47 protein-coding genes, 1 tRNA gene, 2 pseudogenes and 1 riboswitch are annotated in these 46,055 nt (G+C 63.9%); of the genes and pseudogenes, 20 read left to right on the forward strand and 30 right to left on the reverse strand.

The window, feature by feature from the left end; genetic code table 11:
* Positions 1-135, forward strand: a pseudogene (locus tag AC630_RS06575) (acyl-CoA dehydrogenase); the annotation flags it as partial.
* Between the two features lie 148 nt (positions 136-283).
* A complete protein-coding gene (locus AC630_RS06580; protein WP_074117704.1) occupies positions 284-1,207 on the forward strand; it encodes an MBL fold metallo-hydrolase in 924 nt (307 codons plus the stop codon).
* Between the two features lie 138 nt (positions 1,208-1,345).
* On the opposite strand, the gene AC630_RS06585 is transcribed toward AC630_RS06580, so the two are convergent.
* Together AC630_RS06585 and AC630_RS06590 are read right to left on the reverse strand one after the other, a co-directional pair.
* Positions 1,346-2,200: a DUF1499 domain-containing protein gene (locus AC630_RS06585; protein ID WP_074117705.1), complete on the reverse strand. Its 855-nt coding sequence runs from the start codon at positions 2,198-2,200 to the stop codon at positions 1,346-1,348.
* A 219-nt stretch (positions 2,201-2,419) separates the two neighbouring features.
* Complete coding sequence (locus tag AC630_RS06590) at positions 2,420-4,048, reverse strand: fatty-acid--CoA ligase (RefSeq protein WP_074117706.1); 1,629 nt, start codon at positions 4,046-4,048, stop codon at positions 2,420-2,422.
* Positions 4,049-4,111: 63 nt separating this feature from the next.
* Between AC630_RS06590 and AC630_RS06595 the strand changes: the two genes are divergently transcribed.
* Entirely contained in the window at positions 4,112-5,227 is a 1,116-nt protein-coding gene (locus AC630_RS06595) for an extensin family protein (protein WP_074117707.1), read from the forward strand.
* 35 nt (positions 5,228-5,262) lie between these two features.
* On the opposite strand, the gene AC630_RS06600 is transcribed toward AC630_RS06595, so the two are convergent.
* Positions 5,263-5,943, reverse strand: a complete 681-nt coding sequence (locus AC630_RS06600) for a L,D-transpeptidase (RefSeq protein ID WP_074117708.1) — start codon at positions 5,941-5,943, stop codon at positions 5,263-5,265.
* A gap of 326 nt (positions 5,944-6,269) precedes the next feature.
* Between AC630_RS06600 and AC630_RS06605 the strand changes: the two genes are divergently transcribed.
* Positions 6,270-7,247, forward strand: a complete 978-nt coding sequence (locus tag AC630_RS06605) for a magnesium transporter CorA family protein (RefSeq protein WP_074117709.1) — start codon at positions 6,270-6,272, stop codon at positions 7,245-7,247.
* Positions 7,248-7,576: 329 nt separating this feature from the next.
* Positions 7,577-7,795: a hypothetical protein gene (locus tag AC630_RS06610; RefSeq protein ID WP_074117710.1), complete on the forward strand. Its 219-nt coding sequence runs from the start codon at positions 7,577-7,579 to the stop codon at positions 7,793-7,795.
* Between the two features lie 81 nt (positions 7,796-7,876).
* Here the strand turns inward: AC630_RS06610 and AC630_RS06615 are convergent, their stop codons facing one another.
* The 3 genes from AC630_RS06615 to pdxH form a co-directional block, all read right to left on the reverse strand.
* Positions 7,877-8,536, reverse strand: coding sequence for a methyltransferase domain-containing protein (locus AC630_RS06615; protein WP_245330285.1), 660 nt, complete (start codon positions 8,534-8,536; stop codon positions 7,877-7,879).
* 132 nt (positions 8,537-8,668) lie between these two features.
* Positions 8,669-9,421: an SDR family NAD(P)-dependent oxidoreductase gene (locus tag AC630_RS06620; RefSeq protein WP_074117741.1), complete on the reverse strand. Its 753-nt coding sequence runs from the start codon at positions 9,419-9,421 to the stop codon at positions 8,669-8,671.
* A gap of 38 nt (positions 9,422-9,459) precedes the next feature.
* Positions 9,460-10,101 (reverse strand): pyridoxamine 5'-phosphate oxidase, encoded by a 642-nt coding sequence (gene pdxH / locus AC630_RS06625; RefSeq protein ID WP_074117712.1) that lies wholly within the window; start codon positions 10,099-10,101, stop codon positions 9,460-9,462.
* A gap of 113 nt (positions 10,102-10,214) precedes the next feature.
* Here pdxH and AC630_RS06630 point away from each other — a divergent pair, with 113 nt between their 5' ends.
* Both AC630_RS06630 and AC630_RS06635 read left to right on the forward strand, forming a co-directional pair.
* Positions 10,215-10,622 carry an RT0821/Lpp0805 family surface protein gene (locus tag AC630_RS06630; RefSeq protein ID WP_074117713.1) on the forward strand — a complete coding sequence of 136 codons (408 nt, stop codon included), beginning with the start codon at positions 10,215-10,217 and terminating at the stop codon, positions 10,620-10,622.
* A 111-nt stretch (positions 10,623-10,733) separates the two neighbouring features.
* The gene (locus AC630_RS06635) at positions 10,734-11,699 is read left to right on the forward strand and encodes a DnaJ C-terminal domain-containing protein (RefSeq protein WP_074117714.1); all 966 of its coding nucleotides are present in this window, start codon (positions 10,734-10,736) and stop codon (positions 11,697-11,699) included.
* Positions 11,700-12,030: 331 nt separating this feature from the next.
* On the opposite strand, the gene AC630_RS06640 is transcribed toward AC630_RS06635, so the two are convergent.
* Positions 12,031-12,801 (reverse strand): anti-sigma factor family protein, encoded by a 771-nt coding sequence (locus tag AC630_RS06640; protein WP_074117715.1) that lies wholly within the window; start codon positions 12,799-12,801, stop codon positions 12,031-12,033.
* Between the two features lie 103 nt (positions 12,802-12,904).
* Positions 12,905-13,393: a sigma-70 family RNA polymerase sigma factor gene (locus AC630_RS06645; RefSeq protein ID WP_011085414.1), complete on the reverse strand. Its 489-nt coding sequence runs from the start codon at positions 13,391-13,393 to the stop codon at positions 12,905-12,907.
* Positions 13,394-13,566: 173 nt separating this feature from the next.
* Here AC630_RS06645 and fabI point away from each other — a divergent pair, with 173 nt between their 5' ends.
* From fabI to AC630_RS06665, 4 genes are all read left to right on the forward strand, one after another.
* Complete coding sequence (gene fabI / locus AC630_RS06650; protein WP_074117716.1) at positions 13,567-14,382, forward strand: enoyl-ACP reductase FabI; 816 nt, start codon at positions 13,567-13,569, stop codon at positions 14,380-14,382.
* A gap of 12 nt (positions 14,383-14,394) precedes the next feature.
* Complete coding sequence (locus AC630_RS06655) at positions 14,395-14,994, forward strand: histidine phosphatase family protein (RefSeq protein ID WP_074117717.1); 600 nt, start codon at positions 14,395-14,397, stop codon at positions 14,992-14,994.
* 176 nt (positions 14,995-15,170) lie between these two features.
* The gene (gene aroC / locus AC630_RS06660; protein ID WP_074117718.1) at positions 15,171-16,259 is read left to right on the forward strand and encodes a chorismate synthase; all 1,089 of its coding nucleotides are present in this window, start codon (positions 15,171-15,173) and stop codon (positions 16,257-16,259) included.
* Between the two features lie 48 nt (positions 16,260-16,307).
* Positions 16,308-17,498 (forward strand): adenylate/guanylate cyclase domain-containing protein, encoded by a 1,191-nt coding sequence (locus AC630_RS06665; protein WP_074117719.1) that lies wholly within the window; start codon positions 16,308-16,310, stop codon positions 17,496-17,498.
* A 43-nt stretch (positions 17,499-17,541) separates the two neighbouring features.
* On the opposite strand, the gene clpS is transcribed toward AC630_RS06665, so the two are convergent.
* From clpS to AC630_RS06690, 5 genes are read right to left on the reverse strand one after another with little or no spacing between them, the layout of a single operon-like run.
* Positions 17,542-17,847, reverse strand: coding sequence for an ATP-dependent Clp protease adapter ClpS (gene clpS / locus AC630_RS06670; RefSeq protein ID WP_074117720.1), 306 nt, complete (start codon positions 17,845-17,847; stop codon positions 17,542-17,544).
* Between the two features lie 44 nt (positions 17,848-17,891).
* Complete coding sequence (locus AC630_RS06675) at positions 17,892-18,233, reverse strand: DUF190 domain-containing protein (protein ID WP_074117721.1); 342 nt, start codon at positions 18,231-18,233, stop codon at positions 17,892-17,894.
* A gap of 2 nt (positions 18,234-18,235) precedes the next feature.
* The gene (crcB, locus tag AC630_RS06680; protein ID WP_074117722.1) at positions 18,236-18,664 is read right to left on the reverse strand and encodes a fluoride efflux transporter CrcB; all 429 of its coding nucleotides are present in this window, start codon (positions 18,662-18,664) and stop codon (positions 18,236-18,238) included.
* A gap of 6 nt (positions 18,665-18,670) precedes the next feature.
* Positions 18,671-19,081: a fluoride efflux transporter CrcB gene (gene crcB / locus AC630_RS06685; protein ID WP_074117723.1), complete on the reverse strand. Its 411-nt coding sequence runs from the start codon at positions 19,079-19,081 to the stop codon at positions 18,671-18,673.
* Positions 19,081-20,289, reverse strand: a complete 1,209-nt coding sequence (locus tag AC630_RS06690) for an MFS transporter (protein ID WP_143197865.1) — start codon at positions 20,287-20,289, stop codon at positions 19,081-19,083. The genes crcB (AC630_RS06685) and AC630_RS06690 overlap by 1 nt, the downstream gene beginning before the upstream one ends.
* A gap of 101 nt (positions 20,290-20,390) precedes the next feature.
* Positions 20,391-20,467, reverse strand: a riboswitch (Fluoride riboswitch).
* A 301-nt stretch (positions 20,468-20,768) separates the two neighbouring features.
* Here AC630_RS06690 and AC630_RS06695 point away from each other — a divergent pair.
* Positions 20,769-21,629, forward strand: a complete 861-nt coding sequence (locus AC630_RS06695; RefSeq protein WP_074117725.1) for a DUF1194 domain-containing protein — start codon at positions 20,769-20,771, stop codon at positions 21,627-21,629.
* Between the two features lie 57 nt (positions 21,630-21,686).
* Here the strand turns inward: AC630_RS06695 and AC630_RS06700 are convergent, their stop codons facing one another.
* Positions 21,687-22,553, reverse strand: a complete 867-nt coding sequence (locus AC630_RS06700; protein ID WP_074117726.1) for a nucleotidyltransferase domain-containing protein — start codon at positions 22,551-22,553, stop codon at positions 21,687-21,689.
* 38 nt (positions 22,554-22,591) lie between these two features.
* The gene (locus AC630_RS06705; RefSeq protein ID WP_074117742.1) at positions 22,592-23,650 is read right to left on the reverse strand and encodes a class I SAM-dependent methyltransferase; all 1,059 of its coding nucleotides are present in this window, start codon (positions 23,648-23,650) and stop codon (positions 22,592-22,594) included.
* A 335-nt stretch (positions 23,651-23,985) separates the two neighbouring features.
* Between AC630_RS06705 and AC630_RS06710 the strand changes: the two genes are divergently transcribed.
* Positions 23,986-24,507, forward strand: coding sequence for a hypothetical protein (locus tag AC630_RS06710; protein ID WP_502691501.1), 522 nt, complete (start codon positions 23,986-23,988; stop codon positions 24,505-24,507).
* Here AC630_RS06710 and AC630_RS06715 read toward each other — a convergent pair.
* From AC630_RS06715 to AC630_RS06755, 9 genes are all read right to left on the reverse strand, one after another.
* Positions 24,504-25,583, reverse strand: coding sequence for an Acg family FMN-binding oxidoreductase (locus AC630_RS06715; RefSeq protein WP_349538096.1), 1,080 nt, complete (start codon positions 25,581-25,583; stop codon positions 24,504-24,506). The genes AC630_RS06710 and AC630_RS06715 overlap by 4 nt on opposite strands.
* Positions 25,584-25,724: 141 nt before the next feature.
* Complete coding sequence (locus tag AC630_RS06720) at positions 25,725-26,972, reverse strand: class I SAM-dependent RNA methyltransferase (protein ID WP_074117728.1); 1,248 nt, start codon at positions 26,970-26,972, stop codon at positions 25,725-25,727.
* Positions 26,965-27,699 (reverse strand): TlyA family RNA methyltransferase, encoded by a 735-nt coding sequence (locus tag AC630_RS06725; RefSeq protein ID WP_074117729.1) that lies wholly within the window; start codon positions 27,697-27,699, stop codon positions 26,965-26,967. The genes AC630_RS06720 and AC630_RS06725 overlap by 8 nt, the downstream gene beginning before the upstream one ends.
* Positions 27,700-27,726: 27 nt before the next feature.
* Positions 27,727-28,281 (reverse strand): nucleoside 2-deoxyribosyltransferase, encoded by a 555-nt coding sequence (locus tag AC630_RS06730; protein ID WP_074117730.1) that lies wholly within the window; start codon positions 28,279-28,281, stop codon positions 27,727-27,729.
* Between the two features lie 95 nt (positions 28,282-28,376).
* Complete coding sequence (gene dxs, locus AC630_RS06735; protein WP_074117744.1) at positions 28,377-30,305, reverse strand: 1-deoxy-D-xylulose-5-phosphate synthase; 1,929 nt, start codon at positions 30,303-30,305, stop codon at positions 28,377-28,379.
* A 590-nt stretch (positions 30,306-30,895) separates the two neighbouring features.
* Positions 30,896-31,147, reverse strand: coding sequence for an exodeoxyribonuclease VII small subunit (locus AC630_RS06740; RefSeq protein ID WP_014497196.1), 252 nt, complete (start codon positions 31,145-31,147; stop codon positions 30,896-30,898).
* Between the two features lie 175 nt (positions 31,148-31,322).
* Positions 31,323-32,252 (reverse strand): histone deacetylase family protein, encoded by a 930-nt coding sequence (locus AC630_RS06745; RefSeq protein ID WP_074117731.1) that lies wholly within the window; start codon positions 32,250-32,252, stop codon positions 31,323-31,325.
* Between the two features lie 129 nt (positions 32,253-32,381).
* On the reverse strand, positions 32,382-34,040 hold the full coding sequence (locus tag AC630_RS06750) for a bifunctional metallophosphatase/5'-nucleotidase (protein WP_074117732.1): 1,659 nt from the start codon (positions 34,038-34,040) through the stop codon (positions 32,382-32,384).
* A gap of 205 nt (positions 34,041-34,245) precedes the next feature.
* On the reverse strand, positions 34,246-35,004 hold the full coding sequence (locus AC630_RS06755; protein WP_074117733.1) for an enoyl-CoA hydratase-related protein: 759 nt from the start codon (positions 35,002-35,004) through the stop codon (positions 34,246-34,248).
* A gap of 153 nt (positions 35,005-35,157) precedes the next feature.
* Between AC630_RS06755 and AC630_RS46755 the strand changes: the two are divergent.
* Positions 35,158-35,416 (forward strand): annotated as a pseudogene (locus AC630_RS46755) (hypothetical protein); the annotation flags it as partial.
* 135 nt (positions 35,417-35,551) lie between these two features.
* Here the strand turns inward: AC630_RS46755 and AC630_RS06765 are convergent.
* The gene (locus AC630_RS06765; RefSeq protein WP_074117734.1) at positions 35,552-37,330 is read right to left on the reverse strand and encodes an acyl-CoA dehydrogenase family protein; all 1,779 of its coding nucleotides are present in this window, start codon (positions 37,328-37,330) and stop codon (positions 35,552-35,554) included.
* A gap of 264 nt (positions 37,331-37,594) precedes the next feature.
* Between AC630_RS06765 and AC630_RS06770 the strand changes: the two genes are divergently transcribed.
* A tRNA-Gln gene (locus AC630_RS06770) sits at positions 37,595-37,669 on the forward strand.
* Between the two features lie 22 nt (positions 37,670-37,691).
* The gene (locus AC630_RS43500) at positions 37,692-37,895 is read left to right on the forward strand and encodes a hypothetical protein (RefSeq protein WP_143197869.1); all 204 of its coding nucleotides are present in this window, start codon (positions 37,692-37,694) and stop codon (positions 37,893-37,895) included.
* Positions 37,896-37,960: 65 nt separating this feature from the next.
* On the opposite strand, the gene AC630_RS06775 is transcribed toward AC630_RS43500, so the two are convergent.
* Together AC630_RS06775 and AC630_RS43505 are read right to left on the reverse strand one after the other, a co-directional pair.
* Positions 37,961-39,286: a site-specific integrase gene (locus AC630_RS06775; RefSeq protein WP_074117735.1), complete on the reverse strand. Its 1,326-nt coding sequence runs from the start codon at positions 39,284-39,286 to the stop codon at positions 37,961-37,963.
* 2 nt (positions 39,287-39,288) lie between these two features.
* Complete coding sequence (locus AC630_RS43505; protein WP_143197870.1) at positions 39,289-39,570, reverse strand: hypothetical protein; 282 nt, start codon at positions 39,568-39,570, stop codon at positions 39,289-39,291.
* Positions 39,571-40,051: 481 nt separating this feature from the next.
* On the opposite strand from AC630_RS43505, the gene AC630_RS06780 reads away from it, so the two are divergent.
* The 4 genes from AC630_RS06780 to AC630_RS06795 all read left to right on the forward strand — a co-directional run bounded on the left by AC630_RS06780 (position 40,052) and on the right by AC630_RS06795 (position 43,303).
* Positions 40,052-40,252 carry a hypothetical protein gene (locus tag AC630_RS06780; RefSeq protein ID WP_074117736.1) on the forward strand — a complete coding sequence of 67 codons (201 nt, stop codon included), beginning with the start codon at positions 40,052-40,054 and terminating at the stop codon, positions 40,250-40,252.
* A gap of 12 nt (positions 40,253-40,264) precedes the next feature.
* On the forward strand, positions 40,265-40,669 hold the full coding sequence (locus AC630_RS06785; RefSeq protein WP_074117737.1) for a hypothetical protein: 405 nt from the start codon (positions 40,265-40,267) through the stop codon (positions 40,667-40,669).
* A 648-nt stretch (positions 40,670-41,317) separates the two neighbouring features.
* Entirely contained in the window at positions 41,318-41,749 is a 432-nt protein-coding gene (locus AC630_RS06790) for a hypothetical protein (RefSeq protein ID WP_074117738.1), read from the forward strand.
* A 12-nt stretch (positions 41,750-41,761) separates the two neighbouring features.
* Positions 41,762-43,303 carry a hypothetical protein gene (locus AC630_RS06795; RefSeq protein WP_074117739.1) on the forward strand — a complete coding sequence of 514 codons (1,542 nt, stop codon included), beginning with the start codon at positions 41,762-41,764 and terminating at the stop codon, positions 43,301-43,303.
* 313 nt (positions 43,304-43,616) lie between these two features.
* Here the strand turns inward: AC630_RS06795 and AC630_RS06800 are convergent, their stop codons facing one another.
* From AC630_RS06800 to tnpB, 3 genes are all read right to left on the reverse strand, one after another.
* On the reverse strand, positions 43,617-44,090 hold the full coding sequence (locus AC630_RS06800; RefSeq protein ID WP_245330287.1) for a hypothetical protein: 474 nt from the start codon (positions 44,088-44,090) through the stop codon (positions 43,617-43,619).
* Between the two features lie 59 nt (positions 44,091-44,149).
* Complete coding sequence (gene tnpC / locus AC630_RS06805; protein ID WP_074117745.1) at positions 44,150-45,628, reverse strand: IS66 family transposase; 1,479 nt, start codon at positions 45,626-45,628, stop codon at positions 44,150-44,152.
* A gap of 122 nt (positions 45,629-45,750) precedes the next feature.
* Positions 45,751-45,996, reverse strand: coding sequence for an IS66 family insertion sequence element accessory protein TnpB (tnpB, locus tag AC630_RS06810; RefSeq protein ID WP_083636134.1), 246 nt, complete (start codon positions 45,994-45,996; stop codon positions 45,751-45,753).
* Positions 45,997-46,055: the final 59 nt, after the last annotated feature.

A 46,055-nucleotide genomic window follows, 5' to 3' on the forward strand; every position in this document is an offset into this window, starting at 1 on the left:
AACGGCATCTCGATCGAATACCATGTGATGCGCCACGTCCATAACCTCGAGACGGTCAACACCTACGAGGGCACCCACGACGTCCACGCCCTCATCCTGGGCCGCGCCATCACGGGTATCCAGGCGTTCTTCTGAGCGAGCCGCCTCGACGTGGGATGCGACTGAACTCTCCATTTGCGTCATGGCCGGGCCTGTCCCGGCCATCCACGTTCTGGTCGCGCGAAGAACGTGGATGCCCGGCACAAGGCCGGGCATGACGAAGTCAGCAAGGTATGAGCAAGCAATGTCCGACAACGACGACGTCCCGTTCAACCGCAACTTTCCGCTGCAGCCCGGCGTCGTCGAGGAAGTGCGCCCCGGCGTGCGGCGTGTGCTCTGTAACAATCCGAGCCCGTTCACTTTCACCGGCACGGTCAGCTACATCGTCGGCAAGGGCAACGTTGCGATCATAGATCCCGGCCCTGACGACGAAGCGCATGCGGCGGCGCTGCTCGATGCGGTGCGCGGCGAGACGGTGAGCCATATCTTCGTTACCCACACCCACCGCGATCATTCGCCGAACACCGCGCGGATCAAGCAGGCAACCGGCGCGCCGGTCTATGCCGAAGGCCCGCACCGCGCCTCGCGCCCGCGCTTCGAAAGCGAGAAGCACAATCCGGAATCCGGCGCCGACCGCGATTTCGCGCCCGATGTCAGGATCGCCCATGGCGACGTGATCGAAGGGGACGGCTGGCGTCTCGAGGCCGTGGCGACGCCCGGCCACACCGCCAACCATCTCGCATTCGCCTGGCCGGAGCGAAAGTTCAATTTCGTCGGGGACCACGTGATGGGTTGGTCGACCTCGATCGTGGCGCCGCCCGACGGCTCGATGATCGACTACATGGAGTCGCTGGATCGCCTCGCCGCGCGCGAGGAGGATCTCTATTTCTCCGGCCACGGCCCTGAAATCCCGGACGGCCAGCGCTTCGTGCGCTTCCTGATCCGCCACCGCAAGGCGCGCGAGGCCTCGATTCTGCATCGTCTGGCCAAGGGCGAGGCCGACATCCCGACCATGGTGCGTGCGATCTATATCGGCATCGATCCACGCCTGACGACGGCCGCCGGCTATTCCGTGCTGGCGCATCTGGAGGATCTGGTCGCCCGTGGCGTCGTGGCGACGGAGGGCGATCCCGTGATCACGGGGACGTACCGAATGGCGAACGGCTAGCCTCTCGTCATTCCGGGGCGATGCGGAGCATCGAGCCCGGAATCCATCGGGCCGCAGCGTTCGTCGATGAATGGATTCTCAGATGCGCAATTGCGCATCATAGCTCGCGCTGTCGCGCGCCCCGAAATGACAGCGGGACTATTTCTTCACCGTCTTCGCCGGCGCCTTCGGCGGCGTCACCGGCGTCTTCTTCACCGGCTTCAGCGCGTCGGCGTCGGCAGCGGTATTGAGATCGTCGATGAACTTGGTGACGCGCGCGGCGTTGCTGCCGAGGTCGCTCTCGAAATAGCGCGAGGCGGAGCGGATATCGACGCGGGAATCGTCGCCGTCGGGAACGACTCGTATCGAGACGTCCTCGCGGAAGCCCATGATCGGCGTGCGCGCCACCGCTTCGATGCGGCCGATACGGCGCGGCGGCTGCGGCGCGCGCTCGTCGATGACGAGCCATTTGCGCTTGTTGACGAGCTGGAGCGCGACCGCATAGGCTCGCTCTGCGGGGATCTCGAGCTCGATCGGCTCGATCTCAGGATAGAACTGACGCTGCTGCTCGGCCGAATAGAGGCCGGCATAAACAGCTGTGTTGGTACCGTCGCCGGTGCGCAGACGCGCCAGCGCATCGAACCGCGGCGGATCGATCGGATCGGTCGTGACGTCGTGGATCGCCGGCAGCTTGCGGTATTGCAGGCCGAGATAGGCGGGGTAGGCGAGGATCGCTCCGTTGATCAGGAAGGCGAGCAGGATGCGCCCCATCCCGCGCGAGCCGTTCTGCCAGATCGCGGCAAAGCCGGCGAGCCCGAACAGGATCGAGAGCCCGGCGATCGCGAGCCCGCCGAAGAAGGTCGCGAGCGCCGGCTTCATCTCGAGGAAGCCGAAGCGGACGATGATGATCGACACCAGCACCGCCACCACCGCGAACACAGCCAGATTGCGTGCCCAGCTCGCGAGGCTGGACACGGGCTCCGACTGATAGGGAGCAGAAAACCTGCGGGCCATCGGGTGAGCTCTGCCGGGGTCTTGGGGCGGTGCCGGCCGATTTGGCGCGACGATGGGGCGTTGAGACCACGCCCCGGCGGCAAATTCAAGGGAGACCGGACTGTTGCTGTCCGTCATTCCGGGGCGCCCGAAGGGCGAACCCGGAATCCTAGGATTCCGGGGGGATTCCGGGTCTGGTCCTTGCGGACCATCCCGGAATGACAGTGTGTGCTTGGCCCGCTACGCCGCAGCGTTCGGGAAGCGGTAATCCTTGAACTGGTCGCGCAGTGCCGTCTTCAGGATCTTGCCGGTCGCCGTATGCGGGATGCCGTCGACGAAAGCGACGTCGTCAGGCATCCACCATTTGGCGATCTTGCCGTCCATGTACTTCAGGATGTCCTCGCGGCTCGCCTGCTGGCCCTGCTTGAGCTGCACGATCAAAAGCGGCCGCTCGTCCCATTTGGGGTGGAACACGCCAATCACGGCGGCTTCCGCCACGGCTGGATGGCCGACCGCAAGGTTTTCGAGGTCGATCGAGGAGATCCACTCGCCGCCGGACTTGATCACGTCTTTGGAGCGGTCCGTGATCCGCATGTAGCCGTCCTCGTCGATGGTCGAGACGTCGCCGGTGTCGAAGAAGCCGTCCTCGTCGAGGATGTTGGTGTCGACACGGTAATAGGCCTTGGCGACGGCGGGGCCGGAGACCTTGAGGCGGCCGAAGGTCTTGCCGTCCCAGGGCAGCTCCTTGCCGGCATCATCGGTGATCTTCATCTGCACGGCGAAGGGCGCATAGCCCTGCATCTGCAGAACGTCGAGCCGCGCATCGCCGGTCGCATTCTGGAACGGCGGCTTCAGCGCCGCGACACTGCCGATCGGGCTCATCTCGGTCATGCCCCAGGCGTGGCGGACGCTCGAGCCCATGTCGAGGAAGGCCTGGATCATCGAGCGCGGCATCGCCGAGCCGCCGCAGATCACCATCTTCAGGTCCGGCAGTTTCAGATTATTGGCGGCCATGTGCTGGATCAGCATCAGCCACACCGTGGGCACACCCGCGGTGTGGGTCACCTTCTCGGTCGAGAGCAGCTCGTAGACCGAGGCGCCGTCGAGCTTGGCGCCGGGCATGACCAGCTTGGTGCCCTGCGATGGCGCGGAGAAGGCGATGCCCCAGCTATTGGCATGGAATAGCGGAACCACCGGCAGCATCGTCTCGGACGCGCTGGTGCCGAGCGCGTCGACATTGTTCGCCATCAGCGCGTGCAGCACGTTGGAGCGATGCGAATACAGCACGCCCTTCGGATCGCCCGTGGTGCCGGAAGTGTAGCACATCGCGGCTGCTGTGTTCTCGTCAAAGTCCTTCCATTTGAACTTGCCGTCGGCCTCCGCGATCCAGTCCTCGTAGGCGACCACATTCTTCAGCGTGGTCTGCGGCATGTGCGCCTTGTCGGTGAGCACGACGTAGCGTTCCACGCTTCCCAGCTTGTCGGCGATCTTCTCCAGGACCGGAACGAAGGTGATGTCGGTCATCACGATGCGGTCCTGCGCATGGTTGATGATCCAGGCGATCTGCTCGGGGAAAAGACGGGGATTGACGGTATGGCAGATGGCGCCGATCCCCATGATGCCGTACCAGACTTCGAGGTGGCGCCAGGTGTTCCAGGCGATGGTGGCGACGCGGTCGCCGAATTTGATGCCGTCGCGCTCCAGCATCTGCGAGACCTTGAGCGCGCGCTTGTGGACTTCGGCATAAGTGGTGCGATGGATCGGTCCCTCGACCGATCGCGTGACAACCTCCTGCTTGCCATGAATCTTCGCGGCGTGTTCGATGATCCGGTGGCAGAGCAGGGGCCAGTCTTGCATCAAACCAAGCATTCAGACATTCCTCCGAGAAGCCGCTGGGCGCGTTGTCGCTCAGCGCAGGGCCAAAGAATTGTCATGAGTTTTAGCCTGCCGGACTTTCGCCGCAAATGGTCTTATCGCGGCAATATGTCCGCCGGTGCGGCAATGGTTACCGTCGCGCTCGGGCTGTCGCTTGTGCTCGCCGATAGGGCGGAGGCGAGAAAGTATGCTCCGCCGCTGGATATTTTCGGCATTGGTCCGCCGCGGCCGCGTGCGGCGGTTCATTCGGCCAAGACCCCCTTACCCAAGACCCCGTTACCCAAGATCCCCTTACCGAAACCCCGCCCCGAGGAGGCCCCCAAAGCATCTGACGAGCCCGCGCCGGAGGCCGAGGGCAAGCCTTCCCCCGACAAGCCTGGCGCCGAGAAGCCTGCCGAGGCGGCGCCGTCACCCGAGAAACAGGCCTCGGCCTGCCGGCTGGCGCTGACCGACGACATCGCGATCGCGCCCTCGATCCCGGATATCCGCGGCCCCGGTGGCTGCGGCGGCGAGGATCTGGTACGGCTCGAAGCCATCGTGTTGCCGGACAAGCGCAAAGTGGCGGTCAAGCCGGCGGCGATCCTTCGCTGCACCATGGCATCCGCCATCGCCGACTGGGTACGCAAGGACATGGTGCCGCTGGCCGCGCGCCTCGGCTCGACCATCAGCGATCTCGACAATTTCGATTCCTTCGAGTGCCGCGGCCGCAACCGCATTGTCGGCGCCATGCTGTCCGAGCACGGCAAGGCCAACGCCCTCGACGTCCGCGCCATCAAGCTCGCCAACGGGCAGTCGATCGGCCTGACCGACCGCACCGTGTCCCGCGACGTGCGCGAGCGGGTGCTGCATTCGGTCTGCTCGCGCTTCTCCACCGTGCTCGGGCCCGGCTCGGACTGGTATCACGAGGACCATATCCATCTCGACCTGGCGCAGCGGCGCAACGACTACCGGATCTGCCAGTGGAACGTCTGGGATCCCCTGCCGCAAGTCGCCCCGCTTCTGCCCGTGGAACGGCCCGAGGAGGCGCCACCGCGCGAGGTCGCCGCCAAGCCTGAAGCAAAGGATGGAGCCGATGACGAGGCGGCGGAGAAATCCCCTGCGCCCGCGGACAAGTCGGCGGCCGACGGCAACAAAGCCCAGCCACGCAAGCCGGCAACAAAAAAGCGCCGGTGAAACCGGCGCTTTTCCAAAGTCTCAGGCAAGACCGGTTAGTAAGAAGTACCGGAACCGCCACCCTGGAGCGCGAGGCGCGAATTGTAGGGCGAGTCGCCATGCTTCGGCTCGAGCACGACGACGATGGTACCGACCTTGACGCGGTTATAGAGGTCGATTGCGTCCTCGTTGGTCAGGCGGATGCAGCCCGACGAGATCGAGGCGCCGATATATTCCGGCTGGTTGGTGCCGTGGATGCGGAACAGCGTGTCCTTGCCACCGGAGTAGAGATACATCGCGCGGGAGCCCATCGGATTGTCCGGACCGGGCGCGACATAGGTCGGCACACCCAGGCGCGAGATCTCGCCCGGGGTGGGATGCCAGGCCGGCCACTCGGTCATGCTGCCGACCTTGGCGATGCCGGACCATGCCATGGCTTCTTCGCCGACGGTGATGCCGTAGCGGATCGCCTTGCCACCATCCAGCACGTAGTAGAGATAGTGGTTGTCGGAATCGACCACGATAGAGCCCGGCGACTCCTTGCGGTGGTACTCGACGATGGCGCGGCGGAACGGCTCCGCAACCGGGGTATTTTCATACCGTACCTTGGCGAGGAGTTCCTTGTCCTTCTGCTTGAAGGCCTTGGTATCGGTCGCCTCAAAATGTGTGGCCTGCATGCAGCCCGACAGCATCAGGCCAGCGGCCAAAATACCCAGCGTAACTTTCAGCGACGACATGATTTGGTTCCAATCGACAACGACAAGCTTTCGTGGGCCGAGCCAGGCCCAAAAACCACGACTCCGTTGAGGCTATTATCGTTGAAATCTGCCACAATTCCAGCGTTTCGGACCCTTTCCCGCGCTGCGAGACCCAAGCTGTGGTTTTTTTGCCGCAAGTTTTGCGGCCTTGGGCTGGTTTTTGGGCAAAGAATGCTGAACTGTCGATTCCGTGCCACGGTGCCGCCAAAAATGCAGGCGCGTCGCTGATGCGCTTGTCATCATGAACTTGCCAGAATCGCGCTAAGGGCTGTCACTCTGCCGCAGGCCCCCTCCTGGAGTTGTGCATGTTTTCTGTCTTCCTTCCCTTCGAGGGCTCCCTCAAGAAGGCGGTTATCGACGATCTCGGGGCCCTGCCGGAGCATGCGGTCTGGATCGACCTGGTCAACCCGACCGCGGCCGAGGACAAGGCGGTGGAGCGGCTGGCGGGCATCGCCATCCCGACCCGGGAAGACATGCAGGAGATCGAGATCTCCAGCCGCCTCTATATCGAGAACAGCGCGCGCTACATGACCGCGACGCTGATGTGCCACTCCGATACCGACATGCCCCGGACCACGGCGGTAACCTTCATCCTCGGCGACCACCGCCTGGTGACGGTGCGCTACGACCTGCCGAAGCCGTTCGCCCTGGTCGAGGCCAAGCTCGCCCGCTCCTGCACGCCGTCCATTACCGGCGAGATGGTGCTGATGGAACTGCTGGACGCCGTGATCGACCGCTGCGCCGACATTCTGGAGCGCTGCGGTGCCGAGATCGACCAGGTCTCGCACGACATCTTCGAGCCCGAGAGCGAGCGCCATGGCCACGCCAAGCAGTATTCGCAGATCCTGATCTCAATTGGCCGCAAGGGCGATTTGACCTCGAAGGTTCGCGAGAGCCTGGTCTCGATCGGCCGCGTCGTCACCTTCCTCTCCGCTGTGGTAGAGGGCGTGAAGTGGTCGAAGGACATGCGCGAGCAGCTCAAGACCATGCAGCGCGACGTCGCCTCGCTGACCGACCATGCCTCCTATCTCTCCAACAAGATTACCTTCGTGCTCGACGCCATGCTCGGTGTCGTCAACCTCGAGCAGAACAACATCATCAAGCTGTTTTCGGTTATGGCTGTTGTCCTGATGCCGCCGACGCTGATCGCCTCGATCTACGGCATGAACTTCAAGGTGATGCCGGAACTCGAATGGGTCCACGGCTATCCGATGGCGCTGGTGATGATGCTGACCGCCGCCGTCGTCCCGTACTGGATCTTCAAGTGGAAGAAGTGGCTGTAGAGCATGATCCGGACCCGGAGGGCCGCGTTAGCGTAAAGTGCGAAGCGGTTTTCCCTCGCGACAAACTGAGAACGCGTTTGCGCGGAGATCATGCTTAGAACGACAGCCTGACGCTCGTGACGATCCATGCCACTCTAGCAAGATACCTACCGAGACCTTACGCCGGTCGCAGAGACATGGTGGTTGGTGTCGCAGAATAGAGCGGGATTGAGGCCGCGCGGTGATGCGGGCGCTTCGCCCCAATTGCTCCGGTAAAATTTGAGCGGTGGGCTGAACTTTTGCGCGAAACTTGTCTGCGATAAGCAGCGGGTTAGCCGCGAGGAACAACCATGGTTGAAAAACACATAACGACGCCCCGCAACGTCATCGATCTGACGAGCTATCGTCAGGTCCTGGCGAGCGGCAAGGCGCCGTCGTTGTCGGCGCGGATGTGCCGGCACTGTGGTGCTCCGCTGCTCGATGGCGAGAACGACGACGACTGCTCGACTGCAATCAACGTGGCCGCTCCACGGCTGCGCGAACGGTCGCGTCGGATTCGAGTCGATTGAGGAACGGAAGGAAGGGCGGGCGATCCAGGTCTTGCGGCGGCGTTGTCTGGATCGCCTTGCTTCCGCTCTTCGGCAAATCAACTAGCGTTTCACGATCTGCGCCGTCGAGACAATGGTCTCGGCGATGACGCCATCGCGGCTGAACGAAGCCAGGTGCGCTTCGACATCACGCAGCATCGCCTCGACGTTGTCGCCCAATGCATCCGGCGAGGACGACGAGTAGGTGAGTGTGCGCTGCGCCAGGTCCTGCACGCTGACCAGATGGCTGGTCTCGACTGTGACGAGCTCCATGAGCTGAAACGAGCTGCAGCGAAAGAACGCGGGAAGGTCGCGATGGGTCCGCGTGCCCTTGCCGGCCTCCTCCCAGAGCTTGGCCGGCGACCAGCGGCGGCGGACTTCATTGTAACCATCGAGCCACGGGTTGCGGCCGTCGGTGCCGGAGAACGAGGCGCAGATCACGATCGCGCCGTCGCGTGCGACCAGCCGATCGAACAGCGCGATCGTCAGGTCGCGATCCATCCAGTGCAGTGCTCGCCCGATCGTCACAACGTCGAAGGTGCCGATGTCGAGGGCAAGCGTCTCGGCCTTGCCCTCGATCAGCGTGAGCGCATGGCCTGCAGATGCAGCCGCGCGGCGCGCGGCCTCGAGCATTGCGGGTTCAGGGTCGACGCCTACGATGCGGCCGACATAGCCGGCGAAGCCCAGCGCCAGCAGTCCGGGTCCGGTGCCGAGGTCGATCAAGGCGCTTCGCTTGGAGAGGCCGAGCTTTTGCGCGGCGCTACGGAAAAATTCTGGCGGATAAGGCGGCCGCAAGTGCTCGTAGAGTGACGCTGTGCTCGCGAACCGGCCCATCCTCCGCCTTACGTCTTCTGCCTACACGTGCTGGCCGCCGTTGATGTGGATCTCCGCGCCGTTGACGTAGGACGAGGTGTCCGTGCACAGCACGTAGATGATCTTGGCGACTTCGTCGGGCGTGCCGAGCCGGTGCATCGGGATCTGCTGGTCGACGATCTTCTCGGTGCCCGGCGACAGGATCGAGGTGTCGATCTCACCCGGCGCGATCGCGTTGACGCGCACGCCGACGCGGCCGAAGTCGGAGGCCATCTCGCGTGTCAGCGCGGCGAGCGCGGCTTTCGAGGTGGCGTAGGCGGCGCCCGCGAAGGGATGCACGCGCGAGCCCGCGATCGAGGTGACGTTCACGACCGATCCCTTGGCCGCCTTCAGCTCCTCGATCAGCCCGCGCGCCATCATGATAGGCGCAAAGAAGTTGACGTGGAAGACGTGTGTCCAGGTGTCGAGGTCGGTGTCGACGGAGCCGAGCCGCGCGCCGCCCGGTCCCTTCGGCGATATCGCGGCGTTGTTGACCAGCGCATGCAGCGTGCCGCCTGCGAGCCGGCGGCGGATCTCGGTGATCGCGCGCGCAGTGTCCGCGGGATCGCCGAGGTCGACCTGGATATGGTCCTCAGGGCCAGCGTCCCACGGGCAGTCCTCCGGAAAGGGATGCCGCGAGCAGGTGAGGACGCGCCAGCCCGCCGAGGAAAAGCGGATCACGGTAGCGTGGCCGATGCCGCGGCTGGCTCCGGTCAGAAGGAGCGTGCGACGTGGCACGTTGGACGAATGCGGCATGGACATCTTTCAGGTCGGCCCAAGGTTCAAAGAAAGGCTCAAGGGTACATCCGCGTCTTGGACCACGGCTGGCCGGCCGCGTCACGACGAAATTCGATGCGATCGTGCAGGCGGAATGCGCGGTCGTGCCAGAACTCGATGCGCACCGGCGTGATACGCCAGCCACTCCAGCCCGGCGGCCGCGGCACCTCGCCGATGACGTATCTGGCGGCGACCTTGGCGATCGCCTGCTCGAAGGCGAAGCGGCTCTCCAGCGCCTCGGACTGCTTGCTCGCCCAGGCGCCGATCTGCGCTTGCTTGGGGCGGGTAGCGAAATAGGCATCGGCTTCGGCATCGGTCACCGGCGTCACGTTGCCGCGGATGCGAACCTGACGGCGCAGCGACTTCCAGTGAAAAAGTAACGCCGCCTTAGGGTTTGCGGCGAGTTCGCGGCCCTTCTGGCTGGCGATGTGGCTGTAGAAGACGAAACCCTCGGTATCGAAGCCTTTCATCAGCACCATGCGCACATCCGGCAGCCCGTCCGGATCGACGGTTGCGAGCGCCATGGCGTTCGGATCGTTCGGCTCGCTCTTGATCGCTTCGTTCAGCCAGGCCTCGAACAGCGCAAATGGCTCGTCGGCGGCGGTGAAATCACCGGATGTTAAGGGTGTCTGGTGTTTCATCGAGGTCGTGTCGCTCATGTCTGGAGTCCGAGTTGCGTCCCGCGGCCCAAAACGCGTTGTTGTCCGCTACCGCCCTATATAGGGCATGGGGACGCGTTGGCCTATCGGCGATCCGGTCCTCCGGCTTTATCATGACGATGATTCTGATCGGGTTAGGCACCGGCGGCTGCAGCGTTTCCCGCAACGACGCCAGTGCCTATGCCAAGGCCGATGACAGTGACCTCACCGGCTCGATCGCGCGGCCGACGAAGAACGCCCCGCCGACCGAGACCGATCTCGCCTTCGCCCGCAACGCCGCCTCCGACGTCCTCAGCAAGGGCGACAAGGATTCCAGCCAGCACTGGGAGAATCCGGAAACCGGGGCGCGGGGCTCGGTCACCCCGATCGCGCAATCCTATGCCGCCGAGGACGGCCGCAAGTGCCGCGACTTCCTGGCGAGCTATGTCAATGGCAGCACCGAAAGCTGGCTCCAGGGCGCCGGTTGCCAAAGCAGCCGTGGCCGTTGGGAGATTCATACGCTAAAGCCGTGGCGGAGCTAGGAATCGCTTCACCCGACTAGTTGCAAAAATGCCACTCGCCCCCCCACATGAGACGCTGGTGGGGCGGGGAGCCCTTTGAACATACCGATTTCCCAAGAGGAGACGTGACGGATGCGCGACCCCTATGAGGTCTTGGGGGTGCCGCGGAGCGCCAGCGCTGCCGCGATCAAGAGCGCCTATCGCAAGCTTGCCAAGAAGCATCATCCCGACAGCAACAAGGATGATCCCAAGGCCGCCGAGCGCTTCTCCGAGATCAATTCGGCTAACGAGATTATCGGCGACGAGGACAAGCGCAAGCAGTTCGACCGGGGCGAGATCGACGCCGAAGGCAAGCCGCGCTTCCAGGGCTTTCCGGGTGGCGGCGGGCCGCGCGGGCGCGCGGGTCCCGGCGGGTTCGAGAGCTACACGTTCCGCAGCGGGGGCGCAGGCCCCGGCCAGGGCGCCGGCGCGTTCGAGGACATCCTCAACAGCATGTTCGGCGGCGGAATGCGCGGCGCGCGGCCCGGGGCCGGCGGCGGTGCCCAGTTCGAATTCGATACCGGCGGGATCGGGCTCGATCTCGACGTCAACGTCGCCATGTCCGTCTCCCTGGAGGAGTCGGTCAAGGGTGGCGAGAAGCGGGTCCGGCTGCCGAACGGCAAGGAGCTCAACGTCAAGATCCCGGCCGGCGTCACCGAGGGTCAGCAGATTCGGCTGCGGGGGCAGGGCGAGAGCGCGCAGGGCCATCCGCCCGGCGATCTCCTGATCACCATCAGCATCGCGCCGCACCCGTTCTTCAAGGTCGAGGGCGCCGACCTGCGGATCGACCTGCCGGTCACGCTCTACGAGGCGGTGCTCGGCGGCAAGGTCCGCGTGCCCACGCTCGGCAATGCCGTGGAGCTATCGGTTCCGAAAAATACCTCCAGCGGCCGGACCTTCCGCCTCAAGGGCAAAGGCCTGCCGAAAGCTGGCGGAACCGGCGATCTCTTCGTCATCATCAGGATCATGCTACCGGACGGGAACGACGCCGAGCTTGAGGCGTTGATGGAAAAGTGGCGGGACCAACACCCCTACAATCCACGTAGCGGGCTTGGTTAGGGCGAGATCGCAATCCGAAGGGGTCTCCGAAGGTCGAGGTCTAGAGCATTCTCCCAGCAGATGATGCTCATCACACGCCTGAAGCGTAATAGCGCTTCTCGGCTCATGTGCTCGACGTATCGGCTGTCCGGCGGGGCAGCCGATAATAAGGTGCGGCCTCGAGAGGGGGACCAGCGCGGTACCAAAAACCCCAATCGAGGCCGCCCGCGTCGATCGGCGGATCGAACGCGGCTCATCTTCGCGTGATCATGCGGTGCGATAATGAGACGCACCCATGTCTTGATTCCAAATTTTCAATGTCGGAATCGAGGCGCCGCGCTCACGTGGTTGTCTAGCCGCCATTCTTCTCCGTTTGGTCGTAGACGGCCTGTGCGACCTTGGTCAGCCGGTCACGGTCATTGCCACCAGTGACGACATAGCCGACGCCGCGATCGGCCCAGAACAGCGATCCGTCCCTGTCCGCCTTGGCATAGCGCATCTGGGTCGCACCGCTCTCGGTCTTGGCGGTGTAGATCGTGAAGCGCTCGCCCGAGGGTCCCTCATACATCAGGAACGACGCCGGGCCGCTCGGCCCCGGCAGCAGCCGGCCGCCAACGAGCTTGAGCCCGCTCGCTTCCAGGTTCGGTGCGAACACGGTCCAGCCGCAGCGCTTGGTCAGCCAGGCCTGGAGATGGTCGCGCTCATTGCCGGGCACCTCGACGGGGTGGCGGACCTCGACGACATAGAGGCGGTGCGCGTCGAGTGCATCCTCAGTGAAGCTCTGGAAGGTCGATGGCACGGCCTTCGCGCCGTGCGCGACCCAGCCGACCGTGCTGCCGGCGAGGAAGGCAACCAGCACAGCCGCGGCGGCGCCATAGAGCCATTGCCGGGGGCGGCGCTCCAGCCGTTCGAGCTCCAGCCGGGCCGGCACCGATTCCTGGGCGACAGCGTCGTAGCGGGCATGCAGCATCTCGGCCATGGCGCGCCAGGACTGCACGCGCTCGGCATCGTCGGGGTGGACGGCAAGCCACGCCTCGACATCGGCGCGGCGCTCGGCCGGCAGCTCGCCGTCGACATAGGCGTGCAGTTCGTCCTCGGTCACTGAAATCCTGTGGTCGTTCATATCGATCGTCTCTGGCTCTGCGGCCCAAAATATCTTACGCGGTTCAACTGCGCTGTTTCCCTCTGCATGCCGGGGGGCGCGACGCGATGCATCAATCCTGTCATCATTTCACCCGCCTGAGCGCGGGGCGCTCGCCCTCCAGCGATGCTTTAACGTGGGCGCGGGCGCGCGCCAGACGGGACATTACGGTGCCGATCGGCACGCCCTGGATGTCGGCGACCTCGCGGTAGCTCATGCCTTCCAGCATCACCAGCAGCAGCACCGAACGCTGCTCCTCGACCAGCGTCGCCAGTGCCTTCTCGATGTCGCGCCCTTCGGCTTCCGTCCCGCTGGCATCCGGGTTGTTTTCCGTGAGCTGCATGAATTGCGGCCGCCTTGCCAGCGAGCGCCGCCGGTTCTTGTTGAGGTTGGTGAGGATGGTGTAGAGCCAGCTCCTGACGTCACCTCCGAGGAACAGGCGCTCCGAACGCAGCGCCCGCACCAATGTATCCTGCACCAGGTCGTCGGCCGCATCCGCATCGCGCGTGAGCGCGCGGGCGTAGCGGCGCAACGCCGGGATCATGGCTTCCACACTCTGGCGAAACGCACTCATGCCGTCTTTGATGTCCTGCCGTTCGGCGCGAGCGCCACTACCATCATAACACCCGAATGGAACGGCTATTCCGGTCCTCGAAACAGCGTTAACGCCGCGTATTAGGACTGTACCGCGAAGGAGGGCTGGTGTACCTCCAGACCTCAACGAGAGCTCGACGGGACGTTAGCAAAATGGCGCAGAATTCAGGTCTGATGCAGGGCAAGCGTGGGGTGATCCTCGGCGTTGCCAACAACCGCTCGATCGCCTGGGGCATCGCTAAGGCATGCCACGCAGCCGGCGCCGAGCTCGCCTTCACCTATCAGGGCGATGCGCTGAAGAAGCGCGTCGAGCCGCTCGCCGCCGAGATCGGCGGGCTCGTGCTCGGCCATTGCGACGTCACCGACGCTGCGACCATCGACGCGGCCTTCGCGGTGCTGAAGGAGAAGTGGGGCAAGATCGACTTCCTGGTGCACGCGATCGCCTATGGCGAGCAGCTCGACGGCCGCTACGTCGACACCACGCAGGAGAACTTCACCAAATCGATGCTGATCTCCTGCTATTCGTTCACGGCGGTGGCGCAGCGCGCCGAGAAGCTGATGACCGACGGCGGCTCGCTCATCACGCTCAGCTATTACGGCGCCGAGAAGTGGATGCCGCATTACAACGTGATGGGCGTGGCGAAGGCGGCGCTGGAAGCCAGCGTACGTTATCTCGCCGCCGATCTCGGTGAGAAGAACATCCGCGTCAACGCCATCTCGGCGGGGCCGATCAAGACGCTCGCCGCCTCCGGCATCGGCGACTTCCGCTATATCCTGAAGTGGAACGAGTACAACGCGCCGATGCGCCGCAACGTGTCCACGGAGGACGTCGGCGGTAGCGCGCTGTATTTCCTTTCCGACCTGTCGCGCGGCGTCACCGGCGAGGTGCATCACGTCGATTCCGGCTATCACGTGCTGGGCATGAAGCGCCCGGACGCGCCGGACATCTCTCTCGGCGGCAAGGACTAATCTTTATCTGCAATGCCCGTGCCCACGATCTACTTCCTTCGCCACGGCGAGACCGAGTGGAATGCGCTCGGGCGGCTCCAGGGCACCAAGGACATCCCGCTGAATGTGCGCGGCCGCGGCCAGGCCGTGCAGGCTGCCGGCATTCTGGCCGATCTGTTCAGGCGCGACGGCAAGGACAAGGCGGCGCTGCCCTACGTGTCGAGCCCGCTGGGGCGCGCGCGCCAGACCATGGAACTCGCACGCCGCAAGCTCGAATTGCCGGTCGCCGACTATTCGCTCGACGATCGCCTGCGCGAGATCGGCTACGGCGTCTGGGAGGGGCTGACGCTCGCCGAAAGCGAGGCCTCCGATCCCGAGGTCTATGCCAGGCGCCTCGCCGACAAATGGACGGTCGCGCCCGCGGGCGGGGAGACCTACGCCGCCGTGCAGTTGCGCATGCGCGATTGGTACGAGTCGCGTCTGGTCGATACCGTCGCGGTCGCGCATGGCGGCACCTGCCGGGCCCTGATGGTGGCCCTTGGCATCGAGACCCCTGCCAGTGCCGCCGAGCTCTATATCGAGCAGGGCGCCGTCTACGTGTTCGGCGACGGCCGGCTGGAGAAGCATAGCTAACCCCGCCTGCAGTCATTCCGGGGCGGCCGACGGGCGAGCTATGGTGCGCAATTGCGCACCTGAGAATCTCGAAATTCCGGGCTCGATGCTTCGCACCGCCCCGGAATGACGGGAACAGGGTTGAATGCGGTGTTTCCGGGCGCTACCACAAGTCAGAACTGACTTACGAGAGACGGATGTCCTTCAACACCTTCGGCCATATGTTCCGCGTCACCACCTTTGGCGAGAGCCATGGGGTGGCAATAGGCTGCGTGGTCGATGGCTGTCCGCCCCTGATCCCGCTCACCGAGGCCGACATCCAGCAGGACCTCGATCGTCGCCGGCCGGGCCAGTCGCGGTTCACGACGCAGCGTCAGGAGCCGGACCAGGTGAAGATCCTCTCCGGCGTGATGGCGCATCCGGAGACCGGCGTGCAGGTGACGACGGGCACCCCGATCGGGCTCCTGATCGAAAACACCGACCAGCGCTCCAAGGACTATTCGGAGATCAAGGACAAGTTTCGCCCCGGCCACGCCGACTTCACCTATGAAGCGAAGTACGGCCTGCGCGACTATCGCGGCGGCGGACGCTCCTCGGCGCGCGAGACGGCGATGCGCGTTGCTGCCGGTGCGATCGCGCGCAAGGTGGTGCCCGACGTCAGGGTGCGCGGTGCGCTGGTGCAGATAGGTCCGCACAAGATCGACCGCGAGAAGTGGGACTGGGACGAGATCGCCAAGAATCCGTTCTTCTGTCCGGACAAGGACAAGGCAGCGTTCTTCGAGACCTATCTCGACGGCATCCGCAAGAGCGGCTCCTCGATCGGCGCGGTGATCGAGGTAGTCGCCGAGGGCGTGCCGGCCGGCCTGGGTGCGCCGATCTACGCAAAGCTCGATTCCGATTTGGCGGCTGCGATGATGACCATCAACGCGGTCAAGGGCGTGGAGATCGGCGCCGGCTTCGGCGCGGCCGAACTGACCGGCGAAGAGAACGCCGACGAGATGCGCACGGGCAATGACGGTACGCGCTTTCTGTCCAACCATGCCGGCGGCGTCCTGGGCGGCATCTCCACGGGACAGCCGGTGGTGGTGCGCTTCGCGGTGAAGCCGACCTCGTCGATCCTCCAGCCACGTCTCACTGTTGATCGTAAAGGCTCCGACACCGAGATCTTTACCAAGGGCCGCCACGACCCCTGCGTCGGCATCCGCGCCGTCCCCGTCGGCGAAGCCATGATGGCCTGTGTGCTGGCCGATCACTTCCTGCGCGACCGCGGGCAGGTAGGACGCTAGTGCTCCGCGCAACTTGACGATCCCACAACTTCGTCCGCAAATGCGGGCATGGAAACCTCCGAGCTCCAGCGCGTCACCAACTGGCTGATCGACGGCGCGAGGTCGTCGGCGAGCCCGGCCGAGATGATCGCGGACATCTGCAAACATCTGGTCGCCGCCGGCCTGCCGCTGTGGCGGTTCGGAATGTTCATCCGCACACTGCATCCGGAAATCTTTGGCCGTAACTTCATCTGGCGGCCGGGCAAGGAGGTCGAGATCGGCAGCGTCGATTTCGAGATCCTGCACACGCCCGAATTCGCCCGGAGCCCGCTTCGCATCGTGTTCCAGCAGGGCCTGGAGGTTCGGGGCCGCATCGACGATCCCGACAGCAAGCGGTTTCCGTTTCTTGACGACATGCGCGCCGAAGGCGTGACCGATTACATCGCGGTGCCGTTGCCGTTTCTCGATGGCTCAATCCATGCCACGAGCTGGACCACGCGGCATCCCGGCGGCTTCAGCGACGACGACATCGCGGCGATCAGGTCCATCGTGGCGCCGCTCGCGCGCGTCAGCGAGATTGTCAGCCTGCGCCGCACCGCCGCGATGCTGCTCGACACCTATGTCGGCAACCGCGCCGGCGAGCGCATCCTCGGCGGCCAGATCCGTCGCGGCCACAACGACACCATGCAGGCCGCGATCTGGCTCTCGGATCTGCGCGGCTTCACCGCCCTGTCGGACCGGTTGCCGGCCGAGACCGTGGTCGAGATCCTCAACCATTATTTCGACTGCCAGGTCACCGCGATCCGGGGCCACGGCGGCGAGGTGCTGAAATTCATGGGCGACGGCCTGCTCGCGGTGTTCCCGATCGACGAATATGTCGGCGATGCCGCGCATGTCTGCACGCGCGTGCTGGAGGCCGCGCGCGAATCCCGCGCCAGCGTCGAGGCGCTCGCCTTTCCGGTCGGCGACGTCATCGAGCGCTTCCGCTTCGGCGTCGCGCTGCATGTCGGCAACATCCTCTACGGCAATATCGGCGGCGGCAACCGCCTCGACTTCACCTGTATCGGCCCCGCAGTCAATCTCGCGGCGCGGCTGGAGAAGATCGCAGGCCGGTTGGGACGAACCGTCGTGGTCTCGGAAGTCTTCGCCAACGCCTGCCGCCACGGCTGGCGCGAACTCGGCGAATTTCCGATCGCGGGTTTCTCTCAGGCGCAGCGCGTGTATGGGCTGACCGAGGAGACGCCGGTGGTAATGGCCTGACGCACGACGGATTCAAGATCGCTCGTCGTTGCAGGATGAAGGCCTATTCCTCCGGCTCGGTCGTGAACAGCAGCGGATAGCCCTTGGCGCGGCCGGCGTCGGTGGCGCGGGTGGCCTTGGTTTCGGCGACGTCCTTGGTGAACACGGCGACCACGCAGGCGCCCAGCTTGTGGGCGGTGATCATCACCTTGTAGGCCTGATCCTCGGTCATGCGGAACTCAGCCTTGAGGATCATCGTGACGAATTCGCGCGGCGTATAGTCGTCGTTGATCAGGATGACCTTGTGCAGCCGCGGCCGCTCGACCTTGGTCTTGGTCCGCGTCTTCGGCGTCGTGACGGTGTCGTTCATTCCGCCTCCTGGACACGGCGGGCGCGGGTTCCCTGCCGGAGCGATCAGCTCGCGGCCTTCGCACCATATTGCAGGACCTGCACCTTCTCCAAGGTGATCAGCCCGCTCGACATCATGCCATCCAGGATGGGCAGGAATGCGTTGATGTTGTCCTCGCTATCGACGATCTCGATCAGGAGCGGCAGGTCTTCCGACAGTCGCAGGATTTTCGAGGTGTGCAGGCGGCTCGACTTGCCGAAGCCCATCGGCCCGCGCAGCACGGTGGCGCCGGCGAGGTGCCGTTCGCGCGCCTTCATCACGATCGCTTCATAAAGCGGTTTGCCGTCGAAATGGTCGCTCTCGCCGATGAAGATCCGGAGCGAAACTGCCTGATTGGGGATTTGCATGGTCAGCTCCTTGCCAAGCGGTTGTAGCGGCTCGCCATCATATGGCCGAGCCACACCGACACCAGCCAGCAGACGACGGACGCCGCGATATAGGCGAGCGCCGTGTATTTCATGCCGCCATGGAACAGGCGGAAGGTCTCGAGGCTGAAGGTCGAGAAGGTGGTGTAGCCGCCGCAGAACCCGGTCATGACGAACTGCCGGTGCTCGGGCCGCGCCAGCATGCGGCCGTCAGGGCCGGTGAGCGTCGCATAGAAGCCGATGATCAGCGAACCGGTCGCGTTGATGAACAGCGTCGCGAAAGGAAAGCCCGGCCCGGTGTCGAGCGCGAGCCCGACTAGGTAGCGCGCCAGGCCGCCGATGATGCTGCCAGCGGCAACCCAGGCATAAAGCATCGCAACGCGCCGGCGCTCGGCGGAGGAGGGGGAGTTCATCTGCCTCTACCCCCCAAGCCTGTCCGCGAGGAGGAAGCCGCAAGTGACGGCAGTGAGGCACAGCGTGACCGAGAACACCACGTTGCCCAGCGCGTGCATCGGCTCGCCGCCGCGCGCAAGCGTCAGCGTTTGCAGGCTGAAGGAGGAGACGGTGGTGTAGCAGCCGAGGAATCCGGTCACCGCGAACAGCCAAGGAGTGGGCGAGGCGAACATCGAGCCGGGGTGGGTCGCCAGCGCGCCAAAAATGCCGATCAGGAAGGCGCCGCTGACGTTGATGGTCATGGTGCCCCAGGGAAAGGTCTCGCCCAGCCGCCGGGCGACCGCGCCGGAGACGAAATAGCGGGCACAGCCGCCCAGCACGCTGCCGACCACGATTGCGATCGCTCCGCTCAGCACGATGAATAGTCCCCCCGTCATCACTTGTTCTCCGCAGCCAACCCGTTGCCGACAGCGAGCAGCCCCACAAGCGCGACCAGCGCGAAGCCGAGACCCGTCAGGAACGTGTCTGCCGGACCAGAGGCGTCCCACAGCGCACCGGCGATCACGCTCGCGGCCAGCGATGCGAGCCCGGTGAACAGGTTGAAATAGCCGAACGCGGTGCCGCGCAGGCTCGGCGGCGCGGCGTCGGCGACGAGGGCCGAGAGCAATCCTTGCGTCAATCCCATATGCAGCCCCCACAGCGCGACGCCGAGCGCCAGCCCCGCAAGGCTCGGCAGCAACGCGAGCGCAAGATCGGCGCCGGCGAGGAAGACGAGGCCGAGCGCGAGCAGGCCGGTCCGGTTGATCCGGTCCGACAGCACGCCGGCGGGATAGGCTGAGAGTGCATAGACGATGTTCATCAGCACCAGCACCGCCGGCACCCACATCGCATTGAGCCCGATGTTTTGGGCGCGCAGGATCAGGAAGGCCTCGCTGAAGCGGGCGAGCGTGAAGACCACGCCGACCGCCACGACCAGCCAGTATACGGATCCGAGTTGCCGCATCGCGGCGAGATTGAGCGGATTCTTGGCAGGCTCTCGGTTCGGGTCTGGCTCCGGCTCGCTCACGGCAAACGCAATCAGTCCGAAGGACAGGAAGGCTGGGAGCACCGCCACCCAGAACACGGCGGCAAAATTGTCCGCCGTCCACCACATCAGGCCGATTGCCGCGAGCGGTCCGACGAAAGCGCCAGTGGTGTCTAGCGATTGCCGCAGGCCGAAGCTCGCGCCGCGCAGACCCGCTGGCGAGATATCGGCAATCAGCGCATCGCGCGGCGCGCCGCGAATGCCCTTGCCGACGCGGTCGATGAACCGCGCCGCCACCAGCCATCCGACGCTCGGCGCAAGCGGGAACAGCGGCTTGGTGAAGGCGGCCAGACCATAGCCGAGCGCGGCGAGCAGCTTGCGGTGGCCGAGCCAGTCCGACAGCGCACCGGAGAAGATCTTCGTGATCGAGGCCGTCGCCTCCGCAATGCCTTCGATGAAGCCGACGGTCAGCGTCGAGGCACCGAGCACGGTGACGAGATAGACCGGCAGCAGCGCGTGGATCATCTCCGAGGAGACGTCCATCAGCATCGAGACGAAGCCGAGCACCCAGATCCCCCTGGGCAGCCCGGCGCGCGTAGCATTCGGTGTCGTCGTCGTCACGTCCCGACCTTCTCCTTGGTCTTCTTCAGGCAACAAAAAACCCGCCATCGGCGGGTTCGGCCATGCTCCGCCAAAGGCAGAGGCTCAAAAGAATTGCCCCACCTCAAGCAGGAGTCATCAGCCCAATACAGTCTCGACCACCGGGCGGTTGTCGGGGGACTCCATCCCCATCTGGGTGTCCAGCCTAGCATGGAAATCGCGCGGAACAAGTGGGCGGGGGACGCCATCCCACGAGTTGTCTCTCTGTTGAGTTGCCTCTCTCTGACGTGCAATTTGCGTATCTGGGTTCTCGCTTCGCGAGCCCCGGAATGACAGAGTGCGTGTGATCGCTCTTGTTCCAGCGGCGCGACGGTGGCGACACCGCGGCATCTTTGCGCAAGCGCGCAAATTCCTAACTCGAATGTGAAGCACGGGCGATCTTCGCACTTTGCGGCAAGGCGATTGCATGTCACCATCGCGTCATACGACGGGAGGCTGCGATGCGCTTGCTGTTCTCGATCGGGGCTGTGCTGGCGGCCGGCATGTTCGTCGGAGGGGACGTCGCGGGCATCGCGGCACCAGGGCCCAAATTCGAATCGCCCAGATATCAGCCGCTGCCAGCAGCCGACAAGGATGCGCAGACGGTCGACGTCGAGCTGATCCTCGCGGTTGACGTCTCCTACTCCATGGACATGGACGAGCTCGCGATCCAGCGCGAAGGTTATGCGCAGGCGATCCAGTCGAACGAGTTCCTGCAAGCGCTGAAGCTCGGGCCCAACGGCCGGATCGCGGTGACCTATTTCGAATGGGCGGCCTCCAGCGACCAGAAGATCATCATTCCCTGGCGGCTGATCGACGGACCGGAGACCGCGGATGCGGTCGCAGCCGAAATCATGAAGACGCCGATCCGGCGCGCCTCGCGCACCTCGATCTCCGGCGCGATCACTTTCGCGATGCCGCTGTTCGACGAGGATCCCTATCGCGGCTTGCGCCGCGTGATCGACATTTCCGGTGATGGTCCCAATAACAATGGCGGCCCGGTCACGGTGGCGCGCGACGCCGCGCTCGAGAAGGGCATCGTCATCAACGGCCTGCCGATCATGGTCAAGGAGCCGTCCTATTCGACGATGGATATCGACAATCTCGACTATTACTATGAGGACTGCGTCGCCGGCGGTCCCGGCTCCTTCGTCATCTCGATCAAGGATCGCGACAAGTTCAAGGAAGCGATCCGCACAAAACTCCTGATGGAGGTTGCGGGCCGCGCGCCGGAGCGCTCCGTGATGCGGGTTGCCGACAAGGAGCCGCGCGTCAATTGCATGATCGGCGAGAAGATCTGGTCCGACCGCTGGGGACGCTGAGACGCGCTTTTCGCCCGCGAAATGAGCGGATCACCACAAGTCCTTCAGGGTAGCTGCTTACGGCCGCGTCCCGCCTGATTGCGTCAGCCCTTTCAACTGCCGGTCGATCTCGCGCAGGACATCGCAGGCGGGCGCAAAGGCGCCATCGCCGATTAACCGCCAGACCTCCTTTGCTTGCTCGTCCAAATGCGGAATCGTCAGTGGCAGCTGCGCTGCTTCGAATAGCGCGCCCTTTTCGTTGATGTGATAGCGCTCGTTCAGCGCGAACGGCACCTGCGCAACACAGGCGAGCGACCGGTAAGCGCATCCAGCGATATGGGTCTGTTCGCCCCGCGTGATGGCAAGCTCGGCAATCTCGATGCCGAACAGGACCTCCCATTGGAAGCGACGGATCAGAGCATCGCGCAGCGGCCGCGGATATGGCTGCGCAATCGACTTCAGTCTGGCGATGAGGGCCTGCGGATCGTGCAGCGGCTGGCAATAGGCGATCTCGCCCATCCAGATCGCCGAGCAGAAGCCGTGCGGATGGCCGGGTTGGTAGTCCATGGTGACGATGCCAGCGCGGCAGGATTCCATCACAGCTTCGACCGCGTCGGCGCTGCGGTAGAGCAAATCGACCTTGCGGCCCTCTACCGACAGCCATGCACCGCCGACGATCCATGGTCCCCATTCGCCGACCGGAGTTACGGCCGTGGCGGCAGGATTGTCGGCGATCTCTTTTGCGGCGGCCAGCAGCCGCTCGGTATCCAGTGGAATCGCGGCCTTGAAGTAAAGGCCGATATCGTAGTCGGACGCCGAATGTGCGTTGCCTCGCGCACGCGAGCCGCCGAGCACGATGGCCCCAACGCCAGGCACCTCGGCAAAGGCGGATTTCAAGGCAGCGCGAATCCACCGACATGGCGCCGGGCGAGGCTGCGGCGGCATGGCCGCATGCCGCGTCCACGCGCCCGGCGTGATGGAGGTCAGATCCGTGCCTCCAGGATCAGGTTGAACGGTGTTTCGGCGGCGCGGCGGAAGCGCGTCAGACCACCCTCGCTCGCAACCTTGCGCAGCCGTGCCTCGCCGGCTTGCGCGCCGAGCGCGAGGCCGACCTCCTGATCGAGCGATGCCGGCGTGCAGATCATGGTCGATGCCGCGTAATAGACGCGCCCGACCGGGTTGAGATTGTCTTCGAGGCGGTCGCCTGCGAACGGCTCGACCAGCATGCAGGTGCCGTCCTTCGCCATGGTTTGCCGCACATGGCTGATGGCGCCGACGGGATCGCCCATATCGTGCAGGCAATCGAAGAAGCAGACGAGATCGTAGTCCTCGGCCGGATATGTCTTGGCCGTGTGAACCGCGAAGCTGACGCGATCGCCCAGCTTTGCCTCGGCGGCTGCCTTTCGCGCCGCCTCGATCGAGCCCTCGTGATAGTCGAAACCATAGAAGCGGGAATTGGGGAAGGCCTCCGCCATCAACCGCGTCGAGACGCCGTGTCCGCAGCCGACATCGGCGACCCTGGCTCCACGCCTGAGCTTGTCCACGACGCCGTCGAGCGCGGGCAGCCACTCCTGCACCAGATGATGCATGTAGCCGGTGCGGAAGAAGCGGGCCGTGCCACAGAACAGGCACTCGCTGCGCCGGTTCCAGCCGACACCCTTGCCGGACTTGAATGCGTCCGAAATCTTCGGCTCGTCGAGAAACGTCGATGCGATGACGTTGCCGAACGCTCCGAGGAAAACCGGGCTGTCCTCGTCGGCGAGCGCCATCGCCTGCTCCGGCAGCATCGAGAATTTGCCCGAAGCGGAATCGTATTCGATGTAACCGGACGCCGCCTGGCTCGCGAGCCATTCGCGGACATAGCGCTCCGTCGTTCCGGTGGCGCTCGCGAGCTCGGAGGAGCTCATCGGTCCTTTTGTAGCAAGGGCGCGGTAGAGACCGAGCTTGTCTCCAAGCAGCACCAGCGATGCATTCATCGCCGCACCGAACTCGGTGACCATCTTGCCCATAAAGGCATTCAACCTGTCGGAATTGACCTCCATGACAGCCTCCATGCAATGTCGGGCATTTTCAAAAATCTGCGCAATTGCGCACTGCGGGACCGCGCCGGTCGATCACAAACGAAGTGACGGCTCGAGCTTGCGCGTCCTCTATGTGGGTCGATCCCGGGTGCGGGAGGTTCAACGCGTCAGGATCAGGTGATCCTGGAACTCGATGCCGGATGGCCGGCGCCGCGTCGCTGGCATTTGCGCTGTCCAAAGCGTATAATTTCTGCGGTTTTTGATGGTCACCTGAATGTCCAGCCTTGCAAGTTCTTGCGGTCTCGCAACTTTTTTTCGCCGTGCTTTGCCTCGGCGGAGCGTCGGCTCATTCGCAGGTGGCACCCCTGAGGTATTGGATTCCGGGCGGGCCTTTCGGCTTTGGCGGCAGCGTCAGCCAGAGCTCCGACAGCTACGGCAACTTTCCGAGCTTCAATGCCGGCGATGCAGACGGAAGCTACAATTTTCGCCCCGGTTTCTTCGTCGGTAGCGAGCGCGGAAATTTTGGTCTGAGCGGCTTCGGCCAGACCGCGCCGGCCGGCAATTTCAGCGCGCTCTCTTATGACAGCACGCAGTTCGGCTACAACTACAAGACTGCGGGCGGCATGCCCGTCACGTTCTTTGCCGGCTTCGACACGCTGAAATATGGCAATGGCATTGGCAGCTCGCTCGCGCCGCTCACCTCCGGCGCCGCACCCGGCTATGGCGCGTTCGCGGGTGTCGAGTTCAAGCCGACCTCCAACCTCAGCCTGTCGTTCGGCGCAGGTTTCACCCAGCAGCAATCCGGGCGCATGGACAGCGACATCAACTCGTCGATGCTGCCCGGCGAGTCGCCGGCGCTCAGCGGCCTTCGGCGTTAGAGCTGCGTCACCAATTCCGGGGGACGCCGCAGCGATTTCGGCAGATTCGGGCCGGCTCCGAAACGTATCACGATATCGGGACGCCGTTCGCCGAGTCCAAGTGAGGTCGCGAATTGCGGCCGCAGTGCCGCCACCTCGACCGGCTGGTTGACGAAAGAATATTTGAGCCCCAGCGCGGTCGCCTGCAAACCGAAACGCTGGCAGGCGCGGCCGACCGAGATCCAGTGCGATTTGTCGCTGCGATCGGCTGCAAGCACGACGACGCCCGCCGAGCTGTCGAGCTCCTCGCGGTATTTTCTATTCTCCCCGCCTTCGGTGAAGAAGAACCTCAAGAGCGGCCGCGCGACCCATGCAGGGAGGGACGGATTTCCCGAGGCAGGCGAGAACAGCCCGTCCATGGTCGCGAGCGCCTCGGGCTCGTTGAAACGGATCCAGCTTACGAGCTCGCGCATGAAGGCCTTGTCGCGCATCTGCGCTGAATTGCCTTCGAGCACATAGTCGGTGACCTTCGCGATCGCGGCGCGTTCGGTCATCAGGATCGCCGCGACGTTCGGTTCGCGGCAGGCGCTCTCGAGCTGGCGCAAGATCTCGGGCGCGGCCGGCCTGCCGTCGAAGACCGCACGGGTGCATTGCCTGACGGGAATTGCGCGGGCCAGCGCCGATTCTGCCGGCGGGGCTTCCTCGAGGGTGATCACGATCCGGTCGTCGTCGATGACCGGGTTGGCGCGCCAGCCCAGCGTGGACGCTGCGAGGATGAGGTTTTCGGCGGCGCAGCCGAGACTGACGAAGAGGTGATGATCGTCGGGATCGACGGCCGGACAGCGGCGCGCGAAGTCGGGCGCAATCGTGATTTCGTTGCCGCGGGCGAAGAAAATCCACGGCTGGGTGTTGTGGCTGTTGGCCGCGAGCGTCGCAAAACGCACGAGCTCGCGATCTCGCGGCGCAGCTTGCAGCGGAGCCCGTGACGTATTCACCGCCTCGTCGTAGGTCATCGTCGTCGCTGCGGCACGGAGGCCGCTGATGGCAGAAGCGGAAAACCCGAGCGCGGTCGCAATGAACTGTCGCCGGTCAACCACAAGCTTCCGCTCCACACCTCATTGCCCTGGACGCTTTTAGCGCGACCGGACGCCGGCGCGATTGACCGGAATCAAGGTTGGATGGCGCCGCCGGCTCAATTCGGAATTCGCGACCGGGTCGTCCCGGGGGACGCTGAGGGCCTACCGCGTAAACCGTGCGACCAGCTCGACATGCGGCGTGTGCCGGAACTGGTCTACCGGCACTACTGTGTCGATCCTGTAGCCGCCATCGATCAAGAGCCGCGCGTCGCGGGCGAAGGTTGCGACGTTGCAGGAGACCGCGATCACGACCGGCACCTTGCTCGCGGCAAGCTTCAGTGCCTGCGCCTGCGCGCCCTGGCGCGGGGGATCGAACACCACGGCGTCGACATCGCGCAACTCCTGCGGCACCAGGGGACGGCGGAACAGGTCGCGCGGCTCGGCCTTGATCGGCTTGAGTCCCGGCGTACGCGCTGCCTTCGCGAGCGCGGCGACCGCACCGGCGTCGCTGTCATAGGCGGTGACGCGGGCCTTCTCGGCGAGCCGGAGCGCGAACGGGCCGACGCCGCAGAAGAGATCGGCGACTTCCTTGGCCTTGCCGACGCGCTCAGCGACGAGAGACGCAAGCGTCTCTTCGCCCGCCATGGTCGCCTGCAGGAACGATCCCGGCGGCAGCGTCACTTCGGCGCGGCCCATCTGCACCGTCGGCGCCAGGCGTTGCAGCACCAGCTCGCCATGCCGCGTCAGCCGCGCCAGGCGATGCTGTTCGGCGACGCGCGACAGCGCCGTGACCAGCGGCGTCGGCAGCGGACCGGAGCCGCGCACGTCGACGTCGAGGCCGTTGGCGGTGGCGGTGACCTGGATGTCCAGCGGTTTCGTCACCGGCATCCTGGACGTCAGCGGCTCGGCAAGCGCCCAGGCGGCATCGATCGCACCCTCGAGCGCGGGATCGAGGATGGGGCAGCGATGGATCGGGATGACGTCGTGCGAACTCGTCGCCGAGAAGCCGACCTTGAGGACGTTATGCGTGCCGAACCGGCCGTGCAGCGTGACGCGCCGGCGCCCCATACCATGGGCATCGACCAGCGGCGCGACCTCGCAATCGACGCCGGCCTGCGCCAGCGTCTCGACCACGATGCCGCGCTTCCAGGCGCGATACGGCTCGGCCGCCCAGTGCTGGATCGCGCAGCCGCCACAGACGCCGAAGTGCGGGCAGAACGGCTCGACGCGCTCGGGACTTGCGACGTCGACTGCGAGCAGCTTGCGGCGATCAGGATGATTGCCCGCGACATGGTCGACCTCGACGGTTTCGCCGCCGAGCGCATAGGGCACGTAGATCGCATCACCCGTAGCGAGCGAGACGCCGTCGCCGCGATGGCCGACATGATCGATCTTCAGGCGCTCAACCACGGCGTGCGCCCAGGAAGAATTCGACGTTGCCGTCGCCGCCCGTGATCGGGGAGGGGAACACTTCGATGTCAGTGCAGCCGAGCGAGGCCGCGAAAGCCGCGATGTCGCCGCAGATCTCCTGGTGGACGGCGGCGTCGCGGATGATCCCCTTCTTGTTGTGCTTCCGCTCGGCCTCGAATTGTGGCTTGATCAGCGCCAGCAGGCTCATCGGCGCCGCGGCAAGCGAGAGCGCGACCGGCAGCACGATCTTCAGCGAGATGAAGCTGACATCGATCACGACGACATCGGGCCGCGCCGGCAGGCGCTTGCCGTCATAGCTGCGGATGTCGGTTTCCTCCATCGACACGATCTTGGGGTGACCGCGCAGCGATGGATGCAACTGGCTGGTGCCGACATCGACCGCGAACACCAGGCTCGCGCCGTTCGCCAGCAGTACCTCGGTGAAGCCGCCAGTGGAAGCGCCGACGTCGAGGCAGACATGATCCTCGATCTCGATCGGATAGCGCTCCAGCGCGCCCGCGAGCTTGACGCCACCGCGGGAGACATAGGGGTGCGCAGGTTCGGCATGGATCACCGCATCCTCGGCGATCGTCTCCGATGGCTTTGAAACCAGCTTGTCATCGGCCGTGACGAGGCCGGCTTCGATCGCCGCGCGCGCTCGCGCCCGGCTCTCGAACAGGCCGCGCTCGACCAGCAGAATATCCGCGCGCTTGCGGGAAGGGGACATCACGCTCTCATGGGATGACCGATACGCTTATGTAACCATCAATCGCGCGGCCGCCATCCGGACGCAAGCCTCGAACGCGGCCAGGTCATGCCAGACGTCAACCGGCATCGTGGCCGGCGTCACCAGCGGGCAGCCATGCAGCTCCAGCGCATGGATCATCATGAGGTTGTCGACAAGGCCAAAGTCCTCGACGGTCAGCCCCTGCGGGTCGACTAGCCGCCCGTCTTCGGACGTGACATTCACCAAGCGGCCAAGGCGGTCAGCGTAGTTGCTGCCGTCGTTGGAATAGGCCAGGCAGACCTTTCGGCGACCGGCCATGTAGCCGAGCTCGTAGACGGTGCCGGGATCCGCGCCGGCCCCGCGGAACGGGGTGAGATTGGCGATGATGGCATCGGCCTCATCCATCATTGCCTCGTTGCCGCAGAAGATCTGATGCGAGGCGTCAGGCGCGGTGAGGTCGATCTCATTGTCGAGGGGATAGAGGCCGGTGAGCCCGTGCGCAGCGCAGATCGCGGCCTTGCGCCGGCCGACAGCAACTGCATCCGGCAGGAACACGTCGGGGCCTGCCAGATAGATTTTCATGAGAGCACCGATCGAGAGGGTGTCGAGTTACCACGGCATCGGCGGTGCGAAACCTCTCCCGGAGGGAGAGGTGGGATTCAGCGTCTGCTTCGCCGTCAGGCGAGCTTGACCGTCTCGGTCTTCGCGTCCTTGCCGAGGGCTTCGAACACCTTGGCGACGATGCCCTTGGCGTCGAGGCCGGCGCCGGCGTACATCGCGTTCGGCGTGTCGTGGTCCTGGAACACGTCGGGGAGCACCATCGAGCGGAACTTGACCATTCCGCTGTCGAGCACGCCCTGATCGGTCAGGAACTGCGCGACATGCGAGCCGAAGCCGCCGACCGAGCCTTCCTCGATCGTGATCAGGATCTCGTGGTCGCGGGCGAGCTTGAGCACCAGCTCGGTGTCCAGCGGCTTCATGAAGCGCGCATCCGCGATCGTGGTCGAAAGGCCATGGGCTGCGAGCTCGTCGGCCGCCTTCTCGCATTCGGCAAGGCGCGTGCCGAAGGAGAGCAGGGCGATCTTGTTGCCCTGGCGGATCATGCGGCCCTTGCCGATCTCGAGGGGAATGCCGACTTCGGGCATCTCGACGCCGCGGCCTTCGCCGCGCGGATAGCGCAGCGAGCTCGGACGGTCGTCGATCGCGACCTGGGTCGCCACCATGTGCACCAGCTCGGCTTCGTCGGCCGCCGCCATGATGACCATGTTCGGCAGACAGCCGAGATAGGCGTTGTCGAACGAGCCGGCATGGGTCGCGCCGTCGGCGCCGACGAGGCCGGCGCGGTCGATGGCGAAGCGGACCGGCAGGTTCTGGATCGCGACGTCATGCACGATCTGGTCGTAGCCGCGTTGCAGGAAGGTCGAGTAGATCGCGCAGAACGGCTTGTAGCCTTCGGTCGCAAGACCGGCGGCGAACGTCACCGCGTGCTGCTCGGCGATGCCGACGTCGAAGGTGCGGTCCGGGAACGCCTTGTTGAAGATGTCGACGCCGGTGCCGGACGGCATCGCCGCGGTAATGGCGACGATCTTGTCGTCCTTCTGAGCTTCCTTGACGAGGCTCTGGCCGAACACGTTCTGGTAGGCCGGCGCATTCGGCTTGGCCTTGGCCTGGGTGCCGGTCGCGACGTCGAACTTGACGACTGCATGGTACTTGTCGGCGGAAGCTTCCGCCGGGCCGTAGCCCTTGCCCTTCTGCGTCACGACGTGGACGAGGATCGGGCCGGTCTCCATGTCGCGCACGTTCTTCAGCACCGGCAGCAGATGGTCGAGGTTATGGCCGTCGATCGGGCCGACGTAATAGAAGCCAAGCTCCTCGAACAGCGTGCCGCCGTCCATCATGAAGCCGCGGGAATATTCCTCGACGCGGTTGGCGCGGTTGGCGATGATCTTGGGCAGACGCTTGTTGATCTGCTTGGCCGCATCGCGCAGCGTGCGATAGGTCTTGCCGGAGTAGAGGCGCGACAGATACGCGCTCATCGCGCCGACCGGCGGCGCAATCGACATGTCGTTGTCGTTGAGGATGACGATCAGGCGCGAGTTCATGGCGCCTGCGTTGTTCATGGCCTCATAGGCCATGCCTGCCGACATCGCGCCGTCACCGATCACCGCGATAACGTTGTTCTTGCCGCCGGAGAGGTCGCGCGCCACGGCCATACCGAGGCCGGCCGAGATCGAGGTCGAGGAATGCGCCGCGCCGAACGGATCGTAATCGCTCTCGCTGCGCTTGGTGAAGCCGGACAGGCCGCCGCCGGTGCGCAGCGTGCGGATGCGGTCGCGCCGGCCGGTGAGGATCTTGTGCGGATAGGCCTGGTGGCCGACGTCCCAGATCAGCCGGTCGCGCGGCGTGTCGAAGACGTAATGGATCGCGGTGGTGAGCTCGACCACGCCGAGACCTGCCCCGAAGTGACCGCCGGTCACCGAGACGGCATCGATGGTCTCCTGCCGCAACTCGTCGGCGACCTGGCGAACCTGCTCGATCTTGAGCTTGCGCAGGTCATCCGGCGTCTGGATGGTGTCGAGAAGCGGCGTTTTACTGTATGCGTTCACGGCGATTTCCAATTTGTCAGCGCCGGAAGGTCGTTCCGGTGCGCGATGGGTTTGCACAATATCGGCGCAGCGCGAGTCCTTAAACCGTCGGAGCCACCTGCATGGGGCAAAGCCCCGTCTTCAAGCTTAGGTGAGCTTAAGTACGCTCCGGTTCAGTCTCTGTGATCCCTGTCACTTAGATCGGCTTCGTCCGTCCCAGCCAATTTCATTAGCAGTTTGAAGCGCTTGTCGTCGGTAGTCTCTGCCCACGCAAGGCTTACAAAAAGCCACACTCCGCGCAGCTTTACACCAAAGCTTCGCCCAAAGCCAACCCGCCGGACCGATAACGGGCATGCAGCTGCAACCAGCGGGCCAGATTGGTTAATCGTGGCGTCGCCGGAAGGGTTCCAGTCTTGCCCGGTTCCTCTGCAGGGTTTTGGGCGAGAGGGAGGCCGTTTTGGCCGGATTCGTGAGGCTGAAAGGCCGCCACACGGAAATTCTACGATTTTCGCGCCCGGTCCCCCGGCCCCGCTGAACGGAACAGCGGCGTGCGCTTATGAAAAATTGCAGGCTGCCGATGCCCGAAACGGGCGGCTTTGAAGGGCCGGCCCTTACTGCACGTCGAGCGGCGCGGTTCCGGCGGCCTGGCCGCTGGCATCGGTGGTGATCTTGTCGACGCGCGCCTCGGCCTGGCGCAGCAGTTCCTCGCAGCGGCGCTTCAGGGCTTCGCCGCGCTCGTAGATCGTCACGGACTCTTCGAGCGGCACCTTGCCGTCCTCGAGCCGCTTCACGATCGTCTCGAGTTCCTCGATCGCGCGCTCGAAGGTGAGCCTGGAGACGTCGACTTGGGTATTTTCGGCCATATCCGTTTCCGATTGCCCGGTTCGCTTTCCTCAACGAGAAAACAGAGTTTTGCGGGCGTAATGTGGCGGGTGTCTAGAGCATGATCCGGAAAAATGTGCAGCGGTTTTTCCGATAAGATCATGCTCAAACAATAACCTAAAGCGCGATTGCGATTTATCCCAATCTCATCGCGCTTTAGGCGCCCATCAGGGCGCCGACATGCGCCGTAACAGATTCTTTCAGTCCTTGCAGGTCATAGCCGCCCTCGAGCACCGAAACAACGCGACCCCCGGCGGTGTTGTCGGCAAGATCCATCAGCTTGCGCGTCACCCAGGCGTAGTCCTCCGCGCGCAGGTTCAGCGAGGCCAGCGGATCGCGGTAATGCGCATCGAAGCCTGCGGAGATGATGACAAGCTCGGGGCTGAACTTCGTCAGTTGCGGCAGGATCAGGTCCTCGAACGCGGAGCGGAATTCCGGCCCGCCGTCCTCGGAGGCGAGCGGCGCGTTGACGATGGTGTCGTGGTCGCCGCGCTCGCCGCGTGCGCCGGTGCCTGGAAACAGCGGCATCTGATGGGTCGAGCAGTACATCACCGTCGGGTCCGACCAGAAGATGTCCTGCGTGCCGTTGCCGTGATGCACGTCGAAATCGACGATCGCCGCACGCTTGATGCCGTATTTGCGCTGCGCGTGGCGCGCGGCGATCGCGACATTGTCGAAGAAGCAGAAGCCCATTGGCTTGCCGATCTCGGCGTGATGGCCGGGCGGGCGCACCGCGACGAAGGCGTTGCGATGCTCGCCCGCCATCACTGCCTCGGTCGCCGCGACCGCGCCGCCGACGCCGCGCATCACTGCTTCCCACGTGCCCGGCGACATCGAGGTGTCGCCGTCGATATAGATCTGTCCGCTGGTCGGCGCGATGTGACGCAGCTCGGTGACGTAATGCTCGTTGTGGCACAGCGTGACGAGATCGAGATCGCCCTCCGGCGCCTGGTCGCGCACCAGATACTGGAAACGCTCATGCGACAGCGCTTCTTCCACCGCACGCAGGCGATCCGGTCGCTCGGGGTGTCCCGGCGGCGTGACGTGGTCGAGGCAGGCCTTGTGGGAGAGGAGAAGCGTGCTCATCAGGTCGGCCTCACAGGGAACGGGCTCTTGACGTCGCTTGGCGCATCCGGCGCCAAAACGCAAACCCAATCTATGCGCTTGGATGGGAATGGCAAAGGGCTGTCCCGTTCCGCCCCCGTTTGATCCGGATCAATTCACGCGCAGGATGCGGCTCGGTGGCAGCGGACCGATCGGCCCGTGCGCCCGGAAGAACGCGAACAGCGCGTCCGCGTCGTAGCCACCATATTGCGGCGCCGTGCCCTGTTTGGCGACCGTGAAACCGTCGCCGCCGACCGCGAGGTAATCGTTGAGGGTGACGCGGTAGCCGCTTCCAGGCTCGAGCGGCCTGCCGTTGAGCGTCATCCTGTCGGCGATGACGCGTTCGCCGAACGGCTTCGACGCGTCCCAGGTATAGCTGAACCCGTTCGACACCTGGAGGATCCGCGGCCGCTTCGGGTCGAGCCATTGCTGCTCCAGCATGTCCTTGAGCTGGCTGCCTGTGAGCGTCATTGTGACGAGGCGGTTGCGGAACGGCTGGCTCGCGAACACGTCGCCGAAGGACACCGCACCGTTCTCCTTCGGAACGATATCGGTGCGGATGCCGCCGGGATTGGTGAGTGCGATGACGGCGCTGCCGTCCCTGGCGTCCTTCGTCGCAGCAAGCTGCGCGTCCGCAATGACGTCGCCGAGCGCGCTTTCGCCCGCTTCGTTCGGGACGCGCGACAGCGTCTGCGTCACCGATCCGGCCGGTCGGCTGGCAATCGGCGCGGAGACCTTGTCGTAGGCCTCGATCAGCGCGGTCTGCTCGGGGTCCTTCGCCAGCGAGGCGTTGGCGACGATGACGTTCTCGCCCCTGGCGCTGACGATGTCGCGCGTTGCCGGGTCGAGCTCGAGATCGATCGCCGTGACCAGCGTGCCGTATTTGTCGCCGCTGGTGACGAGCCGCCCGTCGATGTCGCAGACATAGGCGCGATGGGTGTGGCCGCTGACGACGACGTCAACGGCGCGGTCGAATTTCTTGACGATGTCGACGATGGGTCCCGTAATGCCCGGGCATTCATTGTAGTCGCCGGTCGGCTCACCACCCTGATGGATCAGCACGACGATCGCTTCCACGCCGCGCGCCTTCAGGTGCGGCACCAGCGCGTTCACCGTCTCGGCTTCGTCGCGGAATTCGAGCCCCGCAATGCCGGCGGGCGAGACGATGCCGGCGGTCTCCTTCAAGGTCAGCCCGATGAAGGCGACTGGGATGCCGCCGAATTCCCGGATTTCATAGGGCGGCAGCACGCTCTTGCCGGTCGCCGTCTCGATGGTGGAAGCAGCGAGATAATGGAATTTGGCACCGGTGAAGGGATGCGGTCCCTGGCAGCCGTCGACCGGATGGCAGCCGCCATTCTGCATTCTCAGCAGCTCGGTCTTGCCCTCGTCGAATTCGTGATTGCCGACTGAAGTGATCGCAAGCCCCATCATCGAGAGCGACTCGATCGAGGGCTCGTCGTGAAACATCGCCGACTGAAACGGGCTCGCCCCGATCAGGTCGCCGGCGGCAACGAAGATCGTGTTCTTGTGCCCCTCGCGCAGCTGCTTCACCAGCGTCGCCATGTACTCGGCCCCGCCAGCCGCCACCGCCACCTTTTTGGCCTTGTCCTCGGGATCGCCGATCCGGATACCGCCCGGCGGCGGGCGCAGATTGCCGTGGAAATCGTTGATCGCGAGGATGCGGAGCTCGACGGGAGCGGCCGTCTGGGCAGAGGCGGGGAGGGCGGCGAGTGCCAGGGTGAAGGCGGTCAGGCGGAGAAGATGTCGCATGGAACAAGATTAGTCGTTCCGCGCGAAGATTTCACGAAGCTTGTTTCCGTATCCGTCATTCCGGGGCGCGACGAAGTCGCGAACCCGAAATCCATCGGGCCACAGGTTTGGTGGATGAATGGATTCTCAGATGCGCAATTGCGCATCATAGTTCGCGCGTCGGGCGCCCCGGAATGACGGCGGTGGACTGACGCTGCCTAGCGCATCACCGTTTCTTCCTGTTTGCAAATGCGTTGAACGCGGCGATGGCTTCGTCCGACTTCAGCCGCTCGCCGAACAGATGGCCCTCCTGGTCGATCCGGCGGGTCAGCTCCTCGGGCGGCGCGCGCAGCAGTTTGCGCGAGGTTGCGACCGCCTCTGCAGGCAGCCGGCAGATATCGCGTGCCACCTTGCGCGCCTCGACCTCGGTATGTCCCGGCGAGACCACGGTGTTGACGAAGCCTGCCGCGTGCGCCTCCGCGGCGGTGAAGGTCCGTCCCATCACCAGCATCGCAAAGGCGCGCTGGTAGCCCATCGTGTTCGGCATCAAGAGGCTGGCGGCGCCGACCGGCACGAGGCCGAGATGGATATAGGGCGCGGAGAAGGTCGCAGCGTTCGAGGCCAGCACGTAGTCGCAGTGGAACAGCATCACGGTGCCGATGCCGATTGACGCGCCATCGACGGCCGCGATGATCGGCTTGACGTTGAGGGCGAGCGAATAGAGAAACTTGGCGCCGTCCGACAATGTCTCGGGGCGGGATGTGTCGGCGTGCATGAAATCTTCGATGTCGTCGCCGGCGGTGAACACGCCGGAGCCGCCAGTGATGATCATGCAACGGATGTCGGGGTTGTTCTGCGCGGTGTCGATCGCGCGGCTCATCTCCCGATACATGTCCTGCGTGATCGCGTTCTTTTTGCTCGGACGGCGCAGGGTGATCACGCGCGTTCCGCGCTCTTCGGTGACGACGACATTGCCATTCGGCATAAGGGCCCCCTGCGTTCGCCGCGACGCTTGCCGTGGGCGAGTCTCGCAAGGCAGAGCCTACATGATCTTGCAGGCGTGCCAATCCGCTCGCTCCTCCGTTTCGACGACGATGCCCCTGATCCCGGCGCATGGCACCCCCGCCACGGCTGTATTCTGTTCGTTCTTGTTCAGAGCACGAGCCCGCTCCAGCGCGAGATCGGCAGCACGGCCTTCGCCACCGCGATGGGGTTGGGCACGTCAATCAGCGGCATCGTCAGCGCCTTCGGCCCCGGCATCGTGCGCAGCCTGACCGGCAACTGCACGACGGCGTTTGCCCCTCTGCGTCGCGCTCGATCTCGCGGCGGCAGGGATCGTGCTGTGGCGGCCGCGGAGCAGGGCTCGAGAGTCGCACAATCTATCACCGTCACCCTGAGGTGCCGGAGCGAAGCGGAGGCCTCGAAGGGCGACGGCCCGGGTGCACCGGGGCCGTTCACCCCTCGAGGCTCTCCATGGGACGCGCTGCGTCCTATGGCTCGCACCTCAGGATGACGGGTCGGTGGGAAGCTAGCTACCCCAGCAACACCGCATCCGCCGCCGCGACCGACTCCGCGCTCTCCGTCACGGTGCGCTCGAGCGCGCCGGCCTGCACCGTGATGTTCTCGGCGAAGAAGCGCGCGAGCGAGACATAGCGCGAGGCGTCCGTGTTGCCGTCGGCCTTGGCGGCCAGCGCTTCGGAGGCCAGCATGCAGCCGCCGAGCGTGGCGCCGAACTGCTGGAGATATGGCGTCGCGCCTGCAAGCGCCTCGTTCGGCGCAGAGGCGACGCGCTCCAAAAGCCACTTGCTGGTGCGCGTCAACGCCTCCAGCGCCTCGCGCAGCTTTGTGCCCGTGGTGCCGAAGGCGGGGTCGTTGGAAGTTTCGACCTGCTTGACCGTGACCGAGAGCTCGTCGAGCAGGGCCCACACCGCGGCGCCGCCGTTGGCCGCGAGCTTGCGCGTGACGAGGTCGATCGCCTGGATGCCGTTGGTGCCCTCGTAGATCGCGGTGATGCGCGCGTCGCGATAGTGCTGCGCAGCGCCGGTCTCCTCGATGAAGCCCATGCCACCATGCACCTGCACGCCGAGATAGGCGACCTCGTTGCCGACATCGGTGGAATAGGCTTTTGCCATCGGCGTCAGCAGCGCGGCTCGCGCGGCAGCATCGGCACGGACCTTGGGGTCCTTGGCGCGCATGGAGACGTCGAGCGCGACGGCGGTCGCATAGCATATGGTGCGCGCGGCCGCGGTCTGCGCCCGCATCCGCATCAGCATGCGCTTGACGTCGGGATGGGCGAAGATCGCGTCCGAGCCGTCGCCCTTCTTGCCGACGGCGCGGCCCTGCTTGCGCTCCTGTGCATAGGCGAGGGCCTGCTGATAGGCGCGATCGGCGACGCCGACGCCTTCGAGGCCGACGCCGAGGCGGGCCTGGTTCATCATCGTGAACATGCAACGCATGCCCTGGTTCTCTTCGCCGATCAGAAAGCCGATGGCGCCGCCATGATCGCCCATGGTCATGGTGCAGGTGGGGGAGGCATGCATGCCGAGCTTGTGCTCGACGCCGCTCGCGAAGATGTCGTTGCGTGCGCCGAGCGAGCCGTCGGCATTGACCATGAATTTGGGAACTAGAAAGAGAGAAATTCCCTTGGTGCCGGCGGGCGCATCCGGAAGACGCGCGAGCACGAAATGCACGATGTTGTCGGTCATGTCGTGCTCGCCATAGGTGATGAAGATCTTCGTCCCCTTGATGCGGTAGGTGCCGTCGGCCTGCCGCTCGGCGCGGGTGCGCAGCGCGCCAACGTCGGAGCCGGCCTGCGGCTCTGTGAGTTGCATCGTGCCGGTCCACTCGCCGGAGACGAGCTTCTCGAGATAGATCGTCTTCAGCTCGTCGCTGCCATGCGCGTCCAGCGCCTCGATCGCGGAGGCCGTCAGCAGCGGGCAGAGGCCGAAGGCGACGTTTGAGGCGCTCCAGATCTCGGTGCAGGCGGCGTTGATCGCGAGCGGCAGGCCCTGGCCGCCAAAATCCTCGGGACCGGAGACCGCGTTCCAGCCGCCCTCGGTCCAGCGCTTGTAGGCGTCGGGCCAGCCCGGCGCGGTCGTGACCCTGCCGCCGTCGAGCTTGATGCCGTGCTCGTCGCCGACGTGATTGAGCGGCGCCAGCACGTCGGTCGCGAACCTGCCGGCTTCCTCGAGCACAGCGCTGGCGATGTCGGCGTCGAAATCGCCGTAATGGCCGGCCTCCACGGCGGCCTTCAGGCCGGCGCCATGGTTGAGCGACAGCAGCATGTCAGAGATCGGCGCGCGATAGGTCATGGCTCACTCCCGTGGACAGGTATCGGCGCCCTAATCCCATGAAACGGGGGAGGTCTCAATGGGCGGGACGCCAGGACGGCGCCGGCCCGGAATGGGGCCATCGCCGGGCCCGTCATCATATAATAGAGTGTGGCGCGGCCGATCCCGAGACCGTGGTATTTTGCCCCTCCAGGCGGTTGAAATGCCGCTTCTCTCCCTATAGACCGGCTGCGACCAAGGGAATCTGCGGTAGCCAGTTCTTCCGCCGTTCCGTCGGTCGCCTGTTGGGGCGTAGCCAAGCGGTAAGGCAGCGGATTTTGATTCCGCCATTCGGAGGTTCGATCCCTCCCGCCCCAGCCAGAGCCAATGCGCTGATTTTGTTATGAAAACAGCCCTGTTCAAAGCAGAATTTCCAGCGCATTTGGAAATTCCGTTTGCCTCGCATTTGGAAATTCTGTGCTGGTTTCGTTTTTGGTCGAAGGCAGATGAAAGTCGTCGCGCGTTGAACGCCGCTCAACTTATCAAAATACGAATTGAGCGGATGAGCGCCGTCTGCGCGTTGCAAGCTTCCCACCGTAGCCGTTGACGTCGCCTGCGGGATCCAATTGCAGAACCCCGCTGGCCTTGTGCAACGTCAACGAAGCGCGAAGTCTATCCTTGAGATCGGACGCCAGTCTTCGAAATTGGGGAGGTCTGCGCTTGGTCTCGAGGTGATGCGGCTCCATCAGCATTCTGCTGATCGAGCTCCTTCTGTGCCAAGAGATGTGCATGGCGCTTACGGGTCGCAGCCAACGCTCGCATCATCGTCTCCTTTGCATAGCCGCGATAGGCCTGTGCGGTCTTGTGGCCCGAGAGCGCACGACCTTGGCCGTCTGTCAGCTCCGCTTCTTCGAGTTCGGTCATGCCACCGTGTCGACAGGAATCAAGCGTGAACAGCTTTGACACGCCGTCGATCTTCTTGCGCATCTGCTGTACTACTTTTTCCATGCCAGGGTAGGACCACACTTTGGCATCGCCCTTGCGTTCACCCCTTTGGATCCGACGCATGATCATCGGGACGCCAAGCTTGGGCAGATGACTCAAAACGTCCTCCGCTTCGGCATAAAACTTGACGGTCTCTCCATCGAGAGTCTCTTCGAGCGGATGCCAGACCAGCGCCTTATTCTTGTGGTGCTCGATGCGTACAGCGTTTGGCCAGTTCTTGCTGCGGTAGTCCGGCCACGTCAAAAACCCGGCCACTACGTTCTCCGGCCGTTGCAGCCATTCAAAGCAGATCACCGCGACGGCTGCGGGTTCAGGCCGCCCTTCTTTGATGCAGCCCCACGCAAATTTATAGACCTCTTCTCGAGTGACCGCGTGCTTCTTGGTCTTGGTGCGGCTCTTGAGGGTGAAATCGTCCCAAGGGTTCGGATGCTTCTTATCGAACAACTCCGGGTGTAGACGACGCATGATCCGCCACACCTTTCGGCAGAGGCCGACAACCTTTTCTCCCTGCCGCAGCCTGATGCCGTTCGGCCCGTTGATGATTTTGTCGTAGATCTTATCGGCAGCTCGTGGCGTAACCTCCATGATCTGCCGTTCACCAATCCGCCGTCCGTTCTTGTCGACCGTGTCGCAGATCATTTGCATGATCCGTTCGTAATCGGGGCGGGACCGAGGTGAGACCTTCTCGGTATAGGCCTTCTCCGTCTTGTATTGCCGGAATAGCCAATCGATCGTGCCATAGCGCGCGATCTTTCCCTGTTCACCGGGCTCCCCTCTGCGGTGATTGTTCCATTCATCGAAGAGGGCATTGAGCGTGGCGGCGCGTCCGCCTTTTCCCTCTTGACCGCATGCGGCTTCGTAGCTCGTCCCAAGTGGTTCATTCGCCATCTCGCAGCCGAGACTGCGGTAATAGGTGGGGATCCGGAAATAGAACGCGACCGAACCGCGGGCAAGCCGACGCACCTCCACAAAGCGTGGAAGCGGCCGCTCCAAGGTCACAAATCCTCGGCGAGGTCGCCCGGCACCATGTCCGGCGCGATAGCCCGGTCCAGATCGTCCTTCAACCACAGCTGACGCCTTCCTTCTTTCACACGCGGTCGAGGATACTCCTTACCGACTCGTTTGAGAAAGGCTTCCACGGTCGATTCTCCGCAATACGCTGCTGCGGTTCCAGCAGACATACGGCGCGGCCAAGAACCCGCTGGAATGATGGCAGGACGTGTCATTGCATATGCGTGAGCTGCTGAAATTCGCTCTTTGCTCGTCTTGGCCATCATGATGATCACCAGCAGGATTGAAACTGCGAGGACGACCGGATCGCACAGGAGCGTAGTGCAGCGCCTGAAAAGGACACTTCGGAATTACATGCCTCGGGCGCGAGAGCGCGCCGCGGAAGGTCTTTGCGAAGGACGTGACTGTGACCCAGCAGGGGACGATGGGATCAATTGGAGACGGCGACTACCGCAGAGGTGCGAAGACTCGGCAACGAGGCCAGTGGACCGGAACGTGACGCGGCGGAGACAGTCCGCCCAGTAAGCCGGGACGTAGTCGCTGGCGCAGCTCGCAAACCTCGGAGGGACAAGGCACCAGGAGGAGACACACACCACCTGTCGCCTTCATAGCTCCTCTGGTTCATCGGCCATTCGTGCCGGTATTGCCAACTCCTAGCAGGGGTGTAGAGTTCTACTGATTTTTAACACGCTTTAATTTGACGCTGCCGCCATTGCGTTATGGTAATTTTTTCTTGTGGGGGTTCTCATGTTCGATTCCGTGACCACCGCACTTTTGCGCGCGGTCCTAGATGAGGTCTGCGAAAACGTTTCGCGGAGCGAGACGGGCGCCCGTGCCCACGTGGCCTCGAAAATCCTGGAAGCCGCGACCAAGGGTGACACCTCTCCGGATAGCCTCAAGCAGATCGGGCGCCAAGCTCTCTCGCAGGCGCCGACCATGTGGCGCTGACCGGAGGCGGGGGTGAATTTCCAGGTCACGGTACTGAAGATCCTGGTGAGCTATCCGGATGGTTTTGCCGCGATGGTCGATCTCAAGCGCGACATGGCGATCCTGGCGACCAGCGGCCGGGACTGGGCCGACCGCACAAAGCGGCTGGCTGCGCGCGTACCGGACCTCGATATCTTTTCGCAACATCTCGTCGAGCGCGAAAACGGCGGCTGGAAGATCACCGTCAAGGGACGGACAGTGCTAGAGTTCATGGAGGCGCGCACCGCCGTCGAGCCGCCAACAAAGACACTGCCAGCCGAGAACAGCGATGCGCCCATACCACCGCTTCCGCAGCCGCCGGAGCGCGCTAGGCGACGACGCGAACGTCGCGAGCGGCGTCGTGAAGGTCGAGAACGGGCGCGGGCCAACGCTTCCTAATCCTGCGGACGCAGGGCCGCCTTCGAAGGAGGATGCCGGATCCAAGCGTAGTTCATAGAAGCGACGAGGCAGAGCAGCAGCTTCAAGCCGCCGAAGATCGCGATGGTCCTGAACTCCTAATCAGCGGGTCACAGGTTCAGTGCGCCCACCTATAAATCAAGACTTAAGCGAGAGAATTCATTTGAGAGCGCCGAACCAAAACGGTTTTTCAAGCGGGTGTATTCGCGGTCTTCAAACCGGCTTTATGGAAATGTCGGGGGCAGGACGGCCGAAGTGATGCCGCAGAGATAGGCCGCCGGACGTTGAACGGTCATTCAATTTTCGCGATCGGCGGCCAGGTTGTAACGCAGAACAGGCTCGCGTGGCGTTTGGCTGCATGATAGTGTCGAGGATCGATGGGTGGTGTAGCGGTATCCTTCGGTACGCTAGATCTAAGATCGTTGGCCTGCACCACACCGTAATCATTTGCCGGCTACGCGATGACCTTCCAGCCTGTTTACCCCCCTAGCAAAGCTCCAAAACACCGCACCGGCTTGCACGCTGGCGGGCTCCCACTAGGCTATCTTATCCGGAAGAAACAATCGTTCAAACGGCGCGGCGCTCATTCATTGTGTAAATGTGGTTCACGGCCATAGAGGACGCGAAAGCATGTCGATGATGTTCGAAAAGGACGATGAGAACGAGATCGTACCGGTGATCCGCCTGGCGTACCGTCCGGAAACGCCGGAGGAGCTCGGCCGCCTACAGATGACGCGCAACTGGGAACGGGCGCTCGTCGCGCCGGAGGATACGTCGGCGGCCCTGTTGGCCACGCTTGTTACGATGAACAACATGGACTTGGTCATCACCATAGATCCTTCTGACAAGGTGAGCGGTGTCCTGACCGCAGAAGACCTCGCGCGTTTCGGCCAGCAGGTGAGAGGCCGCATCTTCGCGGGTTTGCCGCCGATGCTGGATGGCGTACCCGTACTAGACGACGATAATTTCACGATCCGCGGCCGTCGGCCTCAGCTCTATTGGTGTGAAGCCGGCAAGCACGACACAACGGACAATCCCTGCAAGCAGCATCCGCCCAAATGATGGGGGCGGCTAGTGCTTGCGTCCATCTTCGGAAAGGTCACGGCGTCCCTTGGCAAGACCTACGTCTTTAGCGGCCTGCTGCCGGCGGGCATTTTTCTCTTAGCGATCGGCACGTTTTACACGTCCTTCGCCGGGTTGCTGCAGTTCGGTCAGCAGCGGCTGTCAGTAACGGAGGCATGGAAATCCCTCTCGGCGGCGGGCGCGGCCTGGATCGCCTTGGGGTTTGTGCTCTACGCGGTCCGGACGTGGTTCTTTGGACTGTTTGAGATCATTCCCGTCTCCGGGTTTGGCCGCGCCTTATTGTTTCGCCGCCTGGCCAAGCGTGGGCGTGCAGACCGCGAGCTAGAAAGGCACGAGCGGACAGTAACCGCTTGCAACTGGATCCTGGAATGGAAGTTCAATCCCGAGAAGGTGGGCGGTCTGCCGGAGTGGCTCCGCTTGGAGAGCCCGTCCCTTGAGGCGTTGCTGGCGGCTTCACAATTGGGCCGCGAAACGGTTCGAACGGTCGAGCGCACCGTGGGCGGCGCGCTCAGCATACGCACGCGGCAAGTTGACGTCATTGTCTCAGGAATCTTTGCGCTCTACCGGCTGGTGAGCGATCCCCGATGGGGTGTTGCGCATCCAGCTGCCGCGGCCGAGGTTGAGGCGTGGCAACAAGTGAGTGACGGCGAAGCGGCCCAAGGTATTCTCGAGATTGCTCGCGACGATGTCTTACGCCGCGTCGATAAGGCTTTCGCGGCGCGTGGCACGTTCGGCGACAAACATTACGTTTTCCCGACCGCGCTCGGCGATTTGTTCTCGGCGCTGGATGACTACGGTGAGAACCGCTACGGGATCGATACGTCGACCCTCTGGGACCGGGTCTGGTGGATTTTGCCGAGGGAGGTCAAGGCCGACGTCAGCGATGCGCGGCTGAGTGTCGAGACGCTGATCAACCTAATCGTTGCCCTGCTTCTCGTCGGCGGGGTGGTCGGAGCAAGCCAAATCGCAAGCTGTGGTTTTGGCTACGACGGGATGGGTGCTTGCGTTCCGATTCGTGCTGGCGGGTGGATCGCCGCTTGCTGGGTGCTCGTGTTGTTGGCCTACCGGGGCGCGTGTTTTGCGATGGAGGTGCTGGCCACAAAGATCGCTTCGCTTGTTGACTGTTATCGCCTGGCCGCGCTTTCGCAACTTGGCTTCTCGCCCAAGACGGTGGGTGATGAGCGGGATTTGCTCGAGCAGCTGAGGGCATTCTTCACGCAAGCAAAGCCGCTGAAGATGGAGCTCGCGATCGCCGCGGCCAAATCAGAAGGCAAATCCGAAAAATCGGACAAGGACGAAGCGTCGGAAAAATCCGACAAGGACAAAGACGACAAGGACGGCAAAGAGAACAGGGAAGCTAAAGGCGAAAAGGAAGGTAAGGAGGTAATGGAGCATAAGGGCGGTGATAAAGAGAACAACGGTAAAGAGGATCAGAAGGATGACAAGGTCGAAAAAGTCGCGCCCGCCGATCCCATCGACGAGCCGCCTGCGCCGAAGCCCTCGGAAGGAGAAGAGCAACCGGTCGCTGTGTAACACCATGATCGCGTCGACTGAGCGCTAGCCGGTGGGCAAGCCAACACCCTGCAAGGTCGAGCAGAAAAAAGGCGCACGTAGCGGAGGGCGATCAGGCGGCATCGCTATTCGGCACGCTGGGGGTACAGTCTGTCCGGTGATGGATTGGAGCGAAAGTTTAAGTTTTTCAAGTGGTTAGAGGGCGGCGTGTGCACGACGTGTGCACCGGGAGATCAAGAAAAATCTATCGTCAGCAAGCGTGGGCAGTGGCTCTTTGGAGTGATGCGGTTGTTTAGGGCGGGCTTGCGCGCGACTTAAGGGTTAACAATGCTCGTCACGAGCCGAGATCTCTGTTCGGCTCACCATCGATGTCGCGGCCATTTGCAGTGAGAAAAAAAAATGGCGTCGGGGGTTCGAGTCGCTCCCCCGCTACCATCTTTCCCCACACTCCTTTGACTTGATTTGGATAGGCCTTTTCCCCAAGCAGGGCGTTTAGCCGGCCTGCTATCTCGACGGCTACACCACCTGGGCGTCCCGGATCGCGGAACACAGTGACCGTCTCGACCAAGTCTCTGATTGCTTCTGCGGCCTCTCCGTCGCCCGCACTGATACCTTTACCCAGTGCTTCTTCAAGCCGACCGAGTTGCTCCTCATATCGTTGCAGGATGGCCGGATGCAGCGCAATTTCCTTCGGGGAGGGCGGTTCGCTCTGCAACTCCTCAGATATCCGCTTTCGTTCGGCATCTAAAGCAGTCGATCGCGGTCCGAGAACGGATGGATCGCCATGTCCTTTCGCGATCGCATCCACCAGTCGTTCGATTTCCCGCTTTAATTGCCCAAGCTGCTGCTCAAGGGTAAGCGTCGTTCTCAGGCCACGGCTTTGAGGGATTGAGTGCGGTAGGCCCAGGGCAGTAGCTGGTCGATGTCGCGATTTGGATGACCGTTGACGATGCTGGTGAGCGCGTCGGTCAGGTAAGCAAGCGGATCGGTGTCAATCAGCTTACAAGTTTCGACCAGGGAGGCGATGATGGCCCAGTGCTCGGCACCGCCGTCGGAGCCTGCGAACAGCGCATTTTTCCGGTTGAGCGTGATCGGACGGATCGAACGTTCGACGACGTTGTTGTCGAGCTCGATACGGCCATCATCGATGAAGCGCGTCAGACCCTCCCAGCGTGAGAGCGCATAGCGGATGGCGTCGGCGAGCTTGCCCTTCTGGCTGATCAGGGCGAGTTTTGCGTGTAGCCATTCCTGGAAGGTATCGGCAAGCGGCCGGCTTTTCTGCTGCCGCACGAGGCGACGCTCCTCGGCGCTGCGGCCGCGGATGTCCTTCTCAATCGCGTAGAACTCGGCGATGTGCTTGAGCGCCTCGCTCGCGATGGGTGCCGGGCCAGGTGTTGCGAGCTCATAGAAGTTGCGGCGCATGTGCGCCCAACAGAAAGCAAGCTCAACGGCGCCCCGCTCGGCGAGTTTGGCGTAGCCGGCATAGCCGTCGACCTGCAGGATCCCCTTGAAGCCTGCGAGATGAACGATCGGTCGATCGGCTTTGCGATCTGGGGCATAGACATAGGCGACGCCCGGCGGATCGACGCCGCCCCATGGTCGGTCGTCTGCCGCATAGGCCCAGAGCTGACCGGTCTTCGTGCGCCCGCGGCCGGGATCAAGCACCGGCATTGTCGTCTCGTCGGCGAACAGCTTTGGCCGTTGCCTGAGCTTGCCGAGGAGGCGCTCATGCAGCGGACGCAGGTGGAAGGCTGCTTGTCCCACCCAGTCCGCCAACGTTGAACGATCGAGCTCAATGCCCTGACGGGCATAAATCTGCGCCTGCCGGTAGAGCGGCAGGTGATCGGCATATTTGGAGACCAGCACCTGGGCGACGGTAGCCTCGGTCGGCAATCCGCCCTCGATCAGCCTAGCCGGGACTGGCGCCTGTATGACCCCATCCTCGCAGGCCCGGCAGGCGTATTTGGGCCGCCGGGTCACGAGGATCCGGAACTGCGCCGGGACCAGGTCCAGCCGCTCGCTTCTGTCCTCACCGATCCGGTGCAACTCGCCTTGGCAGCAGGGACAGGTCTTGTCCTCGATGTCGACGATGACCTCGATCCGCGGCAGGTGCGCCGGCAACGCGCCACGGTTGCCGCGGCGCTTGCGAGCTCGCGCATCGCGGCCTTCAGGTGCACTGACGTTCTGTGCCGTCTCGCCGTACGCGGCGACTTGCTCGACGTCTTCCAGGCCCAGCAGCATCTGATCTTCGGGTAGCGTCTCCGCCCGCCGGCCAAACCGGTGTCGCTGCATTTCCTTGATGATCTGACGCAGCCGTTCGCTCTCGCACCGCTCGGCAAGCAGCATCGCTTTCAGCGTCTCGAGATCGTCAGGCAGGGCGTCGCTCACACCCAAATCAGAGCATATTCGCCGCCATCTGGCGACGCGTTCGGCGCTCCTGATTCACTTCGCCGCAGCACTGCCAACAGCTATCCGGGCTGCGCTGGCGCCGGCGTCTCCCGTGCCTCATGCACAAGCCGCCAGTCGAGTCCTTCCAGCAGCGCCGACAATTGCCCGGCTGACAGGCGCATCACACCGTCCTCGATCTTCGGCCAGCGGAAGATCCCATCCTCAAGCCTCTTGGCGAACAGGCACAGGCCCGTTCCATCCCAGAACACCAGCTTGATCCGGTCCGCACAGCTCGTTTCATTGTACGTCCCTTTGTCAGATCCCAGGCAGGCGGATCAATCTATCGTACTGATAATCAATGTAGTTTTTCGGCCGACGTTCGATC

This window comes from Bradyrhizobium sp. AS23.2 (assembly GCF_001908185.1).
Lineage (GTDB): Bacteria > Pseudomonadota > Alphaproteobacteria > Rhizobiales > Xanthobacteraceae > Bradyrhizobium.

Bases quoted from the DNA above. Each gene is read 5' to 3' on its own strand.
- AC630_RS06585 (WP_074117705.1), bottom strand. From the start codon at position 2,200: ATGGCCCGCAGGTTTTCTGCTCCCTATCAGTCGGAGCCCGTGTCCAGC.
- AC630_RS06620 (WP_074117741.1), bottom strand. From the start codon at position 9,421: ATGCCGCATTCGTCCAACGTGCCACGTCGCACGCTCCTTCTGACCGGA.
- AC630_RS06605 (WP_074117709.1), top strand. From the start codon at position 6,270: ATGTTTTCTGTCTTCCTTCCCTTCGAGGGCTCCCTCAAGAAGGCGGTT.
- AC630_RS06695 (WP_074117725.1), top strand. From the start codon at position 20,769: ATGCGCTTGCTGTTCTCGATCGGGGCTGTGCTGGCGGCCGGCATGTTC.
- AC630_RS06610 (WP_074117710.1), top strand. From the start codon at position 7,577: ATGGTTGAAAAACACATAACGACGCCCCGCAACGTCATCGATCTGACG.
- AC630_RS06590 (WP_074117706.1), bottom strand. From the start codon at position 4,048: ATGCTTGGTTTGATGCAAGACTGGCCCCTGCTCTGCCACCGGATCATC.
- AC630_RS06580 (WP_074117704.1), top strand. From the start codon at position 284: ATGTCCGACAACGACGACGTCCCGTTCAACCGCAACTTTCCGCTGCAG.
- fabI (WP_074117716.1), top strand. From the start codon at position 13,567: ATGGCGCAGAATTCAGGTCTGATGCAGGGCAAGCGTGGGGTGATCCTC.
- AC630_RS06630 (WP_074117713.1), top strand. From the start codon at position 10,215: ATGACGATGATTCTGATCGGGTTAGGCACCGGCGGCTGCAGCGTTTCC.
- AC630_RS06765 (WP_074117734.1), bottom strand. From the start codon at position 37,330: ATGACCTATCGCGCGCCGATCTCTGACATGCTGCTGTCGCTCAACCAT.
- crcB (WP_074117723.1), bottom strand. From the start codon at position 19,081: ATGACGGGGGGACTATTCATCGTGCTGAGCGGAGCGATCGCAATCGTG.
- clpS (WP_074117720.1), bottom strand. From the start codon at position 17,847: ATGAACGACACCGTCACGACGCCGAAGACGCGGACCAAGACCAAGGTC.
- AC630_RS06675 (WP_074117721.1), bottom strand. From the start codon at position 18,233: ATGCAAATCCCCAATCAGGCAGTTTCGCTCCGGATCTTCATCGGCGAG.
- AC630_RS43505 (WP_143197870.1), bottom strand. From the start codon at position 39,570: ATGATGGCCAAGACGAGCAAAGAGCGAATTTCAGCAGCTCACGCATAT.
- AC630_RS06745 (WP_074117731.1), bottom strand. From the start codon at position 32,252: ATGAGCACGCTTCTCCTCTCCCACAAGGCCTGCCTCGACCACGTCACG.
- AC630_RS06730 (WP_074117730.1), bottom strand. From the start codon at position 28,281: ATGAAAATCTATCTGGCAGGCCCCGACGTGTTCCTGCCGGATGCAGTT.
- AC630_RS43500 (WP_143197869.1), top strand. From the start codon at position 37,692: ATGAAAACAGCCCTGTTCAAAGCAGAATTTCCAGCGCATTTGGAAATT.
- pdxH (WP_074117712.1), bottom strand. From the start codon at position 10,101: ATGAGCGACACGACCTCGATGAAACACCAGACACCCTTAACATCCGGT.
- tnpC (WP_074117745.1), bottom strand. From the start codon at position 45,628: ATGCTGCTTGCCGAGCGGTGCGAGAGCGAACGGCTGCGTCAGATCATC.
- AC630_RS06750 (WP_074117732.1), bottom strand. From the start codon at position 34,040: ATGCGACATCTTCTCCGCCTGACCGCCTTCACCCTGGCACTCGCCGCC.
- AC630_RS06640 (WP_074117715.1), bottom strand. From the start codon at position 12,801: ATGAACGACCACAGGATTTCAGTGACCGAGGACGAACTGCACGCCTAT.
- AC630_RS06780 (WP_074117736.1), top strand. From the start codon at position 40,052: ATGTTCGATTCCGTGACCACCGCACTTTTGCGCGCGGTCCTAGATGAG.
- AC630_RS06790 (WP_074117738.1), top strand. From the start codon at position 41,318: ATGTCGATGATGTTCGAAAAGGACGATGAGAACGAGATCGTACCGGTG.
- AC630_RS06705 (WP_074117742.1), bottom strand. From the start codon at position 23,650: ATGGAGGTCAATTCCGACAGGTTGAATGCCTTTATGGGCAAGATGGTC.
- AC630_RS06635 (WP_074117714.1), top strand. From the start codon at position 10,734: ATGCGCGACCCCTATGAGGTCTTGGGGGTGCCGCGGAGCGCCAGCGCT.
- AC630_RS06600 (WP_074117708.1), bottom strand. From the start codon at position 5,943: ATGTCGTCGCTGAAAGTTACGCTGGGTATTTTGGCCGCTGGCCTGATG.
- AC630_RS06655 (WP_074117717.1), top strand. From the start codon at position 14,395: ATGCCCGTGCCCACGATCTACTTCCTTCGCCACGGCGAGACCGAGTGG.
- AC630_RS06665 (WP_074117719.1), top strand. From the start codon at position 16,308: ATGGAAACCTCCGAGCTCCAGCGCGTCACCAACTGGCTGATCGACGGC.
- aroC (WP_074117718.1), top strand. From the start codon at position 15,171: ATGTCCTTCAACACCTTCGGCCATATGTTCCGCGTCACCACCTTTGGC.
- AC630_RS06725 (WP_074117729.1), bottom strand. From the start codon at position 27,699: ATGTCCCCTTCCCGCAAGCGCGCGGATATTCTGCTGGTCGAGCGCGGC.
- AC630_RS06645 (WP_011085414.1), bottom strand. From the start codon at position 13,393: ATGAGTGCGTTTCGCCAGAGTGTGGAAGCCATGATCCCGGCGTTGCGC.
- AC630_RS06595 (WP_074117707.1), top strand. From the start codon at position 4,112: ATGAGTTTTAGCCTGCCGGACTTTCGCCGCAAATGGTCTTATCGCGGC.
- AC630_RS06755 (WP_074117733.1), bottom strand. From the start codon at position 35,004: ATGCCGAATGGCAATGTCGTCGTCACCGAAGAGCGCGGAACGCGCGTG.
- AC630_RS06700 (WP_074117726.1), bottom strand. From the start codon at position 22,553: ATGCCGCCGCAGCCTCGCCCGGCGCCATGTCGGTGGATTCGCGCTGCC.
- AC630_RS06740 (WP_014497196.1), bottom strand. From the start codon at position 31,147: ATGGCCGAAAATACCCAAGTCGACGTCTCCAGGCTCACCTTCGAGCGC.
- crcB (WP_074117722.1), bottom strand. From the start codon at position 18,664: ATGAACTCCCCCTCCTCCGCCGAGCGCCGGCGCGTTGCGATGCTTTAT.